The sequence below is a fragment of the Bacillus sp. ES1-5 genome (genome assembly GCF_022487605.1).
Lineage (GTDB): Bacteria > Bacillota > Bacilli > Bacillales > Bacillaceae_G > Bacillus_A > Bacillus_A wiedmannii.
In genome coordinates, this window is record NZ_JAKVPU010000013.1 from 1 (window position 1) to 57671 (window position 57671).

General features: G+C 35.9%; 59 protein-coding genes, 12 tRNA genes and 1 riboswitch (1 of these 72 running past the window's edge). Of the genes, 18 read left to right on the forward strand and 53 right to left on the reverse strand.

Annotation, left to right across the window (positions count from 1 at the left end):
* Positions 1-79: 79 nt before the first annotated feature.
* The 13 genes from MKO96_RS26780 to MKO96_RS26840 form a co-directional block, all read right to left on the reverse strand.
* Positions 80-150: transfer RNA gene (locus tag MKO96_RS26780), tRNA-Gly, on the reverse strand.
* Between the two features lies 1 nt (position 151).
* Positions 152-228, reverse strand: a tRNA-Pro gene (locus tag MKO96_RS26785).
* 3 nt (positions 229-231) lie between these two features.
* Positions 232-308, reverse strand: a tRNA-Arg gene (locus tag MKO96_RS26790).
* Positions 309-406: 98 nt separating this feature from the next.
* Positions 407-489: transfer RNA gene (locus tag MKO96_RS26795), tRNA-Leu, on the reverse strand.
* Positions 490-505: 16 nt separating this feature from the next.
* A tRNA-Lys gene (locus MKO96_RS26800) sits at positions 506-578 on the reverse strand.
* A 5-nt stretch (positions 579-583) separates the two neighbouring features.
* Positions 584-658, reverse strand: a tRNA-Gln gene (locus tag MKO96_RS26805).
* An 87-nt stretch (positions 659-745) separates the two neighbouring features.
* Positions 746-821 (reverse strand) — tRNA-Asp (locus MKO96_RS26810).
* A 3-nt stretch (positions 822-824) separates the two neighbouring features.
* Positions 825-901, reverse strand: a tRNA-Met gene (locus MKO96_RS26815).
* 24 nt (positions 902-925) lie between these two features.
* Positions 926-1001: transfer RNA gene (locus MKO96_RS26820), tRNA-Val, on the reverse strand.
* Positions 1002-1005: 4 nt separating this feature from the next.
* Positions 1006-1080 (reverse strand) — tRNA-Glu (locus MKO96_RS26825).
* Positions 1081-1088: 8 nt separating this feature from the next.
* Positions 1089-1179 (reverse strand) — tRNA-Ser (locus MKO96_RS26830).
* Positions 1180-1182: 3 nt separating this feature from the next.
* Positions 1183-1257: transfer RNA gene (locus tag MKO96_RS26835), tRNA-Asn, on the reverse strand.
* Between the two features lie 114 nt (positions 1258-1371).
* On the reverse strand, positions 1372-1836 hold the full coding sequence (locus MKO96_RS26840; RefSeq protein ID WP_240589200.1) for a SprT family protein: 465 nt from the start codon (positions 1834-1836) through the stop codon (positions 1372-1374).
* A gap of 189 nt (positions 1837-2025) precedes the next feature.
* Here MKO96_RS26840 and cmpA point away from each other — a divergent pair, with 189 nt between their 5' ends.
* Positions 2026-2142 (forward strand): cortex morphogenetic protein CmpA, encoded by a 117-nt coding sequence (cmpA, locus tag MKO96_RS26845; RefSeq protein WP_001143642.1) that lies wholly within the window; start codon positions 2026-2028, stop codon positions 2140-2142.
* A 59-nt stretch (positions 2143-2201) separates the two neighbouring features.
* On the opposite strand, the gene MKO96_RS26850 is transcribed toward cmpA, so the two are convergent.
* From MKO96_RS26850 to acpS, 6 genes are all read right to left on the reverse strand, one after another.
* Positions 2202-4370, reverse strand: coding sequence for a Tex family protein (locus MKO96_RS26850; RefSeq protein ID WP_240589201.1), 2169 nt, complete (start codon positions 4368-4370; stop codon positions 2202-2204).
* Positions 4371-4438: 68 nt separating this feature from the next.
* On the reverse strand, positions 4439-4789 hold the full coding sequence (ndoA, locus tag MKO96_RS26855; RefSeq protein WP_000635963.1) for a type II toxin-antitoxin system endoribonuclease NdoA: 351 nt from the start codon (positions 4787-4789) through the stop codon (positions 4439-4441).
* Positions 4790-4793: 4 nt separating this feature from the next.
* A complete protein-coding gene (locus MKO96_RS26860) occupies positions 4794-5081 on the reverse strand; it encodes an antitoxin EndoAI (protein WP_000004570.1) in 288 nt (95 codons plus the stop codon).
* 309 nt (positions 5082-5390) lie between these two features.
* Complete coding sequence (alr, locus tag MKO96_RS26865) at positions 5391-6560, reverse strand: alanine racemase (RefSeq protein WP_000390587.1); 1170 nt, start codon at positions 6558-6560, stop codon at positions 5391-5393.
* Between the two features lie 118 nt (positions 6561-6678).
* On the reverse strand, positions 6679-7629 hold the full coding sequence (locus tag MKO96_RS26870) for a LolA family protein (RefSeq protein WP_140386643.1): 951 nt from the start codon (positions 7627-7629) through the stop codon (positions 6679-6681).
* Between the two features lie 156 nt (positions 7630-7785).
* The gene (gene acpS / locus MKO96_RS26875; RefSeq protein ID WP_000635044.1) at positions 7786-8145 is read right to left on the reverse strand and encodes a holo-ACP synthase; all 360 of its coding nucleotides are present in this window, start codon (positions 8143-8145) and stop codon (positions 7786-7788) included.
* Positions 8146-8237: 92 nt separating this feature from the next.
* On the opposite strand from acpS, the gene MKO96_RS26880 reads away from it, so the two are divergent.
* Positions 8238-8810, forward strand: coding sequence for a rhomboid family intramembrane serine protease (locus tag MKO96_RS26880; RefSeq protein ID WP_087979187.1), 573 nt, complete (start codon positions 8238-8240; stop codon positions 8808-8810).
* Here MKO96_RS26880 and uvsE read toward each other — a convergent pair.
* From uvsE to MKO96_RS26950, 14 genes are all read right to left on the reverse strand, one after another.
* Complete coding sequence (gene uvsE / locus MKO96_RS26885) at positions 8803-9765, reverse strand: UV DNA damage repair endonuclease UvsE (protein WP_087979186.1); 963 nt, start codon at positions 9763-9765, stop codon at positions 8803-8805. The two genes, MKO96_RS26880 and uvsE, sit on opposite strands and share 8 nt — an antisense overlap.
* A gap of 93 nt (positions 9766-9858) precedes the next feature.
* A complete protein-coding gene (gene cshA / locus MKO96_RS26890) occupies positions 9859-11445 on the reverse strand; it encodes a degradosome RNA helicase CshA (protein ID WP_000206596.1) in 1587 nt (528 codons plus the stop codon).
* 305 nt (positions 11446-11750) lie between these two features.
* Positions 11751-13127, reverse strand: coding sequence for a UDP-N-acetylmuramoyl-tripeptide--D-alanyl-D-alanine ligase (murF, locus tag MKO96_RS26895; RefSeq protein ID WP_087979185.1), 1377 nt, complete (start codon positions 13125-13127; stop codon positions 11751-11753).
* A 60-nt stretch (positions 13128-13187) separates the two neighbouring features.
* Positions 13188-14273, reverse strand: a complete 1086-nt coding sequence (locus MKO96_RS26900; protein ID WP_087979184.1) for a D-alanine--D-alanine ligase — start codon at positions 14271-14273, stop codon at positions 13188-13190.
* A gap of 369 nt (positions 14274-14642) precedes the next feature.
* Positions 14643-15914: an MDR family MFS transporter gene (locus MKO96_RS26905; protein WP_046956658.1), complete on the reverse strand. Its 1272-nt coding sequence runs from the start codon at positions 15912-15914 to the stop codon at positions 14643-14645.
* A gap of 109 nt (positions 15915-16023) precedes the next feature.
* A complete protein-coding gene (gene bcaP / locus MKO96_RS26910; protein WP_000809356.1) occupies positions 16024-17439 on the reverse strand; it encodes a branched-chain amino acid transporter BcaP in 1416 nt (471 codons plus the stop codon).
* Positions 17440-17670: 231 nt separating this feature from the next.
* Positions 17671-18843, reverse strand: a complete 1173-nt coding sequence (locus MKO96_RS26915) for a homogentisate 1,2-dioxygenase (RefSeq protein ID WP_240589202.1) — start codon at positions 18841-18843, stop codon at positions 17671-17673.
* On the reverse strand, positions 18809-19765 hold the full coding sequence (locus MKO96_RS26920; protein ID WP_000674024.1) for a fumarylacetoacetate hydrolase family protein: 957 nt from the start codon (positions 19763-19765) through the stop codon (positions 18809-18811). Before MKO96_RS26920 ends, MKO96_RS26915 begins: the two co-directional genes overlap by 35 nt.
* A gap of 66 nt (positions 19766-19831) precedes the next feature.
* Positions 19832-20950: a 4-hydroxyphenylpyruvate dioxygenase gene (gene hppD / locus MKO96_RS26925; protein ID WP_000810916.1), complete on the reverse strand. Its 1119-nt coding sequence runs from the start codon at positions 20948-20950 to the stop codon at positions 19832-19834.
* 310 nt (positions 20951-21260) lie between these two features.
* Positions 21261-21371, reverse strand: coding sequence for a DUF3948 family protein (locus MKO96_RS26930; RefSeq protein WP_001083700.1), 111 nt, complete (start codon positions 21369-21371; stop codon positions 21261-21263).
* Between the two features lie 42 nt (positions 21372-21413).
* Positions 21414-21530: a DUF3948 family protein gene (locus MKO96_RS26935; protein ID WP_000654250.1), complete on the reverse strand. Its 117-nt coding sequence runs from the start codon at positions 21528-21530 to the stop codon at positions 21414-21416.
* Between the two features lie 35 nt (positions 21531-21565).
* A complete protein-coding gene (locus MKO96_RS26940) occupies positions 21566-21673 on the reverse strand; it encodes a DUF3948 family protein (protein ID WP_000664237.1) in 108 nt (35 codons plus the stop codon).
* Positions 21674-21717: 44 nt separating this feature from the next.
* The gene (locus MKO96_RS26945) at positions 21718-21834 is read right to left on the reverse strand and encodes a DUF3948 family protein (RefSeq protein WP_000654250.1); all 117 of its coding nucleotides are present in this window, start codon (positions 21832-21834) and stop codon (positions 21718-21720) included.
* Positions 21835-21869: 35 nt separating this feature from the next.
* Positions 21870-21977 carry a DUF3948 family protein gene (locus tag MKO96_RS26950; RefSeq protein WP_000664237.1) on the reverse strand — a complete coding sequence of 36 codons (108 nt, stop codon included), beginning with the start codon at positions 21975-21977 and terminating at the stop codon, positions 21870-21872.
* A gap of 450 nt (positions 21978-22427) precedes the next feature.
* Between MKO96_RS26950 and MKO96_RS26955 the strand changes: the two genes are divergently transcribed.
* The gene (locus MKO96_RS26955; protein WP_240589203.1) at positions 22428-23300 is read left to right on the forward strand and encodes a Cof-type HAD-IIB family hydrolase; all 873 of its coding nucleotides are present in this window, start codon (positions 22428-22430) and stop codon (positions 23298-23300) included.
* Positions 23301-23337: 37 nt separating this feature from the next.
* Here MKO96_RS26955 and MKO96_RS26960 read toward each other — a convergent pair whose 3' ends face one another.
* The 6 genes from MKO96_RS26960 to MKO96_RS26985 form a co-directional block, all read right to left on the reverse strand.
* Positions 23338-24303 carry an ABC transporter ATP-binding protein gene (locus tag MKO96_RS26960; protein WP_001294493.1) on the reverse strand — a complete coding sequence of 322 codons (966 nt, stop codon included), beginning with the start codon at positions 24301-24303 and terminating at the stop codon, positions 23338-23340.
* Positions 24300-25280, reverse strand: coding sequence for an ABC transporter ATP-binding protein (locus MKO96_RS26965; RefSeq protein ID WP_240589204.1), 981 nt, complete (start codon positions 25278-25280; stop codon positions 24300-24302). The genes MKO96_RS26960 and MKO96_RS26965 overlap by 4 nt, the downstream gene beginning before the upstream one ends.
* A 10-nt stretch (positions 25281-25290) precedes the next feature.
* Complete coding sequence (gene opp4C / locus MKO96_RS26970) at positions 25291-26214, reverse strand: oligopeptide ABC transporter permease (RefSeq protein WP_240589205.1); 924 nt, start codon at positions 26212-26214, stop codon at positions 25291-25293.
* Between the two features lie 12 nt (positions 26215-26226).
* Entirely contained in the window at positions 26227-27183 is a 957-nt protein-coding gene (locus tag MKO96_RS26975; protein WP_046960200.1) for an ABC transporter permease, read from the reverse strand.
* Between the two features lie 103 nt (positions 27184-27286).
* Positions 27287-29014 (reverse strand): ABC transporter substrate-binding protein, encoded by a 1728-nt coding sequence (locus tag MKO96_RS26980; protein ID WP_240589206.1) that lies wholly within the window; start codon positions 29012-29014, stop codon positions 27287-27289.
* A gap of 242 nt (positions 29015-29256) precedes the next feature.
* Entirely contained in the window at positions 29257-30957 is a 1701-nt protein-coding gene (locus MKO96_RS26985) for an ABC transporter substrate-binding protein (protein WP_240589207.1), read from the reverse strand.
* 237 nt (positions 30958-31194) lie between these two features.
* Here MKO96_RS26985 and MKO96_RS26990 point away from each other — a divergent pair, with 237 nt between their 5' ends.
* Complete coding sequence (locus MKO96_RS26990) at positions 31195-31392, forward strand: hypothetical protein (RefSeq protein ID WP_000369259.1); 198 nt, start codon at positions 31195-31197, stop codon at positions 31390-31392.
* Between the two features lie 245 nt (positions 31393-31637).
* On the opposite strand, the gene abc-f is transcribed toward MKO96_RS26990, so the two are convergent.
* A complete protein-coding gene (abc-f, locus tag MKO96_RS26995) occupies positions 31638-33518 on the reverse strand; it encodes a ribosomal protection-like ABC-F family protein (RefSeq protein ID WP_240589208.1) in 1881 nt (626 codons plus the stop codon).
* Positions 33519-33642: 124 nt separating this feature from the next.
* A complete protein-coding gene (locus tag MKO96_RS27000) occupies positions 33643-33777 on the reverse strand; it encodes an RAxF-45 family protein (RefSeq protein WP_046956655.1) in 135 nt (44 codons plus the stop codon).
* 420 nt (positions 33778-34197) lie between these two features.
* Between MKO96_RS27000 and MKO96_RS27005 the strand changes: the two genes are divergently transcribed.
* Together MKO96_RS27005 and MKO96_RS27010 are read left to right on the forward strand one after the other, a co-directional pair.
* A complete protein-coding gene (locus MKO96_RS27005) occupies positions 34198-34326 on the forward strand; it encodes a hypothetical protein (protein WP_002096919.1) in 129 nt (42 codons plus the stop codon).
* 134 nt (positions 34327-34460) lie between these two features.
* Entirely contained in the window at positions 34461-35255 is a 795-nt protein-coding gene (locus tag MKO96_RS27010; protein ID WP_240589209.1) for a DUF4931 domain-containing protein, read from the forward strand.
* Positions 35256-35266: 11 nt separating this feature from the next.
* On the opposite strand, the gene MKO96_RS27015 is transcribed toward MKO96_RS27010, so the two are convergent.
* Complete coding sequence (locus tag MKO96_RS27015; protein WP_087979182.1) at positions 35267-35800, reverse strand: transglycosylase SLT domain-containing protein; 534 nt, start codon at positions 35798-35800, stop codon at positions 35267-35269.
* A gap of 250 nt (positions 35801-36050) precedes the next feature.
* Here MKO96_RS27015 and MKO96_RS27020 point away from each other — a divergent pair, with 250 nt between their 5' ends.
* Entirely contained in the window at positions 36051-37700 is a 1650-nt protein-coding gene (locus MKO96_RS27020) for a DUF2334 domain-containing protein (protein WP_240589210.1), read from the forward strand.
* A 35-nt stretch (positions 37701-37735) separates the two neighbouring features.
* Here the strand turns inward: MKO96_RS27020 and MKO96_RS27025 are convergent, their stop codons facing one another.
* The 6 genes from MKO96_RS27025 to MKO96_RS27050 all read right to left on the reverse strand — a co-directional run bounded on the left by MKO96_RS27025 (position 37736) and on the right by MKO96_RS27050 (position 43857).
* Positions 37736-39241, reverse strand: a complete 1506-nt coding sequence (locus tag MKO96_RS27025; protein WP_240589211.1) for a DL-endopeptidase inhibitor IseA family protein — start codon at positions 39239-39241, stop codon at positions 37736-37738.
* Between the two features lie 172 nt (positions 39242-39413).
* Positions 39414-40211, reverse strand: coding sequence for a TatD family hydrolase (locus MKO96_RS27030; protein ID WP_240589212.1), 798 nt, complete (start codon positions 40209-40211; stop codon positions 39414-39416).
* Between the two features lie 743 nt (positions 40212-40954).
* The gene (locus MKO96_RS27035) at positions 40955-41311 is read right to left on the reverse strand and encodes a YxeA family protein (RefSeq protein ID WP_048563001.1); all 357 of its coding nucleotides are present in this window, start codon (positions 41309-41311) and stop codon (positions 40955-40957) included.
* 138 nt (positions 41312-41449) lie between these two features.
* Positions 41450-42286: a YitT family protein gene (locus MKO96_RS27040; RefSeq protein WP_000248056.1), complete on the reverse strand. Its 837-nt coding sequence runs from the start codon at positions 42284-42286 to the stop codon at positions 41450-41452.
* A gap of 117 nt (positions 42287-42403) precedes the next feature.
* Entirely contained in the window at positions 42404-42733 is a 330-nt protein-coding gene (locus MKO96_RS27045; RefSeq protein ID WP_172554457.1) for a PH domain-containing protein, read from the reverse strand.
* Positions 42734-42879: 146 nt separating this feature from the next.
* Positions 42880-43857: a LacI family DNA-binding transcriptional regulator gene (locus MKO96_RS27050; RefSeq protein ID WP_240589213.1), complete on the reverse strand. Its 978-nt coding sequence runs from the start codon at positions 43855-43857 to the stop codon at positions 42880-42882.
* Between the two features lie 305 nt (positions 43858-44162).
* On the opposite strand from MKO96_RS27050, the gene MKO96_RS27055 reads away from it, so the two are divergent.
* Positions 44163-44258 carry a DUF3948 family protein gene (locus tag MKO96_RS27055; RefSeq protein WP_240589214.1) on the forward strand — a complete coding sequence of 32 codons (96 nt, stop codon included), beginning with the start codon at positions 44163-44165 and terminating at the stop codon, positions 44256-44258.
* A gap of 73 nt (positions 44259-44331) precedes the next feature.
* Here MKO96_RS27055 and MKO96_RS27060 read toward each other — a convergent pair whose 3' ends face one another.
* Complete coding sequence (locus MKO96_RS27060) at positions 44332-44937, reverse strand: lysophospholipid acyltransferase family protein (protein WP_000277785.1); 606 nt, start codon at positions 44935-44937, stop codon at positions 44332-44334.
* A gap of 336 nt (positions 44938-45273) precedes the next feature.
* On the opposite strand from MKO96_RS27060, the gene MKO96_RS27065 reads away from it, so the two are divergent.
* Positions 45274-45369 carry a DUF3948 family protein gene (locus MKO96_RS27065; protein WP_001060007.1) on the forward strand — a complete coding sequence of 32 codons (96 nt, stop codon included), beginning with the start codon at positions 45274-45276 and terminating at the stop codon, positions 45367-45369.
* Positions 45370-45429: 60 nt separating this feature from the next.
* Here the strand turns inward: MKO96_RS27065 and MKO96_RS27070 are convergent, their stop codons facing one another.
* Together MKO96_RS27070 and MKO96_RS27075 are read right to left on the reverse strand one after the other, a co-directional pair.
* The gene (locus MKO96_RS27070; protein WP_000894064.1) at positions 45430-45570 is read right to left on the reverse strand and encodes a YrzO family protein; all 141 of its coding nucleotides are present in this window, start codon (positions 45568-45570) and stop codon (positions 45430-45432) included.
* 21 nt (positions 45571-45591) lie between these two features.
* Positions 45592-46560 (reverse strand): DMT family transporter, encoded by a 969-nt coding sequence (locus MKO96_RS27075; RefSeq protein ID WP_240589215.1) that lies wholly within the window; start codon positions 46558-46560, stop codon positions 45592-45594.
* A 128-nt stretch (positions 46561-46688) separates the two neighbouring features.
* Here MKO96_RS27075 and MKO96_RS27080 point away from each other — a divergent pair, with 128 nt between their 5' ends.
* Complete coding sequence (locus tag MKO96_RS27080; RefSeq protein WP_240589216.1) at positions 46689-47555, forward strand: LysR family transcriptional regulator; 867 nt, start codon at positions 46689-46691, stop codon at positions 47553-47555.
* A 255-nt stretch (positions 47556-47810) separates the two neighbouring features.
* The gene (locus MKO96_RS27085) at positions 47811-47912 is read left to right on the forward strand and encodes a DUF3948 family protein (RefSeq protein WP_001060018.1); all 102 of its coding nucleotides are present in this window, start codon (positions 47811-47813) and stop codon (positions 47910-47912) included.
* 65 nt (positions 47913-47977) lie between these two features.
* Here the strand turns inward: MKO96_RS27085 and MKO96_RS27090 are convergent, their stop codons facing one another.
* Complete coding sequence (locus tag MKO96_RS27090; RefSeq protein WP_240589246.1) at positions 47978-48925, reverse strand: substrate-binding domain-containing protein; 948 nt, start codon at positions 48923-48925, stop codon at positions 47978-47980.
* A 132-nt stretch (positions 48926-49057) separates the two neighbouring features.
* Here MKO96_RS27090 and modA point away from each other — a divergent pair, with 132 nt between their 5' ends.
* The 3 genes from modA (at position 49058) to MKO96_RS27105 (ending at position 51696) form a co-directional block, all read left to right on the forward strand.
* A complete protein-coding gene (gene modA, locus MKO96_RS27095) occupies positions 49058-49864 on the forward strand; it encodes a molybdate ABC transporter substrate-binding protein (protein WP_240589217.1) in 807 nt (268 codons plus the stop codon).
* Positions 49865-49869: 5 nt separating this feature from the next.
* On the forward strand, positions 49870-50544 hold the full coding sequence (modB, locus tag MKO96_RS27100; RefSeq protein WP_087979162.1) for a molybdate ABC transporter permease subunit: 675 nt from the start codon (positions 49870-49872) through the stop codon (positions 50542-50544).
* 300 nt (positions 50545-50844) lie between these two features.
* On the forward strand, positions 50845-51696 hold the full coding sequence (locus MKO96_RS27105) for a GRP family sugar transporter (protein WP_000353549.1): 852 nt from the start codon (positions 50845-50847) through the stop codon (positions 51694-51696).
* Positions 51697-51763: 67 nt separating this feature from the next.
* Here MKO96_RS27105 and pnuC read toward each other — a convergent pair whose 3' ends face one another.
* Entirely contained in the window at positions 51764-52414 is a 651-nt protein-coding gene (gene pnuC, locus MKO96_RS27110; protein WP_240589218.1) for a nicotinamide riboside transporter PnuC, read from the reverse strand.
* Positions 52415-52601: 187 nt separating this feature from the next.
* Between pnuC and proC the strand changes: the two genes are divergently transcribed.
* From proC to MKO96_RS27130, 4 genes are all read left to right on the forward strand, one after another.
* Positions 52602-53405, forward strand: a complete 804-nt coding sequence (gene proC, locus MKO96_RS27115; RefSeq protein WP_240589219.1) for a pyrroline-5-carboxylate reductase — start codon at positions 52602-52604, stop codon at positions 53403-53405.
* Position 53406: 1 nt separating this feature from the next.
* Positions 53407-54240, forward strand: a complete 834-nt coding sequence (locus MKO96_RS27120) for an aldo/keto reductase (RefSeq protein ID WP_240589220.1) — start codon at positions 53407-53409, stop codon at positions 54238-54240.
* Between the two features lie 153 nt (positions 54241-54393).
* A riboswitch (SAM riboswitch) is annotated at positions 54394-54498 on the forward strand.
* 132 nt (positions 54499-54630) lie between these two features.
* On the forward strand, positions 54631-56271 hold the full coding sequence (locus tag MKO96_RS27125; RefSeq protein WP_240589221.1) for a peptide ABC transporter substrate-binding protein: 1641 nt from the start codon (positions 54631-54633) through the stop codon (positions 56269-56271).
* Between the two features lie 386 nt (positions 56272-56657).
* Positions 56658-57671 carry the 5' portion of a peptide ABC transporter substrate-binding protein gene (locus tag MKO96_RS27130; protein ID WP_240589222.1) on the forward strand. 627 nt of this gene lie beyond the right edge of the window, so the window shows 1014 of its 1641 coding nt (coding positions 1-1014); its start codon is at positions 56658-56660; its stop codon lies beyond the right edge, outside the window.

Below are 57671 nucleotides of genomic sequence, written 5' to 3' on the forward strand. Positions count from 1 at the left end.
AAAGTTAGTTTGTCTAGCATCTAAAAATAAAAATTGACGTTTCACGTTGTTTGTTTCGTTCAGTTTTCAAAGAACTAAAAGCGGGTGAAGAGAATCGAACTCTCGACCAGAGCTTGGAAGGCTCTTGTTTTACCACTAAACTACACCCGCGTGGTCGGGAAGACAGGATTTGAACCTGCGACCCCCTGGTCCCAAACCAGGTGCTCTACCAAGCTGAGCCACTTCCCGTTATGGCGCGCCCGAGAGGAGTCGAACCCCTAACCTCTTGATCCGTAGTCAAACGCTCTATCCAATTGAGCTACGGGCGCTTATTCATGATGTTTTTTCGTCGTTGTATTTTGGCGACTCAATTATCTTATCATACTACATTTTCAAATGCAAGTACTTTTTTAAAAAAGATTTTTGATGCGGCCGAGAGGACTTGAACCTCCACGGGGTTTCCCCCACTAGGCCCTCAACCTAGCGCGTCTGCCGTTCCGCCACGACCGCGCGGAAAAAACAAAAGTGAGCCATGAAGGATTCGAACCTTCGACCCTCTGATTAAAAGTCAGATGCTCTACCAACTGAGCTAATGGCTCGTAAATGGCTGGGCTAGCTGGATTCGAACCAGCGCATGACGGAGTCAAAGTCCGTTGCCTTACCGCTTGGCTATAGCCCATCGAAATATTTATCTTCTTTTCAAAGACAAATGTTATTGTAACATAATGTCCAATAAAAAACAACTGCCAAATAGCAGAAGTTAAAATGGCGGTCCCGACCGGGGTCGAACCGGCGATCTCCTGCGTGACAGGCAGGCATGTTAACCACTACACCACGGGACCATTTGGTTGCGGGGACAGGATTTGAACCTGCGACCTTCGGGTTATGAGCCCGACGAGCTACCGTGCTGCTCCACCCCGCGATGATATTACTTATATATTTTATATGGTGGAGGATGACGGGATCGAACCGCCGACCCCCTGCTTGTAAGGCAGGTGCTCTCCCAGCTGAGCTAATCCTCCGAAGTGGTGACCCGTACGGGATTCGAACCCGTGTTACCGCCGTGAAAGGGCGGTGTCTTAACCACTTGACCAACGGGCCAGTATGTATGGCAGAGAAGAAGGGATTCGAACCCTCGCACCGCGTTAGCGATCTACTCCCTTAGCAGGGGAGCCCCTTGAGCCACTTGGGTACTTCTCTGTATGGCTCCGCAGGTAGGACTCGAACCTACGACCGATCGGTTAACAGCCGATAGCTCTACCACTGAGCTACTGCGGAATAATAAAGACAATTTGTATCTTATAAAATTTCTTATCGTAAGTCAAGATGTTTTTTCACAACATCTTGTACAAACGTGACATGTTTATAATATACTGGATTGCGTTTTCACTGTCAAGATGTTTTCTTTATCAGGTTCAGTTTCCCTTTACACTTTCCACAGACATATCTTTTTGTATTTATTTGACGTCTTCTTACATATTGAAGCGAACAGCCCATACATTCATACGTATAAACCTTTTTTTCCTTTTCTTCATTAATTATTCGTTTACAAAAGCGTGGCGCATCAACTTCTTTTAACAATTCACGAAAATCTCTATCCCGGTGCTTATAGCCCCTTCCTGTAATATGCAAGTGATAATGACAAAGCTCATGTTTAATGATTCCAACTAACTCTTCTTTCCCATACATTTCGTAATATCGATAATTCAGTTCAATATTGTGTGTATTCAATAGATAACGCCCACCAGTTGTACGCAACCTACTATTGAACATAGCTTTATGTAAAAATGGCATTCCGAAGTATTGTAGTGATACTTCTTCCACCAGACGCTGTATCTCTTGCTTATCCACTCTCATTCCTCCTAAACTAAAAAATATTTTTACACTTTTCTCCTCCCTTATACATATATTAAATAGTACATATACCCATCCTCATTCAAGAAGCGTGGTTTCTAAAAATATAGCATGAATAGAAATCCACTCACCAACCTCTCATCAATAGTACCTTAGATTGTTGAGAGTAGGATTAAACAAGGAGGGATTCCTATGCCTACGTGGCTAAAAAAACAAATGCAACGCGCATATTTTGAAAAAAACCGGTATCAAATTAAATTACTAAATGAATGCTGGTTTTATTATAGCAAAATACATCAAAGCTCATAATCCATTACACGTTTTATCCCATAAAAAAAGAGAGCAGTTTCATCCGCTCTCTTCTCTTACTATTCTATCGGCAACATAGATAGTGCAACGCGACCTTTTTTCGTATCAATATCATCTACCCATACCTTTACGATTTGTCCGACAGATACAATATCTAACGGATGCTTCACATACTGTTTGCTTAGTTTAGAAATATGTACTAAACCATCTTGTTTTACACCTACATCAACAAAAGCACCAAAATCAACAACGTTACGAACTGTTCCTTCCAGTTCCATACCACGTTTTAAATCTTCTAATTTCAAAATCCCTTTTTTCAGAAGCGGTTTAGGCAACTCATCCCTCATGTCTCGCTCTGGACTAATGAGCGCATCTATAATATCAACTAATGTTGGCTCCCCAACTCCCGTTTCTTGCGATAATTTAGAAATCTCCACTTCTTCTAAGCTCTTTTGTAATTGCAATTGCCCTACGTCATCTTTTGATAACCCTAGACTCTTCAATAACACTTCAACATTTTTATATTGTTCTGGATGAATACCCGTTCGATCTAACGGATTTGCCCCTTCTAATATACGTAAGAAACCTATGCATTGTTCATATGTCTTCGCACCTAGACGCGGTATTTTCTTTAAGTCTGTTCGTTTTGTAAATTTCCCTTCTTCTTCACGCTTTGCCACAATATTTTTCGCAACGGTTTTCGATAAACCCGAAACATATTGCAATAACGCAACTGAGGCTGTATTTACATTCACACCGACTTGGTTAACTGCCGTCTCTACTACAAATGTTAATGATTCATTCAACCTCTTTTGAGATACATCATGTTGGTATTGTCCAACCCCAACTGATTTAGGATCAATCTTCACAAGTTCAGCAAGTGGATCTTGCAGACGTCTCCCAATAGAAACAGCACTTCTTTCTTCAACCTGTAAATTCGGAAATTCCTCACGAGCTAAATCAGAGGCCGAATATACACTCGCACCAGCTTCGTTCACAATAATATAGAAGACTTCTTGTTTCACATTTTGTAATACATCAACTATAAATTCTTCCGATTCTCTAGAAGCTGTACCATTCCCAATCGCAATCATTTCAACTTGATATTTATCTATAATAGAAAGAACTTTCGTTTTTGCATCTTCATATTTACGAACAGGTGGATGCGGATAAATAACATCAATATATAGAACCTTCCCCGTATCATCTACAACAGCTAATTTACAACCCGTTCTATATGCAGGATCTACAGCTAACACAACCTTTCCTTTCATTGGAGGTTGTAATAACAAATTACGTAAGTTCTCAGAGAAAATATGTATCGCTTGTTCCTCAGCGGTTTCTGTTAATTCTTTTCGAATCTCTCTTTCAATGGAGGATTGAATTAATCGTTTATAACCATCCTCAATTGCTAACTTTACATAATGTGCACTTTTAGAATCGTTATCACGAATTACTCTCTTATATAAGAAAGTTACTATCTCATCTACTGGTGGAACAACAGAAACTCTCAATATAGCTTCTTTCTCACCGCGATTCATCGCTAATACACGATGCGGTACTACTTTCTGCAACGGTTCTTCATAACTGTAATACATTTCATATATATTCTTTTCATCTTTCTCTTCATCTTTTACGGACGAAGACATAACACCTTTTCTAAAAGTAACATTCCGAATCCAACTACGATAAGCTGCTTCATCTGAAATGATTTCTGCAATAATGTCTTGGGCACCTTGTAATGCTTCTTCTGCAGATTGCACTTCTTTCTCTGCGTTAATAAACTCCATTGCCTTCTGATTTGGATCTTCTTTCTTATATAACAATAACCATTCAGCTAACGGCTCTAGTCCTTTTTCTTTTGCAATCGTTGCTTTCGTTCTTCTTTTCTCTTTATATGGACGATATAAATCTTCTACTTCTTGCAACTTTACAGCTTTAACAATTTGCTGACGTAACTCTCCTGTCAGTTTCCCCTTCTCATCAATAAGACGAAGAACCTCTTCTTTCCTATCTTCAAGCTGCATCATATATTGCCATCTCTCTAAAATTGTACGAATTTGCACCTCATCTAAAGAGCCTGTCCATTCTTTTCGGTAACGAGCAATAAATGGAACTGTGTTACCTTCTTCTGTTAATTGAATAACATGACGAACTTGCTTTTCGGTAAAGCCTAATTCCTTCACTAACATTTTCATTAACGCTTGTCGATTATCTACCATTTCCATATACAACCGTAACCTCCTCTATAATAAAAAAAAGTTGCCCTGTAAAGAGAGCAACTTAAACTGCCGATTTAAAAATCTATTAGTCCTAAACTAATTTGTAGCGCTTCATCTACACGAATCATCATCACTTCATCTAAGTGAGTGATTTTGTCCGTTAAGCGCTGCTTATCGATTGTTCGAATCTGCTCAAGTAAAATAACAGAATCTCTCTCAAAACCATACTTTTTCGCATCAATTTCCACATGAGTGGGTAATTTAGCTTTTTGAATCTGTGCAGTAATAGCCGCTACAATCACCGTTGGACTAAAACGATTTCCGATGTCATTTTGAATGACAAGAACCGGACGAACGCCTCCTTGCTCAGAACCAACAACTGGGGAAAGGTCTGCAAAATACACGTCGCCGCGTTTTACAATCAAAATATTACCCCCCGCTAACTAAGCGTTCTACTGTATGAGCTGCTTCATACTCTGCTAAGAAAGCTTCCGATGCAATACCAAGATTAATTTTTCCCATTTCAATGTACCCACGTCGCATTGATTCATGTTGGTAGCGTTTCTTCGTCTTATGTTGACGCAATAACAGTTGTGTTGCCTGGCAAATTAGTTCATGGCGATTCTTATTCTCTTGTTTTCCAATTCCGTCCAATTCCGTTACCATTTGCTTTGGCAACCGAACCACGATTTCAGTAGTTACACTTGATTCGGACACAAAAATACACCTCCACCGTCAACTACACACCCAAATATATATATGACACCTATTGTAATAATACCATTGTATGGGGCCTGTTGCAAAGACTTCCTTATTCCTTGCTTATGTTTTCCAATTCACAAACAAAACATTCATATTCTTTTATTTTTATCTTATTACAAACAAGAAACGAAAGAGTTTCCCAGCAAAATTCACTTTAAATTATGTTAAAAGTAATGATAAGTAAAAAGCTTCTCATCAAAAATGAGCTTATTCTTAACCAATGAACAGTCCTCTCAAATGACAAGAAGCAAATCATACTACCTTCTATATATTGTTCAAATAATTGATTACTTCTACAACCTTGCCGTGCCGTATGAATATTCTCGGCACACGGAAGCTTATCGTTGCAATAATTTCATAATTAATAGTCCCAGAATATTCAGCAACCTCAGTAGCACTAATATACTCATCACCTTGTTTTCCAATGAGTGTAACTTTCGTACCAAGCGGTACTTCACAAGGAAGGTGTATCATGAATTGATCCATTGTTACTCGACCTACAATCGGTACCCTTTTACCATTTATAAGCACTTCGAACCCTTGTAATCTTCTAAGCCATCCATCTGCATATCCAATCGCAACAGTTGCAATCCATTCCTCCGTCTTCGTTCGGTAAGTGACGTTATAACTAATCCCATCCCCTTTAATCACCTGTTTAATATGAGCAACTTTCGTATGCAGTGATAGCGCTGGTTCTAATTTAAACGGTAAAAAAGGGCGTATTTCTACAGACGGGGATAACCCATACATCGCAATGCCAATTCGTACTGCATTAAATGTAATCCCTTGAAAACGTAGCGTTGCAGCACTATTAGCTGTATGGACAAATTTAGGATCCACTCCGAACTCTTTCAACCAACTTAACTGCTGCAAAAATGTGTTATATTGCTTATCAAAGTAAGAAGTCTCCACCTCATCCGCTGTTGCAAAATGTGTATAAACTCCTTCTAATTCTAAAAATGGCGCACCTTCTAAACTCTTTAAAAATCCTTTTAATTCTTTTCGTTCGCGTATTCCAATTCTTCCCATACCACTATCGAAATTAATATGGTATTTCATTGTAGATGAACCATCCCAAAGTTTGATCGCTTCATCCACCCATTCTTTTTGAAAAACAGTTAACGCTACATCATTTTCAGCAGCTACATTGACATCACGAGGCGGGGAAGGACCTAACACTAAAATCGGCACAGTAATACCAGCCCTTCGAAGCACTAGAGCTTCATCTAAAAAAGCAACCGCTAACCTTGTCGCCCCTGCTTCTAATGCCGTTTTAGCTACCGGTACATAATCGTGTCCATATGCATTCGCTTTGACTACAGCAAAAATCTCTACATCACTTGGAATGAAATCTTTAATGTGTGTAATATTGTTATAGATCGCATCTAAATCCACTTCCACCCAAGTGTCACGGTAAAATGGTGCTTCTTCCATAAATACACTTCCTTATACACGATATGCGAAGCTTATTCTTTTATATGCTTCTTTTATGAAATCCACCCTTCAAACTAAGAAAAGACGTGGTGCACATATATCACCACGTCTAAGAAGTTTACTTCACTTGCTTCTCTGTAACTGAACGAGCAACCATTAATAGCTCCTTCGGCTCTAAACCTTTAGACACGAGCATATATTCTACTCCGTTATGCGACCACGTTAAAGAATCTTTCGTCAATGCCCCAATTGTAAAGCCAAGATCAACCAATTCTCCGCTCACACTTATCGCTGACGAAGCCTCTGCAACTTTTGCCTTTTCTTGTATCAAAGTAAAGGATTTCTTACTTCCAGTGTATGTGAGTATCGCACGCTTGCCACTGTCTGTCTTCAACTCTTTTTCATCTTTCAAAACCATACCTTGCGGCGTATCACGCGGATACAAAATAGCAAATGGTTTGTCTTCTTTCGCTGCTGTTTGAACATCTACTTGCGCCCTAGACATATTTTGTTTCGTATCAAATGCACCTTTATCAAATTTCGCATCAAATTTCACTTTTGAGAAATCTACTTTCACAAGAACATTTTGATCATTATCCATTAACTTCACCGAAACTGGTGTTAAATCACTTTTCTTCAATGTAATCTCTTGTTTCGGCAACATGTTTTGATGTTGATAGTTTGTTTTTGTTTTAAAAATATAATACTTATCTGTTTTTTCAAAAGTAAGGTTTTTCTTATCCTGTAAAATATCTCTCACAAGGGATTCATATAAGTAAGCCTGGCTACTATTTTGCGGCCAATCACTTTGGAAACGGAAACTCTTATTAAGTGCTGGCGTTAATACAAATACCCCTTCTTCATTTCTTAAAATAATTTGGCTTTGATCTTTTTTCGCATTCTGCAAATTCACACGATAAAAAGAAGGTTCCTTATGCCATATTTCTACCTTGTACTCCTGAGGCTCATTCCCTGTTTTAATAGATAATTTTGCTTCAGCTTGATAACTTTTCATCCCTTTTACTTTCGCCTCTAAATCTCTCACAACATCATCTTGTTTCTTTTCCATACAACCCGCCAACACAAAAACGGTTAATAAACCGACAAGAACTAAAAACAGACGCCTTTTCATCACTTCAGCCCCTTTGCCCCTATAAATGAATGGAAGATGTACCTTCCTTATCGCTACATCAAATATATGAGACAAAGATATAAAATATGCAGACTAGCGTGACGAGCTTTCTAAAACAACTTGAGCAACAGCAAATTCCTTACTATGACTAATTGATAAATGAACAATATGCTCTGTACTTGTAACGAGAATCGGCTTACCTCTATCATCATTCCTTACTTCAATATCTAAAAAACTTACTTCTTTTCCAATACCAGTTCCTACCGCTTTTGAATACGCCTCTTTCGCTGCAAATCTTCCAGCTACAAACTCTGTAAGGCGACTTCCCTTCAGCTCCTTAGCAACATTACGTTCACTTTCAGTTAAAATACGCTCCATAAATTTAAGTTTTCCATCTAGCATTTTTTCAATTCGATTCAATTCAATAATATCGATTCCAATCCCTACAATCATTTCAAAATCCCCTTCTTCTATTTAGCTTTCTTTTTTCATATTGTAAGAATAACAGAGAATCTTTCTGATGCAAAAGGAGTGATACTCACAACATGCTAATACCTTCTGCCCGCATTTCCTTACAACCAATCGTCATCGCTTTACTTCTCATACAATTAGTCATGATTATGTCAAGCGACTTCCTTCTTTTTCCTATGGCATCCTACAATGAATATATCGCTAAAGGAGAATGGTGGCGTCTCATAACTTCCTTACTTGTACATGTAGACTTACAACATTTCCTTTCTAATAGTATTTGTTTATTTGTGCTTGGCTCTTCTATTGAAAAACAACTAGGACACTTTTCTTTCATCATTATTTTTTTCCTTTCTGGTATTCTTGGAAATATTTCTTCTTATCTCATTATGCCTCTTGAATATATTCATGCCGGGGCATCTGGTGGTATTTTCGGATTGCTAGGTGCACAATTATTTCTATTGTATAGTCGATATCGTTCTCCCAATCCAAGAGACATCGCTATTTTTTCAATCATGATATGTATATTACTACTATTCACTTTCTTCAATCCCTCTGCTAACCCTATAAGCCATTTAACAGGATTAATCATTGGCGGTATTTGCACCCCTTTATTAACAAAAAAATCCGATGGTGCAGAGCTTATTTAATATAAAAGCTCGCACCATCGACAATTTCTACATCTGTTTGTTTACTTAAATCTCTCATTAATTGAAATAAAGACTCATCCTTCTTCTTCGCCTCAATCATACAATCAATTTGCGAAACACTTCCCTTTATCTTTTTTAAAAAAGATAAAAAAGTATCTACATTAATAAAGTCCGCATGTGCTCTCGGGTCTTTTCCCTCTCTAGGACTAGAAATGTGCATTTTCACTGGTAACAAAGACGATTCCCACGTATGTACAACACGCGCCCAATCTTCATGCCAATCTTCTCGATCATTATTCATCATATGGTGATGCAAATCAAACACGACTGGAACATCTAATTTTTCACCTAAATACAATGTTTCTTCTAAAGAAAAAGTCGTATCATCATTTTCTAATATGATCATCTCTTGGATACTTCTTGGAACACTTGACCAATTTTCTATAAATCGTTCTAATGCGAGTTCCTTATCGTTATAACCTCCACCCACATGTAATACGCATCGTTGCTTATGTGCAATTCCCATACCTTTTAATAATTTTTTATGCATCTGCAATGTCTTTACAGATTGTTTAAAAATATTCTTCTCAGGTGAATTCAGCACAACAAAATGATCTGGATGAAAATCAATACGCATATTCATTCGAATAGCGTAATCACCTAGCACTTTTAAATTTTCTTTCAAGGGGCGAATATAGTTCCACTCTAACAACTCCTCATGATTCGCCAAAGGAACAAGTTTGGAACTAAGCCGAAAGAAAGATATATCATGCCCTTTATTATGCTTTAATAACCGTAAACAATTTTCTAAATTCGAATTAGCAATTCTTTCGAGTTTACGAATTGCAGCCTCCCGATCATCAATTCGTTGAAACTGCGCATATGTCATCGTTTGAGATGGAGATGCATTCTTTAAATGTACACTCATCGCAACATACCCAAGTCTTACAAGCATGTAACACCTCTTTTCTACACAAGTTATTATGTAGTATGTACAATTACAGAAATAAAAAAAGAGAATGCCAACAAAGGGCATTCTCTTTTTTTATTAAGCTTGTGGACGGCTATGATGTTTTCTTTCGCCACGTCCATTTGAAGATCCAGGGCGACCTTGACCTTCACCTTTACGACCACGGCTACCACCATCACGATTGCGATCACGGTTACGGCCATCGCCACCACGGCTACCACCATCACGATTGCGATCACGGTTACGACCATCGCCACCGCCGCGTCCGTCACGACTACGATTACGGTTACCATCACGGTATCCGCCTCCGTTACCGCCGCGTTTTTTAGAACCGCCACCTCTTGAAACAACTGGTGGTTCTGACGTTAAAGCGATTGGAGTTGTATCTGGCTCTTTTGTCATCATTTTTAAAGCAGCAGCTACTACTGTTACAGAATCATTCTCTTCTAACATTTCTTCTGCAATACGCTTGTAGTATGATAAATTATCATTTTCAATTGTGCTTTGAAGTTTTTCAGCGATTAAACGTTGTTGACCTTCTAATGCCTCGTCAAGTGTCGGTGCTTCCATACGATCAACTTTACGTTTTGTAGTGCGCTCGATATTTTTTAATTGTCCTGATTCACGTGGTGTTACAAATAACATTGCAATACCTTTTTTACCTGCACGGCCAGTACGACCGATACGGTGAACGTATGATTCTGGATCTTGTGGGATATCGAAGTTATATACATGTGTTACGCCTGAAATATCAAGACCACGTGCAGCAACGTCTGTTGCAACAAGAACTTCAATAGCACCTTCTTTAAATTTACGTAATACAGACATACGCTTCGCTTGTGTTAAGTCACCGTGAATACCTTCTGCTGCATAACCACGTAAGTTTAATGCTTCTGATAATTCATCAACACGACGCTTTGTACGACCGAATACGATTGCAAGCTCTGGAGATTGAATATCTAATAAGCGTGTTAACACGTCAAACTTTTTCTTTTCTTGCACTTCTAAATAGAACTGCTGAATGTTTGGCATTGTTACTTCTTTTGCTTTTACTTTAATGTGTTGAGGCTCAGTCATGAAACGCTCAGCAATACGACGGATTGGATCTGGCATTGTCGCTGAGAATAATAATGTTTGATGTGTATCTGGCACATCTGTTAAAATCGCTTCAATATCTTCAATGAAGCCCATGTTTAACATTTCATCCGCTTCGTCAAGAACAACTGTCTCTACGTTTTGTAAGCGAAGTGTTTTACGGTTAATATGATCTAAAATACGACCCGGCGTACCAACAATAATGTGTGGGTGTTTTTTTAGAGCACGAATTTGGCGGTTAATATCTTGACCACCATAGATTGGTAAAATACGAACGCGTTTATGTTTACCAATTTTGTACAGCTCTTCTCCAACTTGAATTGCTAATTCACGCGTTGGCGCGATAACAATACCTTGAACTGCTTCTTTATTTGTATCCACTTTATCTAATAGTGGTAATCCGAATGCTGCTGTTTTCCCTGTACCTGTTTGCGCTTGCCCAATAATATCCTTACCTTGCAATGCATGTGGAATTGTTTCAGCTTGAATCGGCGTAGCCTCTTCAAAGCCCATACTTTCAACAGATTGTAGTAAAGACTCACTTAATCCTAATTCTCGAAATGTTGTCAATGTTACTTCTCCTTTTCTATCCTATACTTATCATTTAAAAAAAGGCGTTTTCCGAATTTGCGGAAAAGCCCTTTTCCTGAATGCTCACGTATATAAACGGGCGTATATTCTTCGCGAAAATACTTCTAAACGTTATTACACTTTATCAATTATAAGTTTTGTATGTGCAAAAAGCAAACCCAACTGTTACCTTATTTTCATATTCAGAGTTTTTTTCTTCACTTTTATTTTTTTATATTTACTGTAAGCGCTTATTATAAGTTTCTTCTATTTTCGCATCTATCATCCCTATTTATATACACCAATTATTTCAACATCGTAATTACTTCTTCCAATTTCATGCCGCGAGATGCTTTTATTAATACAACATCTTTCACATCAACTACTGCTTGTAACTCTTTTACTAGCTCTTCTTTATTATCATACGCTTTTACACGCTCAATAGGGAAATTAATTTTCGCTCCTTCAGCAATTTGAGCCCCTAATTTACCATACGTGAACACATATGCAATTTTTGCTGGATCGATTAATTTACCGACTTCATAATGAAACTGTACTTCTTGATTTCCAAGCTCTAACATATCACCGAGTACAACGATCTTCTTAGCAAATCCATCTAAACCGTTCATTAAGTGGAATGCTGCTTCCATAGCTGTCGGACTTGCATTATAAGCATCATTAATAATTGTTAATCCACTATCCGTTTTTACAATTTCCATACGCATGCCCGTCATTTGAAGTGTTACTAAACCTTGTTTCATTTCTTCCCATGTTACACCAAAATGTTTCGCAATTGCCATTGAAGCAAGCGTATTATACACATTATGTTTCCCCAATACTGGTAAGTAGAATGAAATATTTTCATCTCTATTCATTTTAAAATGTGTCCCAGTCGCCTGTAATGCTACAGTAGTTGGATAATAATCATTTGCTCTAGCATCACCAAATGTAACTGTTTCAGCTATTAAATTCATTTCAGGAACACGATTTGTTAATAATGGCTCATCTCCGTTATATACGAATACTCCACCTTCTTGTAATCCTGTCACAATTTCTAATTTCGCTTCAGCAATTGCTTCACGAGAGCCTAAATCCATTAAATGTGCCTCACCGATGTTCGTAATGATAGCTGCATTTGGACGTGCTAACTTAGATAAGAATTCAATTTCTCCTCGGCTCGACATACCCATCTCTAATACAGCTACTTCTGTATTTTCTTCTAAGTTTAAAATAGTAAGAGGTAACCCAATATGGTTATTGAAGTTTCCTTCTGTTTTTTGAACTTTGAATTTAGTCGAAAGAAGACTTGTTACAATATCTTTTGTAGATGTTTTACCATTACTCCCTGTCACACCAATAACTTTCACATCCAATTGATCGCGATAGTTTTTCGCTAACATTTGTAATGCCGATAGCGTGTCTTCTACAAAAATAACGGGAAGATTCTCAGGTGGATTTGCTACATCTTTCATCCATAATGTCGCCACAGCTCCATTTTCAACGGCTTTATCTACAAAAGCGTGTCCATCGAAACGTTCACCTTGAATCGGAACATATAGGTTGCCTTTTTCGATTTTTCTCGTATCAATAGACACTCCTTGTATAGTAATTCCCTCATATTGCTCTGCTAATCCCGTACCATTTACCATCTGTTCTACTTGTTTTAACGTTCGATTTATCATGAGAACACTCCTTACATAGAGGAAGCACTATTCCTGCGAATAGTGCTTCCTCCTTTTTTGTTAGATTGTATATTTAATTTTTTGTTTTTCTTCGTGACGCTCAATCGCTAAACGAATTAGCTCTTCAATTAATTCCGGATACGGTAATCCAGTATGTTGCCATAGTAGAGGGAACATACTAAACGGCGTAAACCCTGGCATCGTATTCACTTCGTTAATATATACTTCTCCATCTTTCGTTAAGAAGAAATCAGCTCTTGTTAAGCCAGCACTATCTAACGATTGGAATGCAATAATCGCATCTCGCTTAATGACATTAGACTCTTCTTCTGTCATTTCAGCTGGAATAATTAACGCTGTATCACCATCGATATATTTCGACTTATAATCATAGAAGTCCTTTTTCGGTACGATTTCACCTACAACTGAACATTTCGGTTCATCATTACCTAGTACACCAACTTCTACTTCACGTCCAACGATATTTTCTTCTACAATAATTTTACGGTCAAATTGGAATGCCTCTTCAAATGCATTCTCAAGCTCTTCACGATTTTTACACTTATTAATACCAACACTTGAACCAAGGTTTGCTGGTTTTACGAAGCAAGGATATCCTAAAACTTCTTCTACTTTTTCATATGCTGTTTCACAATCTTTTTCCCATGCACTACGAATAAACGATGCATACTTCGCTTGTTTCAATCCAGCTTCTGCGAAGATGTTTTTCATAACAACTTTATCCATACCAGCAGCAGATGCTAGAACACCATTTCCTACATAAGGAATGTTCATTAATTCTAATAATCCTTGAACCGTTCCATCTTCACCATTTGGTCCATGTAATAATGGGAAAATAACGTCGATAGCATTTTCCTCAGAAGCTGCAGATGGAATGATTTCTGTGCTTAATGATAACGGAGAAATCGCATTTTCTGCGTCGCTCATTTTTAGAACTTCAACATCTGTTACTTCACCTTCAATACGCTCACCGCGCACCCATTGACCTTGTTCTGTAATATAAATTGGATGAATCTCGAATTTATCTTGATTTAATGCTTTAATAGCAGCAAGAGCCGTTTGTAGCGAAACTTGATGCTCAGCTGATTTTCCACCATATAATAAACCTAATTTAATTTTTGTCACTGAAATCACCCTAACCAATTGTTTTCATTTTTCTATTTTAGCACTTTTTATAAAAATAGGTAGTTCCTATTTGAAATAAAATGTAACTTCCACAAATAATTAAATGACACCACTTATTGGTTTTCTATACTTTTTCTACTTAACTTTCTTCATAAATATACAAAATTAAATTCTAAAATACAGTGAAACTTTAATTAACGAGGGGCCATCCCCACTAATTATCAGCCCGCACCAATCGGGCAGTTATCTCCCGCCGAATTTTGAGGTGGAAGTCTTACTGCCCACAAATAGCGGGATAAAATTGCAATCCAATCTAGTTATGTACCTAAAATATGTAGAAATCCCCTTTTTGTGTATGTCATCTACTCATTAAGAAGATTGTTTGGTCAGTGTGCCTTTTTGCCTTTGCTCAACGAGACGATCTAAAGAAACATATACAATACCTGCAACTACACATCCTACAGCTAAAATTGTAAATAGAAAGTGGCCAAGTAATCGATCCAATAAAAAACCGCCAAGAAGTGGACCAAATGCGCCTCCTGTAATCCACTGCAAACTGGCAGCTCCCATATAAGTCCCTCTCAAGTGCTCAGGGGCCAAATTCGCTACAAACGTCATCTGTACAGGCGACATAATCATCTCACCTAACGTATATATGGCATAAACGAACAGCAACGTTATTAAAATAATCGTAGCATTTGCATCAAATTCTCCAAACCACTTCGGTAACCATCCTATAAAGAACAAACCAACTCCGAACAAACATGCACCATATAACATCGTCTTTCCGACAGGTTTATCTGTGGCCCATTTTGAAATTTGAAATTGGAACAACACAACTAATAGTCCATTTAAAGCCATTAAATATGGATATGGATTGTTAGTTCCAAAAATGCCTTTCATTTCATTATCAAAGTGCAGCGGCAACATGCCTTCTGTTTGAGAAAATCCCATCGAAATAATGATACCTGCTAACAAATAAATCATTAGTGCCTTATCTCTCATTACAATTTTCCAAACCGCCCCTGATTCCTTTTCTTTATTCTCTTCTTTATTCGCACTCTTTGGCATTGTCTCTTGAATAAGAATGAATACAAGTAATGCATAAAATAACATCGTAGACGAGGCAATAATAAACACAAGGTTCTTTGACAACATAACTACTGAAGCACCCATTATCGGGCCAATTGCAGCACCTATATTGTGCCCCATTCGTAATAAACCATATGCTTCTGTTCTTTTTTCAGGTGCCGTTACATCCGCAACCATTGCTGATGCAGCGGGATGGAATAATGAATTACTGAGCCCTAAAAAAATAGATAAAATAGCATAAGGAATAAATCCTTCTATAAATAAAAAACCTAGCATGAACAAAGCATTACTCACCATTGAAAAAATCATTATTGGCTTTCTTCCATATATATCAGCAATCCTCCCACCAAGAAGAGAACCGAAACTTGCGGCAATCGGAGAAAGTGCCATAATAACCCCTACTTCCAATAACGAATCCACCTTATCTTTTAAATATAGGGCAAAAAAAGGCATCAACATCATCATTGCAATTCCATTTAACGTTTCGCCAATAAACCGAATCCATATGTTTCGGTCCATCTCCCTTAACTCACGCCACGTATTTTTCATACATTCCCCCCCTCAGTTCCCCAACAATTATATTATATACACAATCAGAAAAATGTAAATTTTCAGAATAAAAAATCCATCCTAACAGAATTAGAATGGATTTTTCAACTTATAAATTTGCTGCATCTTCTTCGTCTTTACTATTATTTAAAGCACTATGTTTTCGGCTATATAAGAAGTAAACCGCAATACCGATAACCATCCATACCCCAAAACTAATCCAAGCAGTACCGGATAACTGAAGCATTAAATATAAACAAAAAATCACCGTTAATGCTGGTAAAAATGGTACAAGCGGTGCCTTAAATGCTCTTGGTAAATCAGGGTGAGTTCTTCTCATTACAATAACAGCAACAGCTACAAGTGCAAAGGCTGATAAAGTCCCCATATTTACAAGATGCGCTAACACATTTAAATCTATTAATCCTGAAATAAGTGCTGCAATAATTCCTGTTGTCCATGTATTTAAAAATGGTGTTTTAAATTTTGGATGGACTTTAGCAAGGCGCTTCGGCAATAATCCATCTCTACTCATTGCATACGAAACACGTACTTGCCCATACATCATAACTAACATTACTGTTGTGATTCCTGTAATTGCTCCTACTGAAATTACTCCCGCTAAACTATCTTGTCCAATAAATTGAAGTGCAAAAGCAACTGGATCTGATATATTTAACTGTCCGTATGGAACAATTCCTGTCAAAATAAGTGAAACAACAATATAAAGAACTGTACAAATTAATAAAGATGCAATAATGCCAATTGGTAAATCACGTTGTGGACGTTTCACTTCTTCTGCTGCCGTTGAAACTGCATCAAACCCTATGAATGCAAAGAACACTGTAGCAGCTCCAGCCATGACACCATCTAAGCCAAACGGCATAAAAGGTGTCCAATTTTCAGGTTTTACATAATTAAAACCAGCAAAGATAAATATGAGAACAACCGCTAATTTAATAAACACCATAATGTTATTTATTCGTGCACTTTCACGAACACCTCTAGATAAAAGAACTGTCATCACTAAAATAATTAGAACCGCAGGCAAATCAATTATTCCACCCTTTCCTGTACCAGGGGCCGAGGAGAGAATGGTAGGAATATGGATCCCAAATCCCTTTAATAAAGATTGAAAATAAGCGGACCAACCGTTTGCTACAGCAGATGTAGCGAGTAAATACTCAAGCATTAAGTCCCATCCAATTAAAAATGCGAATACCTCTCCCATCGTCGCATATGTGTACGTATACACACTGCCTGAGACAGGAACTGAAGAAGCGAATTCAGCATAACAAAATGCAGCAAAGGCACAGGCTAAAGCGGCTATCGCAAATGATAATATAATAGCTGGTCCAGAATGTTTTGCTGCTACCACGCCCGTTAGAACAAAAATACCTGTTCCAACAATTGCCCCGATTCCAAGCATAGTTAAATCCAATGCACCCAATGTTCTTGCTAACGTCTTTTGCTTACTCTCTTGCATTAGCTTTGCAATAGGCTTCTTTTGAAAAATTTGCTTCATAGCATGCTCCTCCAAGTTTTAAATTTTCTGAAAATTTTTAATTCGCTTTTTTATTTTACTCATTGCACTTTCCCCAGTCAATACTTTTGTCGAAATAAGTAGAAATCTTTCGGAACATACAATATCCTTATCGTTGTTTCTATATATCTTTCCGTAATTTTTTTTGGTATTATTATACATGTCGATTCCACAAAAGAGGCATGCTCACTTATTGAGCATGCCTCTTTTCACCTATTTCACAGTATGTGAACCTTCTTCAATCCAGCTATACATATATTTTTCATCTTCTGTTTCATGTGCTTGCTTTACAATACGAAGCGGACGGAACGTGTCTATCATAACAGCTAGTTCAAGTGTTTCTTTCTTCCCTATACTTCCCTCTGTTTTCCCAGGATGCGGCCCATGAGGAATTCCGCTCGGATGAAGTGTAATAGAACCTTCTTCCACACCTTTCCGGCTCATAAAGTTTCCTTCTACATAGTACAGTACTTCATCACTATTCACGTTACTATGATAATATGGTGCCGGAATAGATTCTGGATGATAGTCGTATAAACGTGGTACGAAAGAACAAATAACGAAATTGTGACCTTCGAACGTTTGATGTACTGGAGGTGGCTGATGAATACGACCTGTGATTGGTTCAAAGTCCTCTACATTAAAGACCCACGGATATAAATAGCCATCCCATCCAACAACATCTAGCGGATGGTGCCCTAAAACATGCTTATGCATATATCCCCTCGACTTTGTCATTACGACAAACTCACCTTTGTCATCATATGTCTCTAATTTTTCAGGACCACGAATATCTCTCTCACAAAACGGACTATGCTCTAACAATTGTCCATATTCATTCCGATAGCGACGCGGCGTTGTAATTTGACTATTTGCCTCTACAACAAGAAACTTAGTCTCTCCTTCATCTGGAATAACACGATAGATCGTTCCAATTGGAATCGTTACATAATCACCTTTTCTATAGTGAATTGTTCCAAACATCGTTTCAATTTTCCCTGTTCCGTAATGAACAAATAACATTTCATCGCCATCACCATTACGGTAGAAATAGTCCATTTTTTCTGTTGGAGTCACCACTCCAATTAATAAATCCTCATTCCCAAGCATAAAGTTTCTTCCGCTTACTGCATCACCAGTTTTTTTATTTTCTTTCGTGCGAAAGTGACGATGAGCAAGAGCTACATCTTCTTCATACTGCAACTGACAAGAATGAGATAATGCCGCATGACCTACTTCCGTTGGCATATAATGATGGTACAAAATAGATTGCGTACCAGAAAAACCTTTTGTTCCCATTACCTGTTCGCGATAAAGCGACCCATCTTTTTTACGGAATTGTACATGTCGTTTATGAGGTAGCTCCCCCATGTGACGATAAAACATGCCCATCACCTGCTTCCATTTCTTTTTTGACCGTATTACGTAACGTACCTAAACCAGTAATTGTAAGTTCTACAACATCCCCATCTTGCAGCCACTCTTCCGTACCCAGTTCTAAAACACAACCTGTTCCTACTGTCCCAGAACCAATTACATCGCCTGGATATAACGTAACGTCTTCCGAAGCACGTTCAATCATTTCAGCAAATGTATAGTAAATATCTTGGAAGTTCCCCTTTGATAATAGCTTTCCATTTACATGAGCAGTCATCTCTAACTCATAACGGTCACCGTTACGATAAACATCCAATTCCTCTTTCGTAACAAGGTGCGCTCCTAATGAAGTTGCAAAATCTTTTCCTTTTGCTGGACCAAGTCCTACCTTCATTTCTGTTGCTTGTAAGTCCCTTGCACTCCAGTCGTTCATAATACAATAACCAAAAATGTATTCCTCTGCTTGTTCACGAGAAATATTTCTTCCTTCTTTCCCAATTACGCAAGCGATCTCTAACTCATAATCAAGCTTTTTAGATTTCTTCGGACCAATTACAAAATCATCCGGACCAATTACAGCACGATGGTTCGTAAAATAAAAAACCGGGATATCGTACCATTCAGGTACAACCTCTAGCCCTCTCCGGCCGCGGGCTGTTTTTACATGCTGTTCAAACGCGTAAAAATCCCGAATACTACTCGGATTAGGAATTGCCGCCGCTAATTGCACTTCCTCTAAGGAATATATACCCTTTTCCGGATTCTCCATATTACGCAATACTTCTACATACTCATCCGCTTTCTCTAAAAAGGCGAACATAGAAGAAGGTAATTTTCCATCACTAGCAAGATTCATATCAATTACTTTGTCACCTTCAAGCCATCCAGCTCGCATTTCTTTCGAAGGAAGACGAAATGTAACAAATTTCATCATGATTCCTCCCTATAAAAATGAAATTTCCACCAGCAAAGAGACTTTTGCTGGTGGATACAAATCTTATAAATTTCCGCGACGTTCCTGTTCTCTTTCAATTGATTCAAATAATGCTTTAAAGTTCCCTTCTCCAAATCCGCGAGAACCTTTACGTTGAATAATTTCAATAAATAAAGTTGGGCGATCTACAATTGGTTTCGTAAAGATTTGTAGTAAGTATCCTTCCTCATCGCGATCTACTAAAATCTTTAATTCTTTTAACCTATCAATTTCTTCATCAATTTTCCCAACTCGCGCACTTAACTCGTCATAATAAGTATCAGGTGTATCTAAAAACTCCACGCCATTTTCGCGAAGCGCTTCCACTGTTTTAACGATATCGCTTGTTAATAAAGCAAGATGTTGTACACCTGCTCCATTATAGAATTCTAGATATTCTTGAATTTGCGATTTTCTCTTTCCATCTGCTGGCTCGTTAATAGGGAACTTAATACGACTTCCATTTGTCATAACTTTCGACATTAATGCTGAATACTCTGTACTAATATCGTCATCATCAAAATGAATCATTTGTTTAAAGCCCATAACATTCTCATAATAGCTAACCCATTCTTCCATTTTCTCAACATTACCAACTACGTGGTCTACAGCAATTAAACCTGACTCTTCAAATGGAATATTAAACTCCACCTGTTGGAATCCTGGCATAAATGTTCCTTTATAATTTTTACGCTCTACAAGCGTGTGAATTGTATCACCATACGTACCAATAACTGCTTTTTTCAATGTACCGTTCTCGTCTGTTAATTCCACAGGTGGAGCAATCGCAACGGCACCACGTTTCACAGCTTCCGAGTATGCTTTGTCAACATCGTCAACAAGTAAAGCAACATCTTTTACACCATCACCATGTGTCTTTACAAATTCTGCGATACGATTATCGCTACTTAAAGCTCCAGACACAACAAAACGCATATTTTTTTGCACAAGAACATAAGATACCTTTTCACGGTTACCAGTTTCTAATCCAGAGTAAGCCACAATTTTGAAACCGAATGCTCTCGCAAGGTAATAACTTGATTGCTTTGCATTTCCTACATAAAATTCCAAATGATCTACATCACGTACCGGAAAAAAGTCCTCCATTTGTGCAGCTAGCGTATCCATAGATTTTTGTTTCATAAAATTCTCATCCCCCTGTAAATAGATTAAATGGTCCATACTTAAAGCCAACCGAAAACGCTTCCAACATCAATTAATAGAAATTAGTTAGCAAGCTAACAAATTCTGACCTTTAAAATTTTCTATCTTTTCTGTCAAATTCCTCTTTTTTTCTTACATATAAAATTCGACTTTTTTCTCTTTACATGAAGAAGGGAATATTAATACTTGAAGGTATATAGGAGAGGAAAACAAAAAAGACCCCAACATATTAACTACTTACTAATATGCTAGAGTCTTTATTTTTTTTGAATGATTGTATTTATATGTCTCATACTAATACATTTGCAAGGAATAAAATAAATGATGTTAATACTACCGCTCCACCTAATGATCCTAATAAATCTGTTTTTGTTACTTGTAACACTTGTTCGCTGTTCATATTCCTCATTCTCCTTTCATTTTGTATGATTTAAAACTTCTATTATACTAATACGCTTGATAGAAATACGATTAATGCCGTTAACACTACTGCTCCACTTGCCGATCCTACGAAATCACCTTTTGTTACTTGTAATACTTGCTCTTTCATATCTTTCATTCTCCCTTCTATTTTCTTTTGTTACAAAACTTCTATTATACTAATACGCTTGATAGAAATACGATTAATGCCGTTAATACTACCGCCCCACTTGCTGATCCTACGAAGTCACCTTTTGTTACTTGTAATACTTGCTCTTTCATATCTTTCATTCTCCTCTCTTTTTTCTTTTGTTACAAAACTTCTATTATACTAATACGCTTGATAGAAATACGATTAATGCCGTTAACACTACTGCTCCACTTGCCGATCCTACGAAATCACCTTTTGTTACTTGTAATACTTGCTCTTTCATATCTTTCATTCTCCCTTCTATTTTCTTTTGTTACAAAACTTCTATTATACTAATACGCTTGATAGAAATACGATTAACGCTGTTAATACTACTGCTCCACTTGCTGATCCTACGAAGTCACCTTTTGTTACTTGTAATACTTGCTCTTTCATTTTATGTATCCTCCTTTTTAATAAGTTATCTATATGTAATTTCTAAGAAATGTTTATTTCATAGTTTTTATGTTAGCGTTACATTAAAGTTATTAACGTAACGTTTGTAACATTAATGTAACATAACTATTGTTACGTTGCAATATAATTACGTAAATTTTATTACACTTTTTTTACCTTTTTTATAAACACCCTTAAAAACCCTGTTTTAATGCACTTTCTACTAAGTTGACGTTTGTAATGTTATTGTAATATTACAGTCATATAACGAAACACCCTCATACCTACCTCTATTTTTATTACAAATTAAAGTGCATATTCAAAGTAATAAGATGGCGCCTATCAAATTTTTACTGACGGTTCACGCGAGATAAAATACGATCTTTCCAAGATAAGTTTATATGTTTCCTCTATATAACTATGTATAATAAAAGCAAAGAGGTGGTCATTTTGAAATTAATCGCATTAGATATGGATGGTACGCTACTATCATCTAATCTTGAAATCTCCAAAGAGAACTTACAAGCTATCCAAACTGCAAAAGAGGCTGGTCATATAGTCATGATTTGTTCTGGTCGTGCAAAAGAGGATGCTTTAAAATTATTGGAAGAATATAAACTATCTCTTCCAGTTGGAGCGAGCAATGGGGCAATTGTTTATGCGGATGGAAAAGTAATTAACTCGCGTTGTTTACAAAATGATAAAGTATACAAGCTTGCAAAATTACTAGAATCTGAAGGTTTTCCTTATAAGCTATATACGAATAAAGGAGTTTATTCTCCATATACATGGCAAGATCAAGTCATGCAAGCGTTCGAAGAAAACAAGCATGCACTAGATGTTACACTTGAAGAACTTGAAAGAATTACAGAAAAACAAAAGAAATCAAACTTAATTACTGATTTCCAAAAAATCGAAGATGTTGTAAATAATCCAGAATTAGAGATATCTAAATTCTTCATTTTGACATTTAATGCAGCGCATCGTGAACAGCTATTAAGCATGTTACAAGAAGACACTGATATTTCAGTTACGGCATCAGCTCCTACTAATGTAGAAATTATGGATAAGCATGGTCATAAAGGGAACGGTCTACAAGAAATGGCTGCTTATTTCAATATACCAATTGAAGATACTATTGCGATCGGGGACAACTTTAATGATGTGCCAATGTTACAAGTAGCTGGCTTATCAGTTGCAATGGGAAATGCTGAAGAAGATGTAAAAAAACTATGTGATGTCGTAACATTAACAAATAATGAGCATGGTGTTGCTCACGCAATCGAGAAATTTGTATTGAAACAAACTTCATCTAGTAAATAAAAAAAGGACTCTTTCAATTTGAAAGGGTCCTTTTCTTTTATACATGATGACAAGCAACAAAATGCTCTTCACCAACATTACGGAATTCTGGTACCGTTTGTTTACAAATATCTGTTGCAAACGGGCAACGTGTATGAAAGCGACAACCCGAAGGTGGATTTGCTGGACTTGGAATATCACCCTCTAGTATAATCCGCTCTCGCTTCACCGTTGGATCTGGTATTGGCACAGCTGATAACAACGCTTTTGTATACGGATGCAGTGGGTTCGTAAATAACTCATCACGCGGCGCTGTTTCCACAATCGTTCCTAAATACATAATTCCAATTTTCGTACATAAGTGCTCTACTACGCTTAAATCATGTGAAATGAACAAATAAGATAGTCCCTTTTTCTCCTGTAACTCACTAAATAAATTAATGATCTGTGCTTGAATAGATACATCTAGTGCTGCCACAGGTTCGTCAGCTACTATAAATTCCGGATTTAATACCATAGCTCTTGCGATAACGATACGCTGACGTTGTCCACCAGAAAACTCATGAGGATACCGGTCAATATGATATGGGGCTAAGCCACATAACTCTAATACTTCTGTCACTTTTTCACGAACATTTTCTTTCGTCGCTAGTCCGTGAGCCAACATCGGCTCGCCCAGTGCTTCTCCAATTCTCATTCTCGGATTTAATGAGCTAAATGGATCTTGAAACACAAGCTGCATATTAGGACGATGTTTTCTCAATTCCTCTTTTGATAGAGAATGAACATCGTGTCCTTTAAACTTCACTTCTCCCTCCGTTTTTTGAACGAGACGTAAAATTGTTTTTCCTATCGTCGTTTTTCCGCTTCCTGATTCACCAACGAGACCGAACACTTCGCCTTTATTAATAGTAAAACTTACTCCATCAACTGCTTTCACATGTCCAATCGTTCTACTAAATATGCCGCCTTTAATTGGGAAATATGTTTTTAAGTTTTTTACTTCTAATAATGGTTCACTCATTGTCCCGCACGCTCCTCATATAACCAGCAAGCTACTTTATGATTCTCATCATGTACATTTAGATTCGGTGCTTCTTCTTTACATATTTCCATACAATGCTCACAACGACCGCTAAAGTAGCAAAATTCATCCAAACCGACTAAATTAGGAACTTGCCCTGGAATGGAGTATAGTTTATCTATTCGTTTTCCCATCACTGGTTTTGATTTCAACAGCCCTTTCGTATACGGGTGTTTCGGATTTTGGAATATTTCTAGTACTGGTGCTTCTTCAATAACTTTCCCACCATACATAACGACAACGTAATCAGCCATTTCTGCTACAACACCTAAATCATGTGTAATTAATAAAATTGATGTTTTAAATTCCTCTTTTACTTGTCTTAATAAGTCCAATATTTGAGCTTGAATCGTAACATCAAGAGCCGTTGTTGGCTCATCGGCAATTAGTAACTTCGGATTACAACTAAGTGCAACAGCAATCATAATACGTTGTAACATGCCACCACTCAGTTCGTGCGGATAAGAATGGACGATTTCATCCGCACGAGCTATACCAACTTTACGAATTAACTCAATTGCCTTCTTATACGCTTCATTTTTGCTAAGTAATTCATGCTCTCTTAACGTCTCTACAATTTGTTCACCTACAGTGAAGACAGGATTTAGCGATGTCATCGGTTCTTGGAAAATCATCGCAATGTCATTGCCTCTTAAACTACGAAGTTCTTTCTCCTTCATTTCTAAAAGACTTTTTCCTTCATATAAAATATCGCCACCTACTACACTGCCCGATTCAGCAATAAGCCCCATAATAGATAAAGCCGTTACACTCTTCCCGCACCCTGATTCACCTACAACACAAACTGTTTCACCTTCTCGAACTGCAAAACTAACATGATTAACAGCCTTTACTGTCCCTTCCTCTGTCTGAAAGTGTGTTTGTAAATCTTTCAGTTCTACTAACGCTCTACTCATATTTCCTCACCTACCGTCTCATCTTTGGATCTAACGCATCACGAAGTGCATCACCAAGTAAATTAATAGATACAACTGTTATAAAGATGGCAAAGCCAGGCGGAATCCACAACCACGGACGTTTTTGGAAGTCAATTAGTGAGTTAGCTGCGCTAATCATGCTCCCCCATGATGGTGTAGGCGGGACGACGCCGAGGCCTAAGTAACTTAGTGCGGATTCCCCTAAAATAGAACCTGCAACGCCTAATGTGGATACAACAATTAATATCGGTAAAACATTAGGAATTAAGTGATAGATAATTTTTCGGTAATCTTTTATTCCTAGCACATCAGCAGCTTGCATAAACGCTTGCTCCCTGAGTGACAAAATTTGACCTCTTACAAGACGTGCAAGCCCTGGCCAACCTACTAAACTTAAAATAATCATAATGACATACAGACGATAATCAGACGGTACTTTCCACTCTGATAAAATCGCCCCCATTATAATAAGTAACGGTAATCCTGGCATCGACATTAAAATATCTGCAAGCCGCATAATAATATTATCAACGATACCACGATAAAAACCTGCAATAGCTCCTAATACAGCTCCTAGTATCACGGATAAAACCATTGAAGCTAGGCCAATTGTTAATGAAATTCGTCCCGCTTGCATAAGTCTCGTTAAAATATCTCTTCCTAATTGATCTGTACCGAGCCAATGAGAAAAACTAGGTGGTTTGTTAATTAACGCAACTTGTATTTTCCCTGATGCATATGGCGAAAAGAACGGACCGATAAAACAAAATAAAAACATAAAAATTAATGCATACAATCCTACGAGTGCCATCTTATTTCTCTTTATCCGTTTAATAGCTTGTCGCCATGGCGATGATTCATTTTTTCTTCTCTTTTTTTCTTTCTTCTCTGTAATCGCTGTAACAGTTTCCATCTCGTTCCCCCCTTACTTCAACCGAATTCGTGGATCAACAACTGCATATACAATATCTGCGAAAAAATTTGAAACGATTGTTAAACAAGAAAGAAACATCGTAAATGCCATCAATACTGTATAATCACGGAAATTTAGTGCTTCTAATTGAATACCACCAATCCCTGGCCAGTTAAAAATTTGTTCAATAATAATTGCCCCAGAAAACAATCCAGGTAACTCAAACGCAAGCAATGTAATAGCCGGTAAAATGGCATTTTTTAATGCATGCTTATAAATAACAGTCTTCTCTTTTAAACCTTTTGCTCTTGCTGTCCGTATGTAATCTTGTCTTACAACCTCTAACATACTCGTTCTAAAATAACGAGTTAATGAACCTACTCCAAGAAGAGTCAAAATAAATACCGGTAAAACCATATGCTTTGCAACTTCTATCACATAAGCGAATCCGGTTGAATTACTACCAACATCAATCATTCCACCTATTGGCAATAACTTAAGATCAACTGCGAACACCTTAATTAGAAACAGACCTATAAAAAATGAAGGAAATGACATCGCTGCAAAGATACCAATTGTTACAAGCTTATCGAATAAAGAATGTTGTTTTGTCGCTGAAAATACACCGATAATAAGTGCAATTAACCAAATAAAAAACAATGCAATAATTGCTACACTAAAAGAATTCCAAATAAATTTATTTAATAATGATGTTACAGGTTCTTGATATTGAAGTGAAAAACCAAAGTCCCCTTGTAACGCATTACCTAACCAATGAAAATAGCGCTCAACAATTGGCTTATTTAATCCATACAATTCCCGAAGCTCTGCCGCCCTTTGCGGTGTAATCTTAGGATTCGAATCAATATAATCTCCTGGAAGAAGTGCGAACAGGAAAAAAATAACAACTGACGTTCCCAAAAGTGTAGGAATCATTTGTAACAACCTACGAACGATATACGTTTTCACCCTTTTTCTCTCCAATCTTATGCTTAAAATAGAAGAACATTTTTTCGAATCAGCATATTACTAGCCGAATGAAAAAATGTCTTCTACTTATACATTCTTCTCGTTATTTTTCAATAGATAATACTGGCGAGTTCGAACTAATACTGTCATACTTCTCAGGATCAATTCCTTTAATGTTTCCATTGTAAGCTGTGATGATTCTACGATAATTTAATAAAATTACTGGCGGATCATCACTTAGTTCTTTGTACAGTTCTTTGTAAATTGGTTTACGTTTCTCAATATCTACAGTTTCAATTCCTTTTTTAATTAATTCATCTACTTTTTCGTTTTTATAACCTAGGGTATTATCATCACCTTCCGAGGAGTAACCACTTACAGTTTCACTTGGATCTGTTGTAATTGGTGTTGCAACAGAAGCTAAATCATAATCGCCTTTTTTCACTTTTGACAGCATCGTATTAAAATCCATAAATTCAGGGTTGAACTCCACACCTAATTCTTTATAGTTCTCTTTTGCTATCGGAATAAATAAATCACCTTCTTTTGCTGAGCTTGCACCATAATACGTTAATTTAAGTTTTTGACCATCTTTTTCACGAATTCCATCTGAACCAGCTTTCCATCCAGCTTCATCTAATAATTTCTTCGCCTTATCTAAGTTATATTCGTACTTATTAATGCCCTCTTCTGTATAAGCCCAAGATGTTGGATGAATTGGAACATTTGCTACCGTACCGTATCCTTTCAAAGCTGTATCTACATATTTTTTACGATCCAATCCATAAATAAGAGCTTGACGAACTTTCTTATCTTTTAAATACGGTTTTTTACTATTCATTCTTATATAACTAAATGAAGCAGCTGTCTCTATTTCAACATTTGCAAACTGTAAACTCTTCACTTGTTCTAAAATTTCATCCCCGTAGCCTACTCCTGTATAATCTATCTCACCTGTTTGGAATAATTGGAATTTTGTATCCGGTGAAGTAATCTTATAAATAAAGTTTTGGATTTTTGGTTTACCTGCATAATAATTTTCATTTGCTGTAAAACGAACTTCCTGTCCTGGGATATACTTTTCGAACTTATATGGACCCGCAGCTATCGGTTTTCCATATAACTCTTTTAAATAATCTAAACTAGTATTTTGTTTATACTCTTTTCCATAATAAGCTTTCGATAATACTGGACCACCTAAAGCAATTAGCGCTTGTGAATTAACTTTTTCGGCCGTAATTTTAATTGTTTGTGGATCCACAACTTGAATTCCTTCAATAGACGTCGCTTTTCCTTCTTTATATTCCTTTCCACCTTTAATTGCATATTGTGAAATATCATCTCCGCCTTCATACGCTTTATCATGTAGAAGTGATAATGTAAATGCTACATCGTCAGCGGTTAATGGCGATCCATCACTAAATTTCAAGTCTTTGCGTAAATGAAATGTATATGTTAATTGGTCTGAAGAAACATCCCACTTCTCAGCAAGATCTGGTATAGGTTTTCCTTGTTTATCTGTTGTAACAAGGGAAGCAAAAATAACCGATGTCACATTGCCATCCCAACCGTTCTCTTGAAAGTAAGGTAAGAAAACTCCCCCAGGCTTTGAGATACCAGAAATAAACGTATCTTTTCTATTTTTTGCCTTATCAGGTACTTTCGTCTTATCTGTAGCCGCAATTTTTTCAACTTTTATATTTTTTAAATCTTGTTGTTTAACCGGTTCTGTAGAAGCCGTATCCTCCTGTCCCCCACAAGCAGATAACACAAGCGAACTACTCAGTAATACCGAAAATACACCAGCCCATTTTTTTGTCTTTGTCTTCATTGTCCCCACCCTAACTGTTTAATAGTTATACCCTTTGAACTTATTAGCTTATGTATGCCTCCCACAGCACATTTATAGCCAATCGGAAAAGTCGGTTTTAATCGTAAAAAAAATAGATGTTTTTGAGGGGTAACAATCCTATTCCGACCTTTCCGGTAGACTTTATGGTTATTAGCTTATATCGTCAGTTATATTTTGTCAATTCTTTCCGAATAAATATTTTGATAATTCTCCCTGAATTATTATTCTATCTTTAATTTAGGTAAACTTAATAAAATACCGTTATAGTTATCTTCTTGTAATCCTTGAATTCGTGCATTATGTGCAGACACCACTTTGCTATTATTTAAGAAGATTACAGGCGGGTCTTCGCTTAACTCTTGATATAATTTTTTATAAATTTCTTTTCTCTTTTCAATATCCAACGTTTCTAATGCTTGCTTAGCTAATTCATCTACTTTTGGATTATAGTATCCATCATAATTTCGTTTACTTGTTGAAACAAACTCTTCAATCGTTCCACTCGGATCATCAATCATTGGCGTAGATACCATCGCCAAATCATAATCACCTTTTATCACTTTTGAAATCATCGTATTAAAGTCCATATATTCTGGGTTAAACTCTACACCAAGCTTTTTATAATCTTCTTTCATCACAGGAATCATTACATCATTTATTTTACTTGCTGATGAGGCAAAATAACTTACTTTCAGTTTTTGTCCATCCTTTTCACGAATTCCATCCGAACCAGCTTTCCACCCAGCCTCATCCAGTAGTTTCTTCGCCTTCTCTAAATTATACTCATATTTATTAATGCCCTCTTCTGTATACGCCCAAGAAACTGGCGTAATCGGTACATTAACGAGTGACGCATATCCTTGGAAATACGTATCAATAACCTTTTGACGCTCTAATCCGTAAATAAACGCTTGGCGAACACGTTTATCTTTAAAGTATGGCTTCTTATAATTCATTTTAATGTAGCCGTAAGAGCTTCCTGTATATACATTAATATTAGCAAAACCTAAATCCTTTAACTGTTCAATCGTCTCCGCATTTTTCGTAAAGCCATCATAATCTACTTCTCCCGCTTGAAATTGTTGTAGCTTCGTATCACCTTTTGTAATTTTATAAATAAAGTGCTCAATCTTCGGCTTTCCTTCAAAATAATTTTCATTTGCTACAAATCGAACCTCTTGACCAGGAATATATTTATCTAACTTATAAGCTCCTGCTCCCACCGGCTTCCCATACAACTCTTTTAAATACTCCAAGTGTCCTTGTTTATACTCTTTCCCGTAATACGCTTTAGATATAACTTCTCCACCGATTAATGATAGCGTTTGAGCATTTACCTTTTCAGTCGTAATCGTAATTGTTTTCGGATCAATGACTTGAATTCCCTCAATAGAATTCGCTTTTCCTTCTTTATATGCTTGCCCACCTTTTATTGCTGTTTGGCTTATATCAGTCGCACCACTATAAGTTGGATCATGTAATAACGTTAATGTAAATGCTACATCATCTGCAGTTAACGGGGATCCATCACTAAACTTTAAATCATCTTTCAAATGGAACGTATATGTAAGCTGATCCTCCGAAATATCCCACTTCTTCGCTAAAATTGGAATTGGTTTTCCTTCCTTATCGAGTCCAACAAGAGGGGCAAAGATAGCTTGCGTTATGTTACCATCCCATCCATTCTCCATAAAGTGCGGAAGGAATATCCCTCCAGGGCTCGGCATTCCAACTACAAAAGTATCTTTTCTTTCATTTACTTTTGTAGGACTTTTTGATTTGTCGCTCGCCTTAATAAATTCATCTTTTACTTTTAATACGTTCCCGGCTTCATTTGTACTTGCTTCCTCTTGACCACATCCGGCTAGTAATACTGACACACTAAGAAATGTAGCAAGTGCTCCTTTAAAAGCATTTTTCATTGCCCTCTCACCTTTACCTTCCTAATTTTTATCGATGCAGGAACATAGGCCTCCTCCCTGTAACTATCTTTATTTTTCCTATAAAAATAGTATGAATTAATTTCAAGATTATTCCTTTCCTTTAAACATGTCAATCGTTCTCTTTTATTTCGTATTAAAAAATTAAAAATTCACTTCTATTCGTTCCGTATGAAACATAGAATACTAATAACCAATTACCAAAAAGGGGGCGAAAACATGGACAACCTATTCCAATACGTCCTGCACTACGTATTATTAACAATTATGATAGTCGGGGCTCTATTACTATTCCCATTCTTCCCAAAGTTCGTCCTCTTTTTAGCTTTTTTTATTATGCTCGGGATCGCTATTATCATTTCAACAAGGGAAGATACGACACAAAAAGAAAGCAGAGTTCAGCGCGTAAAGCTGTAACTCTGCTTTTTTATTTTCAATCCTGATCCGCCGTTTCACATACTTATGTCTCGGGAAATAAGTAATCGATCCAAAAAACCCCTAATATCATTTATGTTTTACAATCTATGTAAATTACGGAACAAAGATGTATCAAATTTACTGTTTCACGTGAAACACAATTTTTATTTTTCTCTTAAAGTAAAATATCAGTATAAAAAAAGCGAATCCCTTCAGCAAAGCTGAAAGGATTCGCTTTCTACTTTTTACTCCACAATATTCTCTAACTCATTATATAACTCCGCTCGTAACAACTCTTTCTTCGTTTTTTCTTCATACAATTGTTCAAGCATTTCAACATCAACTACATGTTCCATCTTACACTCAAGCGTATATATATCCTCTTCTACATGCATTAACTCCGTTTCAATACCCTCAACATTCCTAACTTCTTTCTTTTTTACAGGAGCTGTTTCCATACTTTTTCTTCCTTGGCGTTGCTGCTTTATTACTTGTTTCTCGAGCTTTTCTTCCCACTTTTGACGAGCCCATGCATAGTTCCCTACAAACTCAAATAATTTACGATCATCAATCCAATACGTCTTTTCAAACAACTTATTTAAAAAATAACGATCATGTGAAACAGCTAGAATCGTCCCGTTATATTGCTCAAGAGCTTCCTCTAAAACTTCCCTTGATTCAATGTCGAGATGGTTTGTCGGCTCATCTAAAATTAAAAAATTGATATCTTGATACATAAGTTGCGCAAGTCTTAACCTCATTTTTTCTCCACCGCTCAATTGCGTTACTTTCTTAAACACCGCTGGACCATAAAATAAAAACTTAGCTAATATATGTCTCGCTTCTCCCTCTGTTACAGCTACGTATTCTCTGAAAGCCTCTAATACATTACTCTTCATATTTCCGTACGCATGTTGTGATAAATAACCGATTTTCACACTACTACCAATCCGGATTTCTCCAACGTCTGGCTCTATTTCTTCTAATAATAACTTTAGTAGTGTTGTCTTTCCTGTACCATTACGACCAACGATCGCCACACGCTCTTGAAAACGAACATGTAAATTCGCTTCGTTAAATAAAGGGTGGTCAGCAAACCCTTTACTCACTTCTTTCATTACAACAACATCTTTCCCACTTCTCTCTTGCCCTTCAAACTGAAGTCCCATTTGTTTTCGTTCTAAAATAGGTTTCTTTAGTTTCTCTATACGTTCCAGTGCACGTTCCATACTTCTCGCTCTCTTATGCAATCCTTCATTCGGAGGATTCGCCTGATTTGCCCATTCACGTAGTCGCTTAATTGCTTCTTTCATTTTCTTTATTTTCTTTTGCTGTTCTTGATAAGCCTGAAACTCCTGAAGCAACCGTTCTTCCTTTTCCTCAACAAACTGAGAATAGTTCGTATGATACACGTGAATCTCTCCATCTTCTAAATCAAAAATCTTCGTTACAACTTCATCAAGGAAATAACGATCATGTGAAATGACCATAACCGTTCCATTGTACTCTTTTAAAAATTGCTCTAGCCATTCTACCGCGAATAAATCTAAATGATTAGTTGGTTCATCTAATAGAAGTAAATCTGGTTTATGCAATAGCATGTACGCAAGGCTTACTTTTGTTTGTTCCCCACCACTTAACTCCAGAAATGATCGAGGAAATAGTTCTGTCACCTGTAGGCCATTTGCTACCTTCATCATATTCGCTTCTATTTCATAACCACCGAGAAACGCAAATTTTTCTTGGATTACTCCGTATCTCTCCATTAATTTTTGTAAAGCAAACGTTTCCTGTTCTTCCGCCATATTTTTTTCTAAAGTACGCATTTCTCTTTCTAATTCCTTTTCTGCTTTAAAAGCCGAACTCAATACATCATATACAGTCATACCCTCATCAAATTTCGGAATTTGTGCCACATGACCAATACGTGTACCTTTCTTCATATGAATGGCTCCTACATCTAAACTTTCCATTCCAGTTATAAGCTGAAAGATTGTTGTCTTCCCACTACCGTTACGACCAACTAATCCAACACGTTCACCATTCTTTATTTCAAGCGATATATTTTCAAATATGATGTTTCCACCAAAAGATTTCGTTACATTATTTACACTACAAATTGTCATTTTCCGTACTCCTTTCAATATAAAAAACCATGGGAAAGAAACATTCCCCATGGTTTTCGACATAGAAAAAGGAAGCCAAATAGCTCCCTTTTCACACGTTTATTAAAAATGGGTGAAGAGATTTCTATCGTTCAATAGCTACTATGCAATTGTTAAAAAAGGACAGACGTATCCCGTTAACAACTACATCATGAAAAATCGCACGACAAAAATAGATATAATCTAAAAATTTGGCACGTGCAGCTAAAGAACGTTTCATCTCATTCACCTCTTTCGTACGGAATTTAATACTTACTTCTTTATTATACTTTCCCATTTCATGTTTGAATAGTCATTTTTCTGAAAATAATGAAGATAGACTAAACATTTCAATAAGTGACATCAAATCTTACAAAACTGTTATGTTCACGTAATGGAAAGCGATAGTACGAAAAGATGCCTCCCTATACAATAAAGATGTAAACAAGAGAGCCAAATAAAAGGAGGAAACGATCATGATGAAAGAAATCGTAAAAGCAATCTTTGAGGTATTAGTGAACGGACAAGCAGTTGTAAAAGAACTAAATGAACTATAAAAGGAGTGAAGGAATATGATGAACATGGTAAAAATGATTTTACATGCTCTAGTTGATGCAAAAGCAGTTAGCCAAGAATTAAACCAACAATAAAAAAGGGGTAAATGAATATGAAGAAAGCCATTATTGTAATCGCAAGTACAGCAATTGCCTTATACACAATAAAAAATAGAAAAAAGAAGCACAATAAAAACGCTCTATATTATCCATACACATTATTAAAGAAAAAATAAAAGACAAGGTACCCTGTTGTAATAAGGATATCTTGTCTTTTATTTTTCGTATTCCCTTTAAAGGATTTCCTTCTCCTTTCCCCGAATGTATTAAGCGGGATTTTTACACATATTTTAAAGGGGCATATATACAAATGGATACACAACAACTATACTTTTTAAACGATATTGGCAAACAAAAACCAGAAAGCATTCGGAATAGAAGCGCTGCATGTCCTTTTTGTGACAGAGAAAACTTAACGGATATTTTAGCAACTGAGGGCTCAATTATTTGGCTGAAAAACAAATTTCCTACATTAAAAGATACATTTCAAACAGTGCTAATTGAAACAGATAATTGTGAAGACCATATTGCGACATATACAGAAGAACATATGAGATCGCTAATTCGTTTCTCCATTCAACATTGGTTAAACTTACAGAAGAATGAAGAATTCACATCTGTGATTTTATACAAAAATCACGGTCCATTCTCAGGCGGGAGTTTGCATCATGCACACATGCAAATTATCGGAATGAAATATGTAGACTATCTCGGTAACGTAGAACCGGACAACTTCCGAGGAGTCATTGTACAAAAAAACGAACGCATTGAACTCAATATTTCAGATCGTCCTATTATCGGTTTTACTGAATTTAATATCATCATTGAAGATGTTGAATGTATAGATGAACTAGCAAATTATATTCAGCAAACTGTACGTTACATACTGAAAGATTTCCATAAAGGATGTAGTAGTTATAACTTATTCTTCTATTACTTAAACGGAAAAATCATTTGTAAAGTTGTTCCTAGGTTCGTCGTTTCACCATTGTATGTAGGATATAAAATACCGCAAGTTTCTACAAAACTAGAAGAGGTAAAAATACAACTAGCCGCGTACTTCACGAGCGAAAAAGATGCAATTATTCATAAAAAAACAGAGTAGGTATAGAAAACCTACTCTTTGATTACACCTTTATTTCGATAGTACACATCTTCTAATCCGATGTTATACTTCATGTTATTATCCGTCCACTCTGGACCCAGATTACCTGGCCATCCAGATGTATTTGCTACATATTTTAGTAATGCAAAATCCGTCAAACCTTTTTGCACCCCGCGCTTATATCCTTTCATTAAATGCGGCATTGCAATTTGCGCATTTGCGCGCGGATCTTTCAACTCTTCATCAGTTAAATGCTCTGGTGCAAGCCCACCGCCACGGTGCAATTGAAACAATCCGAATGAAGTTCCGTTATCTCCAACACTTCTTGGATTTAACCGACTTTCATGTTCGGCAATTGTAAGAGGTATCCATTCTGGAAGATTGACTTTCTTTGCTTCCTCTATAATAATTTGTTTCACCTGTTTTGCTTCTTCTGAGTCAACATAGCTTGTCTCATTCACTAACTTGCCCATTCCTTCAGACTTTCCTTGGAAATATAAGTACACCCCAAGAACAACTAAAAATCCTACAAAGAATTTCTTCACTACCACTACCTCTTTCTCCGCTGAAATTTGTCCCCTTTCAGCCTTCTTCCCTTTACAATTACCCACATTCTATCATTCTCTTACCCTTTTATCATAGCAAATAACTATATATATTATCATCATGCTTTAGACCGATTTTGTGAAAAAACAGCTGGTAAATACGTGCAAAAATGTAACTTTCATAGACTACAACGTATTTATTGTATATAATTGTAAATTGAACTCTACATATAGAATAGGAGCAGACCAAATGAAAAAGTGCATAATACTCTTGTTCAGCATTTTACTACTTATCCCTATCCACACCTCTGCACAAACATCATCAAAACCAAAAGTACTTGTTTTATACAGTACAAAAGACGATAAAATTACAAATAACATTCAAATCCTTAATACTCAATTAGGACATTTTACAAACGATATAACTACGAAAAGTTTAAAAAAGGCTAATGAAATTACTAATTCATCTTCTTATACACATATTGTTTATATCGGTGAACAAAAAGAAGAGTTTCCTATTGAAACAAAGCAACTTCTAGAAAATTTCTCAGGCCCAGTATTAGTTTTAGGACAAAATATTGAACAATTATCTAATCGCTTTTCTTTCATTACCCTAAAGGCTGATGATATACGCGTTAATAAAATCGAATATCCAAGTCATAAGCTTAAAAATACTTTAGAAGAGGAACGATTGATTCAATCTTTTGATACAAATGGAACTGTTCTTGCTAACGCTTTAAGTTCAAATAGCAAGAGCCCTCTAATCGTTCGGCACGAAACATCTTATTACGTTGCAACGTCAAATCTCTTTGACTGGATGTCTCATTATGTCGGCGAAATGTTATTTTCTTACTTTGGACAAAAGCCAACGACAAATAAAGTAGAGGCTTATTTACGTCTTGAGGATGTTCATCCAGCCGCAGATACAAATCAATTAAAAGAAATTGCTAAATTACTAAAAGAGAAAAAGATTCCCTACATGATCACTGTTATTCCTGTATATACAGATCCGGATACAGGTAAAACACTGCATTTAAAAGATAAACCCGAACTAATCGACCTTTTACGCTCTATGCAAGATGATGGCGCAGCAATTATTATGCATGGTTATACGCACCAATTTTACGACAGTGAAACTGGGGAAGGTTTTGAATTTTGGGACGTAAAAACAGATCAACCAATTCGTCAACCGAATCATGAACAACCAAAAACAAAAGATGATTTCCCTAATATAGAGGCATATAATGCATATGTAAAAAAAGGGGCAGAATTTGAAGAAAAATATACGACAGATCATATTGAAAAAGGGATTCAAGAACTTGTAGATGCTAAACTATATCCTGTCGCATTTGAAGCACCTCATTACACAATGTCTCAAAAAGGGTATGAAATATTATCAAGGTATTTTTCAACTTATGTAGGACAACTACAGTTAAGTGATACAACTTGGAAATCGATGCACTCACCATTTTATACAAGTACCCCATCATTTTTACACGGGATGAAATTAATGCCTGAAACAGTCGGCTTTATTGAAGAAGATAAGCCACATGCTATTGCTAAAATGAAAGAACGTGCTGTATCTGTTGCAAAACTATCTGACGGCATTATCGGTGCATTCTATCATCCCTACTTAGGTGTGAAACCATTAAAAGAAGTATTAAAGGATCTAGAAAGCATTCCAAATATAGAATGGATCGATTTACAAAAAGAAACAAATGAAGTAAAAATGAAAGATATTCATATTACTACTAATAAAGACGGCATTCACGTTGAAAAAACAACGAGCGCAAGCGACGTAATGGATTATGTAAAACAATATGGATTCTTCCTTATACTTGGTTTCTTCATCATTGTCTTTCTATTGTTATTAAGACGTGCGAAAAAATTAGAATCCTAAAAAAAAACCACCAAGCAAAATGCTTGGTGGTTTTTTTAACTTAAACCAAAACGCGGCATATTATTAATAACCCATTGATTATTTTCATAAATAAATTCAACTTCTACTTTTTCCGTTACATTATCATAGTCATTATACGTTTCTACCTGCGCTTTTATTTTTCCATCCTTTAACTCGGCAGAAATAATTTTTGTAAATTTAGTTGCTGCTTTTGATCCTGGATCTCCAACAGCATAGTGCATTTTTCCATTTAACTCTTTAATATACTTACTCTTCATATACTCTGCTATAAATGGTTTTGAGAAGTACGTAGATAGCGTAGTCTCTAAAGTATCCTTCGTATTATAAATAGGATTCACTAATTCCCCGTATGAAAAATCCCCTAATCGTTTTGGATTTCCTGTTAGTGCAGCCATTTGAACATTAGTAAGTTCCTTCTGTGCATTCCATACTTTCTGTAACATAACATCATCTGCTAATTTCTTATCTTTTTCTTCATTTGATTTCTTTGTATCTAGATTTAAAATAGTTCCATTAACCGTATAAAGATACATATCTCCTGCTACAAAATATAAATAGGATTTAGTTGGTTCAACCGCTTTATTATAAATTACCTTTTCATTTCCACCATTCATTTTCTTCTTATATACTCCATCCTTTTTTAAATAATAAAAAGTATCCCCTTTCACATTCATCTGCAAAGCATCCTTTACCAATAACTTTTCGTTATTTTGTTGAATGTCTATTTCATATATGCCATGCTCAGCTTCATTTGTTTCAAAAGGTAACGAAAAGTCGACCACAGCATATAATTTTTCATTATTATAAGTAGCACTAGATATTGTTGCATAATTTTCTTTTGACCAAGTTTTATTATCTTTTGTCAATTGTGTTCCACGATTTTTATTCCAATGTAGAATACTATCGTCTATCGTTTGAGACCAACCTGAGTTTTTAAATGCCGCTTCTTCTTCCTGCCCCGTTTTCAAATCCATTTTTACTATCCCTACAATATCAAAACCACCATGCTCAGAATATTTTTTCGGATAAAATAAAGTTTGATCTTTTATATAAACATAATTTGTATCCGCTTTTAACGTGTCTAGCTTTTTGTTAGATATATCATACTTCATTAAAGAAGATAATCCCGCATTCTTATCTTCATCCGTATGAATAAAATATAAAGCTTTGTTTTTTATATTTATGTAAGAAGCGTTTACACCTTCCACTACAAGTTCCGAAGTCTGAAATTGATCTTTCGTACGATAAATGCCTCCTGTATTTTTATCACTATTTACCGCATAGTAAACCCATCCATTGCTCTCTACCATCTTTCCTTTATTAGAACTGTTTCCAACCGTATTCCCATTTTTCTCATTTTCTTTCATCTGTTTTTCAACTACTGGATCAATTTGTTCTTCCTTCTTTTCCTGTGTTGTGTTTGGATTTATAACCTTTTTTTCTGCCTCACACCCAAACGCTACAAGTGAAAATGCACCGACCATCATTGTAATAGCTATTTTTTTATATGCTCTCCCCATTTTCTTCCCTACTTCCTTCATCAAATTAAACACATCATAAATTATAGAAAATATTAGAAAAAATATCCATAATAAAAAGGATAAGAGTAACTCTCCTATCCTTTCAAATAAAGTGAAACTTTAATCAGTGGGGCTTTTACGGGCAGTTGATCTCCCAACTAACTCCTCCGCATTAGTCGAATTTTGAGGTGGGAGTCTTACTGCTCGTTAATGCGGGGTAAAATTGAATTGTATTTTCATATATCGTTTTCGTAACCCTATCAACAGATACGCTTTTTATAACACTAATTTCCTTTAATACCTCTCGAATCATTCTCGGATGCGTCATAACATCCTCGTGAAATTCCCACGGTCCATCTGTTTCTACCATCATATATTCAAGTGGATAATACGAAACAATTTTTCTAATTTTCTCCTTATGTAAAACATCTGGTGTGATAGAAATATAATAACCGTTCCTCATCATCCGTTTCATTGTTGTTTCACTTCCTTTAAACCAATGAAAGTGTGCACGTGAAACTTTATATTTCTCCAGTAAATCACATACAATATCAGCATCTTCATACACTGCATGTAATATAATTGGTAAATCATATTTACTAGCTAGTTCAACAAACCGTTGCAACACTGATATATACGAATCTATAGCAATACACTCATCTTCTTTTCTTAAATAATATGGCAAGCCTACTTCACCAATCGCAACTATGTCCTCTACATGATCTTCAATTAATTTATAAATTTGCTCACATTCTTCTTTATGAATTGGTTGCTCCGGATGAAAACCTATCGCTGGATGTACAAAAGGATATCGCTTTGCTAAAGATAAAGTTTCTTTACATGATTGATAATTCATAGATACCGCAATAAGCCCCTTTATCTCTTCACTATTTTCCACATTTTTAAGTAATCTGCTTTTCTCTTCATCCTTATATTGGTCAACATGTATATGACTATCAATCCATTTCATCTTTATTCCCCCATAAAAAAAACAAGAAAGGATCTCCCTTCTTGTTTTATCATCTATGTTATTTAACAATTAAGTTTGTTATGATATCAAATAATCCAATACATACTACGGCAACAGTAAAGTAGCTACAGAAATCTTTAATTGGAAACTTCACTACTTCTTCTTTACGCATCCCAGTTTTCTCCCTTCTTACTATATCCCTAATTATTTTATCTATTTGTATCTATTATGCAAAAAATATGACAAATTTACTATCGAATTAACTTACGTAAACCTTACAATGTTGTAAGGTTTATAAAAAGAGCCTCATCCAAATAAAGATGAGGGCTATTAAAAAGTAGTTGGTTTTTCATTCTTCATTAATATTACAAACAGAAAGTAATACAGTGAGACTTTCTAATTACACTATATGAAATTCACTATCTTTTAACCATCGAATTACATTACAGAAGACTTACATGTTTGTAAGCTATGTGTAATGTAATTCGATAGTTTCTCTTACCTACATCTCGTACAATAAAGTTAGAAAGCAAGCCAAATAAGAAGAACACTCACATAACCAAATTACATTGCTAGTAGCTACTCTTCTTATACCTTTCACTCATGCTACTCAATGTACCCCCTTCCCCTTTATATAATAAAAAGAGCCTTAGTCCATATGGACTAAGGCTCTTTTACGAACCCTAAAATACCCCTACCTAGTATTTTTATTTTCGACAAAAAATAGGTAGGGGTATAATCCGCTATCTCATCGTTAAAAGTTTACTCTTCGCATTAATAGGAATATTTACAGCTTCAATTTCTTCAATCGCCTCTCCGTAGCGTCCTTTTGCATACACCTTTAACGCTTCATCTCTCTTTAACATATGCTTAACAGTCTTCTTTATTTTTTGTTCTCTTCCACGTTCGTCAAATGCAATAAATTCATATTCATACCACTCATCACCAATATGCTGACCAATTGTATTCACGACCGTATAGTATTCTTTCGTCTTATAAAGTGGATTATATTTATCGATAACTGGTCCAAGTTTCGTAGGCAGTAACATTACTACTATCACTATCATCGCTATTATAGTAGTGATCATTTTTTTCTTCATAATCAATCTTCCTCCTCTGCAGGATATATATACATCCATTTTAAAAAGAAGGAATAAAATCTACTATTGAATCTCATTACATTACACTTACATTTTTGTAAGAATTAAAAAAGGTGAACGAATTTACTCGTTCACCTTTTAGCTCGCTTTAAAGCCACCGCCAAGTACATCACGTACATCATGAATAACAACGAAAGCATCTTCATCTACTCGACTAATAACCTGCTTTAACTTAACAAGCTCTTGTTTATTTATAACAACATATAACACTTCTTTATTTTTACCAGTATATCCGCCGCGTCCTTCTAATACAGTGACACCGCGTGTCATGTTTTTCGTAATAGTTTCACGTATTAAATCTGGTTGATTTGAGATGATTGTAACAGCTGTTTTTGTATCCATTCCTTCTACAATGAAATCAATCACTTTCGCTCCGATAAATACTGCAACAAGTGTGTACATTGCTTTTTCTTGTCCTATGATAAATACTGAACCAGCAATTACAACAATATCAATAATAAGTACGCCTTTACCAACGCTCCACCCTAAATATTGATTTGCTAACTGAGCTAAAATTGCCGATCCTCCTGATGTACCTCCAGCTTTGAACATACAGCCTAATCCGACACCGACAAATAAGCCAGCGAATAGAGCCGCTAATAACGTATCACTATTTACATGATACTCAATATGTTCCGTAACATATAAAAACAAGGATGTTTCTACAATCCCTAAAATTGTATAAACCATCGTTTTTTTATCAAAAAATTTATAACCAATAGCTAGTAAGATTGCATTTATAGCAAAGTTCACAATCCCCGGCGACCAATCAAATAAATAGTACGTAACAACCGTTACACCAATAATTCCACCCTCTGATAAACGGTTTGGAATTGCAAAATAATTAATACCAATTGCGAATAATAATGAACCAATTGTAATTAGTGTTATTTCCTTTATACGTTGATTAACCATAGTTCATACCTCCCCCCATTTGACATTGTATCACTATCTCCTAGAGGTTTAGAAGTTGTTTTTATTGCGCATTTTTACTCTTAAAGATCGGGATATTATGTTTAAACAAAGGGGTGATTAATTATTCATATTCGCTCTAACTGTACGGACAAATCGCTCCACATTCCCCTTCTGAATATACTTAGCTCGAATGGTTTCATGATTACAAGTACATTCGAAATGCGGACGAAAATCTATGCTATCTATATGCAAATATGAATAATCTTTAAATGTTGCGGGATAGTATGGAAATTTCCCATAAAAGAGAAGACGTCTAGTAGTAGCAGCAAAAATCCCATGTTGATACGATAGCGTAAAATTATCCTTCTCAAATATCCCTACGACAAAAGCCAAAACCTTTTCATCATCTTCTATATACTTTTTCATACTCAATAAAAGTTCATTCATGCATATCCCTCCAAATACTATTTTGAAAAGAATCCATGGATTATTACAGACCGGTTTAACTCCTTTATAAAGTATGAAACGCGTTTCCTGTCAAAGATATTTCAAAAAAACAATCCGTTATGTGATTTACACATAACGGATTGAAGCTAAACGGTAGAGCGTTCCACAAGTTCATATGGAATTTCCACCTTTTCTTGTTTAGAACTTTCATCACGTATTTGCCTGTAAAACATTTCAAAAGCCTTTTTACCTATTTCCTTTAAATTTTGATCAATGGTTGTAAGTTGTAACACTTGCGAAATAGGTTGATTATCAAAGCCAATAATCGCTAAATCCTCAGGAACTTGAATACCTAATTTTTCAGCTTCTGTCATAACCCCAATCGCAACTTCATCTCCTGCTACTATTAATGCTTCAGGAAGATGCTGCATCCCCTTTAATTTATGAGCCACTTTCACACCATCTTCTAATGTAAAACATTCTGTGAAAATCCATTCTTCATTCACTTCTTCATCTATAGATTGCAATCGCTGTTTATACACATCAAAACGCTTTTGACTACTCGGTCCTAATTTCCTTCCCGTACAATAACCAATTTTGTTATAACCTTTCTCAACCAAATAATCCATTCCTAATTGAAAAGCTGCCGAATGATTCGTATATACACTTGAGATATTTGAAATATCATTATCTTCACAAGCAACAATCGTCCCATAGGAAGCATACGGCTCTATCGTTTCCCATTCATTCGCACGAGAACAAATAATAAGGCCATCCAATTGTTTTGTTTTTAGCATATGTAAACTTTTCATTTCTTCTTTTTTATTATAATTCGTTTGGCAAAGTAGCACTCTGTAATTATGAGCTAACGCCACCTCCATCATCCCGCCCACCATCGCATCAAAACACGGATGATTAATATACGGTAAAATTACACCAACAATATTCGTTTTCCCTTTTGATAAATGAACGGCATTTGCGTTTTGTGAGTAATTCAACTTCTCAACTATCTCCATAACCGCTTCCCTTTTTTCTTCACTTACATATGGGTGATCATTCAACACTCTCGAAACAGTCGTAACTGAAACTCCCGCCATCTTTGCAATATCTTTAATATTGGCCATACACTCACCTCTACTTTTAACTTAATGAATTCCACGAACATATGTCAAACTTTCTCATCATTACACCTTCATTCGTTTTTCTTACAAAAGTGTAATTTTCCTGTAAGCTAATTCGATAGTGACTCTCCTCAATATTTCATACAATTAAGTCAGAAACAGGACAACAACTATTCGAAAAGGAGCGGATTCATATGATGAACAAAATGAAATCAAACAATTTTTTAAATACAATGGGCATGGTATTTTCCGCTCTAATCGATGCTAAAGCTGTTGCTTCCACATTAAACAAGTAAGGAGAATTCATTATGAACGATATCACTTTTAACAAATTAGATTTTTTAGGACTAGCTAGCGGATCAGTTCTTCTTACTGCTTTTATTTACGCCGCTACGCTTATATAAATTTCGTGTCCCCTTTCCCCTTTATTATAAATAGTAATAGAAAAGACGACCGTCTATGCCCGGTCGTCTTTTCTTACTTTTGATTTGATTGCAAAGTTTCCTTTAGCTCATCAAACTTCTCATTTAATTGATCTGTCATCATTTTCATAGCTGTCTTTCGATCTATTTGTTCTTCAGCATCAATTTGAATTGGGTCTCCAAAAATCAATTGCGCCTTTTTCCCTTTTATTAATTCTTTTATACTTGATGGACCAACATAAGCTGCCGGTACTAACGGAACGTTAGAACGCAGGGCAATCGTAACAGCCCCAGCTTTTAATGAAACGTCTTCTGTTGATCTCGTACCACTTGGGAAAATCCCTACTACTTTCCCTTCTTTTAATAGGCGTGACGGAATTTTAAGTGTACTCGGTCCTGGATTCGCACGATCTACAGGGAATGCATTCACATTTTTAAAGAACCAATTTTTGAACTTCCCTTCAAATAATTCTTTTTTGGCCATGTAATGAATTTGAGTCGGGTACATCCCTGTAGCTAACATTAATACATCCATAAAACTTGTATGTGTACATGCAACAACATATGGACCACCTTCTGGTAACTTTTCTCTTCCTTGTACTTCTACTTTCCCAGCTGTTTTAAATATATATTTCAACAAAAATGTAATTGGTTTATACATTTGTTTCGTTCCTTTCTGAATATCCGAATTATAATCATTTTCTTATAACGATTATAACACTAAGTTTTAGGAGTTGGTAATAATTTTAAGTATTAATTGTTACATTTCAATTCTTACAAAAGTGTAATTTTCTTGTAAGCTAATTCGATAGTTACTTCCCCAAATATTTCATACAATTAAGTCAGAAAGAAACAACAACTATTCGAAAAGGAGCGGATTCATATGATGAACAAAATGAAATCAAACAATTTTTCAAATACAGTGGGCATGGTATTTTCCGCTCTAATCGATGCAAAATCTGTTGCTTCTACATTAAACAAGTAAGGAGAATGCATTATGAATAACATCACTTTTAACAAATTAGATTTTTTAGGATTAGCTAGTGGCTCTCTTCTTCTTACTGCTTTTATTTACGCTGCTACGCTTGTATAACTTTGTGTCCCCTTTCCCCTTTATATAGAAAAAGCCGACCGTTTATGCCCGGTCGGCTTTTTACATTTTTCTTTCTTTCAATTCTTTTAAAAGCTGTATCAGCTCAGCTTGTTGTTTTATCTTTTTACGACCATTTCGGTTAATTGCTGCAAGCTCGCAGGCAACTCCGACGGCGAAGAAAAACAATAAACTTTCTAACATGTGAAATCCTCCAATTGCCTATTAAACAGCTTGACGTAATTGCTTTTCTTGTAAAATTCGCTTGTTTATATTTTCTTCTTTTCTCTGACAAACGTTATTGCGAATAAGTGCTGCAATAACAAGTAAAGTCCCTATAATATCAAACATTGTTATTCGATATCCTTGCATCATCATAATAATTAAAGTCGTGATTGGTACAAAATTAATAAATAAAATCCCATTAATGGACGATAAAATTTTCACACCATAGTTCCAAGCAAGTAACGCTACGATACCTGGTAATGTCATCATAAACAATAAATCATATTTCACGATAGAAATCGTTCCCATACTCGGAACCGATACGTATCCAAACGATGTAATGATTACAGTTATAATCCCTGTGACAGTCGTACCAAATACACACGTCAACGTAGAATAACGTAATGTTGACCAATCGCTACACGTTTGACCACCCATCGTATAAATAACCCAACCTACAACACCAACAAATATAAAGGCCAGTGAAAACATGTTATCTTTCAATGTTAAAAAGAAACTCATATCACCTTTCGTAATAACGAATACAGCTCCTACAAAAGCAACCATCATGCTCGTTATCATATACTTTTTCGGTTTTACATGCTTATATCCCCATAGAATACAAATAGAAATCATCGGCATCAGTGCTTCCATAATAGAAGCAACCATCACGCCTGATTTCCCCATTAACATCTGACCTAAAAATATAAGTACATTATATACAGTAAACGCCATCGTTCCGAAAAAGACGAGTAACTTTCCTCTTCCCTCTAAACGAAATGCCTGTTTTCCTTCTTTCATTAACAACAATACAATAAGTACGATCGCCACCGCTCCATAGCGAATGAGCGAAAAATAAAATGGATCTATGTATTCTAGCGCATGATCAGCAACCGGAAACATTGCCCCCCATGACATACTTGCAATTAAACATGCTAAAGCCCCTATTATCATTTGACCTTTTCTCAACACAATTCCCCCGCTTCTTTCTATTTGCACAAAGAGAATTGTAAAAGAAAAAATATATCACGTAAAATGATTCAAAATGATGTTAACTATCACTTATAATGATAGTTAACATCAAGGAGGATCATACTATGGAATTAAGAGACTTACAAATCTTCCAAAGCGTTGCCGACCGCGGTAGTGTAAGCGGTGCAGCAAAGGAATTAAATTACGTACAATCAAATGTAACTGCACGTATTAAACAACTAGAAAACGAACTAAAAACACCGCTCTTTTATCGTCATAAACGAGGCATGACTTTAACAGCTGAAGGAAGAAAAATGCTCGTTTATGTTAATAAAATTTTGCAAGATGTTGACGAGCTAAAACAAGTATTTTTAGATAGTGAAACACCGTCTGGTATATTAAAAATTGGCACAGTCGAAACAGTAAGTACATTACCTACCATTTTATCTTCTTACTATAAAAGCTATCCGAATGTCGATTTATCATTACAAGCGGGTTTAACAGAAGAATTGATTAGAGAAGTACTTGATCATCAATTAGATGGCGCCTTTATATCAGGGCCTATTAAACATCCACTAATTGAACAATACGATGTTAGTACAGAAAAATTAATGCTTGTAACACAAAATAAAGCTTTTCATATAGAAGAATTTACAACAACGCCCCTACTCGTTTTTAACCAAGGATGTGGATACCGTTCCAAACTAGAACGATGGCTTAAAGATGAAGGCCTGCTCCCAAAAAGAATTATGGAATTTAATATATTAGAGACAATATTAAACAGTGTTGCACTCGGCCTCGGAATTACACTCGTACCACAATCTGCTGTCCACCATCTTTCTAAAGCAGGTAAGGTACATTGTCATGCAATCCCTGAAAAATATGGCAGTATTTCAACGGTTTTCATACGCCGTAAAGATAGCTATATGACGAATTCAATGCGTAGCTTTTTAAAAACAATTGCCGAGCATCATCATATCAATATGCTTTAATAGACATTCTTACATGAATGTCTTTTTTTCTTACAAAAGTGTAAGTCTCCCGTAAGCTAATTCGATAGTTGCAGGCGATTATATTTCCTATAATTAAGACATAAAGCAGGGCAACAACAATTCGAAAAGGAGCGGATACGCATGATGAACAAAATGAAATCAAACAATTTTTTTAATACAATGGGCATGGTGCTATCCGCACTTGTCGATGCAAAAGCCGTTGCAACTACATTAAACAAATAAGGAGAGATTATAATGAACAACATTACTTTCAACAAATCAGACTTTATCGGACTTGCAAGTGGAGCTACTCTTCTTACAGCTTTCATTTACACACTTGCTCAAGGTCTTGTTTAATACTTTGTTTCCCCAAACCCCTTTATATATAGAAAAAGCTGCTCGTCTTATAGACAAGCAGCTTTTTAGTTTATTTCATATATAATTTGACCTGTTTTCGTCATATCGTATCCGCCAATTGCGTTTAATTCATTATGAAATTCTTCCGATTGCAGAATGCCTTTCACGACTTCAATCAGCTCTTCATTTTCTTTATTCTTCAAAATCACCAAATCATACTGTTCTTTCATGATTGGAATAAAATCTACATTTACAATTTGCGAAAATTTTTCTGATCCTACTCCCACATCAGCTTTTCCATTCGCGACTTGCGTGGCAACACCAAGATGATTCGATTCTTCCCATTCATATCCACTAATACGTTCTTTATTTAACTTTTGAATGCGCAATTGTTCATCGACTAACACCCTAATGCCAGAACCTTTTTCTCGATTTACAAATCGTATAGATGATTGAGATAAATCAGCCCATGTTTTTATATTTTTAGGATTTCCCTTTTGCACATAAAACCCAACGTTCCTTGCTAGTAAATTAATCATCGTACATGGCTGTCCAACTAAAATACGTTTTACATAAGGAACATTATATGTACCCGTTTCTCCATCAAACAAATGAAGACTAACGATATTTCCTTCTCCTTGATACATTTTTATTAAACTCGTTAAACTACCTTGATATGCCCTTAATACATTTGAACCTATCAGGCGATTTTCTATACGTTTTGCCAACATATCTAACGTTAGTTCTTGTCCGCTAATAATACATGTATCCAAGCCTCTACTATCTTCGCTCTTTACAGGAGTACCTTGTATTTTCCCTGTTTTCATTTGCTTTATATATTGTTCTAAATCCGTTGCATCAATGCGCATCTGCCTACCAATTCTATAAGAAGGCAGCTCTCCTTTTTTAATTAGATCGTATACAGTTAATTTTGATACTTTTAATCGCTTCGCTACTTCTTCCGTTGTGTAGGAATGATGATCCATAGACGATTCCTCACTTTCTTCCTTCATTGTAACAAAGAAAAGAATATTTCTCCTATATTTAAAAACAACTACATCGTTCAAATTATATTCAATTATAACTATTTATATCTAGTTATAATTAGTTATAATTAAATATGTCAAAACGAAAGGGGATTTTTTATGAACAAGTTTACATTACGATCCATCGGAGCACTTATACTTTCTTTTCTTCTTATATTTAGTGCTGCATGTACAAGCGGCGAAAAGAAAGAGCAATCAACCGCTAAAGAAGGAAAAGCAGTAGAACTTACTATATCAGCTGCTGCAAGCTTACAAGATGCACTAAAAGAAATTGAAACAAAATATAAAGAAAAAGAACCTAATATTAAACTTTCTTTTAACTTCGGTGCTTCTGGTGCACTTCAACAACAAATTGAACAAGGCGCGCCTGCTGATTTATTCTTCTCAGCAGCCGAAGATAAATTCCAAACCCTTGTTAAAAAAGGATTCATTAATGAAAAAGAAGGGAAAAATCTTCTTGGAAATGAACTCGTTCTAGTTGTCCCAAAAGATAGTTCTCTTACAAAAATTCAAGATTTAAAAGATGAAAAAATTAAGAAAATCGCACTTGGTACACCTGAATCAGTACCTGCTGGAAAATACGCAAAGGCTTCTCTCACGCATGAAAATCTATGGAATGACATTCAAAATAAAATCGTATTTACAAAAGATGTTCGCCAAGTGTTAACATATGTAGAAACAGGTAATGTCGATGCTGGTATTGTATACAAAACAGATGCTCTTATTTCAAACAAAGTAAAGATTGGTGAGGCAGCAGCAGCTACTTCTCATGAGCCAATTCACTATCCTTTAGGTGTTATAAAAGAATCTAAGCACAAGAAAGAGGCGACTTCATTTTATGAGTATTTGCAGTCAAAAGATGCACAATCTATCTTTAAAAAATATGGATTTACAGTCCTATCATAATTGCCATGAGCTTTGATGCTATTTTTTCACCAATCTTTCTATCTATACGAGTAGCTGCATGCGCCACCATTATCGTTACAATTTTAGGGACGATTATTGGACGAGCGTTAGCACGCTCCTCATGGAGATATAAAATAATATTAGAAACTATTTTCTTATTACCCATGGTACTTCCGCCAACTGTAATCGGATTTTTTCTCATTATCATTTTTGGAAATAATAGTCCCATTGGAACGTGGATAGAATCAATATTTCAGCAGTCCATTATGTTCACATCTACTGCTGCTATCATCGCTTCTACAGTTGTTGCATTTCCGCTCATGTACCAATCAGCAAAAACAGGATTTTCTATCGCAAATGTACAAATTGAAGAAAGCGCTCGTGACCTTGGTGCAAGTGAATATCAAGTTTTTCTGCACGTTACACTTCCGCTTGCATTTCCCGCCTTACTAAGCGGAATGATTTTGAGCTTTGTTCGTGCGCTCGGTGAGTTTGGTGCTACACTCATGTTTGCTGGGAACATTCCTGGTAAAACACAGACAATCCCAACTGCAATTTACATGGCGATTGATGCAAGTAATATGCAACTCGCCTGGACACTTGTAGTTATCACTATTAGTATGTCACTCCTATTTCTGCTATGTATTCAGCTTATTAATAAAAGAATTACTAACTCTTAAAGCAGCTTTTGTTGAAGCTGCTTCTTTATTTCTTAGGAAATAAAATATACCATCGGGAAATAACTGAATTTTACCTTTTATTAAAATATACATTTTATTTGAATTCACTTTCTAAAATAGGCAATTTCCTGTTATTATATGGAGGTGTTTCAAAAAATGAAGAAATGAAAACGCATTTATATCGTGAATTCTTCATCCTGTTTTAGCGATCGGTAATCTTCTACTCTAGTAGTGGGGCATTACCGATCGTTAGAACGATATGTAATTATATTGGTATAGAAAACCGAAGGGAGTCTTGTAATGGACATTTTATTAGCGCTTCTTCCTGCAATTGCATGGGGAAACATCTTATTAGTAAGCGTAAAAATGGGCGGTGGTGCATATAGCCAAACGGTAGGTATGACAATCGGTGCTCTATTCTTCGCAACAATTATGTATGTATTTACTCAACCAGCTTTAACAATGACAGTCTTGATTGTTGGTTTTATTTCAGGTTTATTCTGGGCTTTAGGACAAGTAAACCAATTAAAAACAGTTGAAAAACTAGGTGTTTCAACTACTGTAACGATTTCTACTGGTATGCAACTTGTTGCAACTTCTATCTTTGGGGTTATCGCTTTCCGTGAGTGGACTACTACAACAACGATTGTTCTGGGAACGATTGCAATCCTATTAATCGTAGTTGGTGTTGTATTCACATCACTAGATGACAAAGAAAATGCACAGCCACCAGGACAATTGAAAAAAGGACTTCTTACTTTAATTGTTTCTACTTTCGGTTACCTTGTATATGTAATTATTATTCGTTGGTATAATATCGATGGTTGGTCTGCTATTTTACCACAAGCAGTTGGTATGTTTGTTGGTGCGGTTGTATTGACATCTAAACATAAACCATTTAACAAATATGCAATCCGTAATGCTTTATCTGGTTTACTATGGGGAACTGGAAACTTATTCTTACTTCTTTCATTACCACGTGTCGGCGTAGCAACAAGCTTCCCATTATCTCAAACTGGAATCGTTATCTCAACATTCGGTGCGATTGTCTTCTTAGGTGAAAAGAAAACAAAACGTCAATTGATCTTTATTGCACTAGGTAGTGTTTTAATTATCGGCGGCGCTGTATTGTTAGGTATGACAAAAGCATAATCTGATAATCTATTAATAAACCCCTGAAGCCTATATGCTTCAGGGGTTTTTCTCTTTCAATTGTTTTCTAAATATAATTATTTACATGCCCCTGTCTTTTATAGTTGCTCTTCCACTCTAGTAAACCAGCTACACATATAAAGAGATTAATAATAGCTAATATTAGCATGACGTATAAACCTGTAGAAATATAAATCACAATGCTAACCAAGTTATACAAAATCCATAAATACCAGTTTTCTAAAATTTTTCGACTTAGCATAAATTGAGCTACTAATCCTAGTACAGCATTTAAAGCGTCTAAATATGGACTCGTTGATTCTAAATAACGGATTTGATAATAGCCCCAACCAATCCAAGCAACTAACATAAAGATTATATACAGAGTCCACCCTTTTACACCTAAACGAACTGTTGCTTTTACTTCTTCCTCCCCACTACGTGCAATCCAATAATACCAACCATATACATTAAATATAAATTGAAAGGCTGCCAATACCGCCATTGCATATAAACCTTGCGTAATGAAAATATACAGAAATATCGCAACTGTAATCATGCCAAACAAAAAGTTAGATACCCTTTCCCTCGCTAATAACCAAACATTAATAATCCCCATAACCGATGCGAAAATTTCAATATAACTCGATTGAATATAAAATCCCACCAATACGCAAATAATACTAGAAATGAATAAAAAAAGTGGACTTCTGACCATGATCATCTCTCCCCAGATGTATAATAAATTCCTTATCACCAGTATAAGGAATAGCTCTTCCCTTTACCATGAATTTCCTCCTTCTCATTATCCATTCCATCTACGATAAGTCTTTTCTTTTTACAAAATTCTCTTAAAAATGGTATCGTTTTTTATAACATATCTTCACTAGAAAGGAATAAAGGATATGCTAACTAAACATCGAATTCTATTTATTGGTGCTGGTCGTATGGCAGAAGCTATATTTTCCGGATTACTTAAAACAAGCAAAGAATACATCGAAGAAATTATCGTTTCTAACCGCAGCAACGTAGAAAAGCTAGAACAATTACGAGCGCGATATAATGTGTCTACTGCAACAGATTGGAAGCAGCATGTTACATCTGTTGATACGATTGTTTTAGCAATGCCACCTTCTGTACATGAAGAATTATTAGCAGAATTATCTCCGTTACTATCGAATCAACTTGTCGTAACGGTAGCCGCTGGCATTGGCCCATCTTATTTAGAAGAAAGACTTCCCGGGGGAACACCTGTTGCTTGGATTATGCCAAACACAGCTGCTGAAATTGGAAAGTCTATCTCCTTATATACAATGGGACGATCAGTAAACGAGATGCATCAAGAAACCCTGCAACTGCTTTTAAGAGGCATTGGTACTTCGCAACTTTGCACTGAAGAGGAAGTTCATCAGCTTACTGCAGTTACTGGAAGTGCACCAGCTTTCCTTTATTACTTTGCTGAAAGCTTAATTGAAGCAACAAAAAGTTATGGAGTCGATGAAGCAACCGCAAAACACCTTGTTATTCAAATGATTTCCGGCTCTGCTTCTATGCTTGAACAAACGCAAGATCCAACTAACCTCCGCGAGCAAGTAACCACACCCGGTGGTTCCACAGCTGAGGGTCTCAAAGCTTTATATGAGTATAATTTTTCAGAAGCAATTCAAAAAGCAGTAGAAGCAACAGACAAAAAAGCTAGGGGGAAATAATATGAATTTAACAAGTTTAAAAGATTATACAACATTACATAACGATGTAAAAATGCCTTGGTTCGGTTTAGGTGTTTTTAAAGTAGAAGATGGTTCAGAAGTAATTGAATCTGTAAAAGCAGCAATTAAAAATGGCTACCGCAGCATCGATACTGCAGCAATTTATCAAAATGAAGAAGGCGTTGGACAAGCGATCCGTGAATCAGGTGTTTCACGTGAAGAATTATTTATCACATCAAAAGTATGGAATAGCGATCAAGGATATGAAACAACACTTCAAGCATTTGAAACTACATTAGAGAAATTAGGTCTAGAATATTTAGATTTATATTTAGTACATTGGCCTGTAAAAGGGAAATATACTGAATCATGGAAAGCGTTAGAAAAGCTTTATAAAGACGGTCGTGTTCGTGCTATCGGTGTGAGTAATTTCCACATTCACCACTTACAAGACGTATTTGACATTGCTGAAATTAAGCCAATGGTCAACCAAGTGGAATACCACCCACGTTTAGCACAAGAAGAGCTACACACTTTCTGTAAAGAACATAACATCCAACTTGAAGCTTGGTCACCATTAATGCAAGGCCAACTACTAGACAACCCAACATTACAAGACATTGCAACAAAATATAATAAATCAACTGCACAAATTATTTTACGCTGGGATCTACAGAACGAAGTTGTAACAATCCCTAAATCTATTAAAGAACATCGCATTATTGAAAATGCAAATATCTTCGATTTTGAATTAAGTGCTGATGACATGAAAGCAATTCAAGCTCTAAATGAAGATCGTCGCGTTGGTCCAGATCCAGATAACTTTAACTTCTAGTAAAAAAACCACTGCCATATGCAGTGGTTTTTCCCGTTAAAGAAAACTGAAAATTTAAACTATACACCATTCGGTTGACACTTCATTATACAAGGTGTAAGATTTTGAATTATCAAAGAAACACAAAAATTAATAAAATTTATTCGTTTACTCATTGTATCAAGAGAGGTGGAGGGACTGGCCCTTTGAAACCTCGGCAACAGGTTCATTTTGAATACTGTGCCACTTCCTGCAAGCATTGTGCTTGAAAGATAGAATGAGGGACTTCGTTTATATACGGGTGCATAACTTGTACGTAAAAATCCCTCTTTCTCAATATGAAAAGAGGGATTTTTTATTTTTCATTTCCCTCATCATCATCCAAACTTAATTATTTAGGAGGAAAATCAAATGAAAAAGAAGTTTGTACCCGGTATTGCATCAGTTGTAGGAGTAAGTATTTTATTAACTGGTTGTGGTAGTTATAAAAACGAAGCAAGCGGAGCAAATGCAAAAGACGAGGCACCTAGTAAACAAGTTTTAAACTTATCTTCACCTACTGAAATACGAACAATGGATACAGCTCGTGCTACAGATACTGATTCTGGTCAAGTAATGAGAAACGTATTTGAAGGTTTGTATAATCTTGGTGAAGGTAACAAACCTGTCCCTGGCGTTGCAAAATCTCATGAAGTAAGTGGCGATAAAACGAAATACACATTCCATTTACGAGATTCAAAATGGTCAAACGGCACTCCTGTCACAGCGAAAGATTTTGTCTTTGCTTGGCAAAGAGCTGTCGATCCAGCAACAGCCTCTGAATATGCATTTCTATTCTTTGATATTAAAAACGCAACAAAAATTAACAATAAAGAACTTCCAGCCGACCAACTTGGTGTAAAAGCAGTTGATGACCATACGTTTGAGGTAGAATTAGAGCGTCCTGTTCCATATTTTATTAGTTTAACAGCGTTCCCAACATTTTTACCAATTAACGAGGAATTCTTTAAAGCACAAGGTGATAAGTACGCTTTAGAAGATAATACAATCTTGTACAATGGAGCTTTTACACTAAGCGATTGGAAGCACGAACAAAGCTTTAAATTCAAGAAAAACCCTACCTATTGGGATAAAGATACTGTCAAACTAGAAGAAATCAATTTTAACGTCGTAAAAGAAAAATCTACAGAAGTAAATTTATTCGAGTCAAAACAATTAGATCGTATCAAACTAACATCTGACTTCGTTGATAAATATAAAAAGGATGCTAACTTTAAAGAACGGCCAAATGTAGGGGTACAGTTTCTACGTATGAATCAACAAAACAAAGTACTTCAAAACGTTTCTGCACGCCAAGCAATCGATCAAACAATTGATCGAAAATCCTTTGTAAATACGTTATTAAATGACGGCTCTACACCAACCTCTAGTCTCGTACCGAAAAACTTTGCAAAAGGACCTGACGGAACAGACTTCCGTGCTGCAAACGGCGATTTAACAAAGGTTGATACAAAATCTGCTCAAGAATTATGGAAAAAGGCAAAACAAGAACTTGGGTCTGAAAAAATAACGTTAGAACTATTAACAAGTGACGGTGACCTTGAAAAGAAAACTGGTGAATTCTTAAAAGGACAACTCGAAAAGAATTTAGATGGCTTAACAGTAAATATAAAGCCGCAACCACGTAAACAACAAGTTTCACTTTTATTAAAAGGTGACTATGAAATTGGAATTGACGGCTGGAGCCCTGACTTTGCGGATCCAATTACATTCCTTGAGCTATTTACAACGAATAACCCTTACAACTTAGATCATTACTCTAATAAGGAGTTTGATGAAACAATAGCAAAAGTGAAAACCACTTTAGCCGGTGATGAAAAAGCTCGCTGGGAAGCATTACTAACATCCGAGAAAATATTATTTAAAGACTCTGTTATCGCTCCTCTTTACCAAAAAGGCGAATCTTATTTAGAACGTTCTTATGTGAAAGGGATTGTGCAAGTAGACTTTGCAGGTCAATTAAACTTCAAATGGGCACAAATTGAAAAATAAAAGGCAACCTGAATTGAAGTTTTGCTCCCCATACCAATTATTTTATTGGAAAAATGTATTAAAAGCGGATTTCTCAATGAGAGAAAATCCGCTTTTTCAATATAGTATTTTTAAAAAATAATACTCCAACTTTTATTATTGACATATAGTTCTTTCCAGTGTTAATATTCTAAATAATCAAAGAAACGAAATATTTAACCATCAAAATATAATGTCTACTACGTTGAAACATATAACGACAGATTATAGTTCAACATGTATATACATATAGAACACCTGATTACCTACATGCACATATTATAATAGGTTTTCTCTTCTTCTATAGATACACTTCAAAACATGGACATTAAGACGTTACGAACAACACATTTAGGGAGGAACGAACAATGAAGAAAAAAGTTGTACCTGTTGTTGCATCTGTTTTAGGGGCAAGTCTATTACTAACTGCTTGCGGGGGAAATAAAGATAACGCAAGCGGAGCGAAAGCAAATGATAAAGCACCTGATAAACAGGCAATTAACTTATCATTCGCTTCAGAAATTCCAACAATGGATGTTGCAAAAGCAACGGATGGGGAATCCATGAACGTAATGCGCAATGTTTTTGAAGGTTTATATGCAATGGGAGAAGATAATAAACCGATTCCTGGTGTTGCTGAGTCGGTTGACGTTAGTCCCGATAAAACAAAATATACATTCCACCTGCGCGATTCAAAATGGTCAAATGGTACTCCTGTTACAGCAAAGGACTTTGTCTTTGCTTGGCAACGTGCCGTAAATCCTGATACAGCAGCTGAATATGCATTCTTATTCTTCGATATACAGAATGCGAAACAAATAAGCCAGAAACAATTGCCAATTGATCAACTAGGGGTCAAAGCTCTTGATGATAAAACGTTAGAAGTACAACTAGACCGTCCTGTTCCCTACTTCTTAAGCTTAACGACATTCTCAACATTCTTACCAATTAATGAAGATTACTTAAAATCTCAGGGCGATAAATATGGTTTAGAAACAAATCATTTAATTTACAACGGTGCTTTCACATTAGATAACTGGAAACACGAGCAAAGCTTCCAATTGAAGAAGAACCCTAACTATTGGGATGCTAAAACTGTAAAATTAGAAGAAATCAACTTCAATGTCGTTAAAGATAAGTCTACAGAAGTTAACTTATATGATTCAGGACAAATCGATCGTGTTGCTTTAACTGCAGAGTTTGTTGATAAATATAAGGGTGATCCAAACTTCAAGGACCGCGCTGAAGTTGGTATTCAATTCTTACGACTCAATCAAAAAAATGAAACATTAAAAAATCAACATGCACGCCTTGCTATTAACGGAGCAATGAATAAAAAAGCATACGTAGAAACAATTTTAAATAATGGTGCTGTTCCAGCT

Excerpts from the sequence above, each read along its gene's own strand:
- MKO96_RS26840 (WP_240589200.1), bottom strand. The coding sequence starts at position 1,836 with ATGAGAGTGGATAAGCAAGAGATACAGCGTCTGGTGGAAGAAGTATCA.
- cmpA (WP_001143642.1), top strand. The coding sequence starts at position 2,026 with ATGCCTACGTGGCTAAAAAAACAAATGCAACGCGCATATTTTGAAAAA.
- MKO96_RS26850 (WP_240589201.1), bottom strand. The coding sequence starts at position 4,370 with ATGGAAATGGTAGATAATCGACAAGCGTTAATGAAAATGTTAGTGAAG.
- alr (WP_000390587.1), bottom strand. The coding sequence starts at position 6,560 with ATGGAAGAAGCACCATTTTACCGTGACACTTGGGTGGAAGTGGATTTA.
- MKO96_RS26870 (WP_140386643.1), bottom strand. The coding sequence starts at position 7,629 with ATGGAAAAGAAACAAGATGATGTTGTGAGAGATTTAGAGGCGAAAGTA.
- acpS (WP_000635044.1), bottom strand. The coding sequence starts at position 8,145 with ATGATTGTAGGGATTGGAATCGATATTATTGAATTGAATCGAATTGAA.
- MKO96_RS26880 (WP_087979187.1), top strand. The coding sequence starts at position 8,238 with ATGCTAATACCTTCTGCCCGCATTTCCTTACAACCAATCGTCATCGCT.
- uvsE (WP_087979186.1), bottom strand. The coding sequence starts at position 9,765 with ATGCTTGTAAGACTTGGGTATGTTGCGATGAGTGTACATTTAAAGAAT.
- murF (WP_087979185.1), bottom strand. The coding sequence starts at position 13,127 with ATGATAAATCGAACGTTAAAACAAGTAGAACAGATGGTAAATGGTACG.
- MKO96_RS26905 (WP_046956658.1), bottom strand. The coding sequence starts at position 15,914 with ATGAAAAATACGTGGCGTGAGTTAAGGGAGATGGACCGAAACATATGG.
- bcaP (WP_000809356.1), bottom strand. The coding sequence starts at position 17,439 with ATGAAGCAAATTTTTCAAAAGAAGCCTATTGCAAAGCTAATGCAAGAG.
- MKO96_RS26915 (WP_240589202.1), bottom strand. The coding sequence starts at position 18,843 with ATGTTTTATCGTCACATGGGGGAGCTACCTCATAAACGACATGTACAA.
- MKO96_RS26920 (WP_000674024.1), bottom strand. The coding sequence starts at position 19,765 with ATGAAATTTGTTACATTTCGTCTTCCTTCGAAAGAAATGCGAGCTGGA.
- hppD (WP_000810916.1), bottom strand. The coding sequence starts at position 20,950 with ATGAAACAAAAATCTATGGATACGCTAGCTGCACAAATGGAGGACTTT.
- MKO96_RS26930 (WP_001083700.1), bottom strand. The coding sequence starts at position 21,371 with ATGAACAGCGAACAAGTGTTACAAGTAACAAAAACAGATTTATTAGGA.
- MKO96_RS26935 (WP_000654250.1), bottom strand. The coding sequence starts at position 21,530 with ATGAAAGATATGAAAGAGCAAGTATTACAAGTAACAAAAGGTGATTTC.
- MKO96_RS26940 (WP_000664237.1), bottom strand. The coding sequence starts at position 21,673 with ATGAAAGAGCAAGTATTACAAGTAACAAAAGGTGACTTCGTAGGATCA.
- MKO96_RS26945 (WP_000654250.1), bottom strand. The coding sequence starts at position 21,834 with ATGAAAGATATGAAAGAGCAAGTATTACAAGTAACAAAAGGTGATTTC.
- MKO96_RS26950 (WP_000664237.1), bottom strand. The coding sequence starts at position 21,977 with ATGAAAGAGCAAGTATTACAAGTAACAAAAGGTGACTTCGTAGGATCA.
- MKO96_RS26960 (WP_001294493.1), bottom strand. The coding sequence starts at position 24,303 with ATGAGTGAACCATTATTAGAAGTAAAAAACTTAAAAACATATTTCCCA.
- MKO96_RS26965 (WP_240589204.1), bottom strand. The coding sequence starts at position 25,280 with ATGAGTAGAGCGTTAGTAGAACTGAAAGATTTACAAACACACTTTCAG.
- opp4C (WP_240589205.1), bottom strand. The coding sequence starts at position 26,214 with ATGGAAACTGTTACAGCGATTACAGAGAAGAAAGAAAAAAAGAGAAGA.
- MKO96_RS26980 (WP_240589206.1), bottom strand. The coding sequence starts at position 29,014 with ATGAAGACAAAGACAAAAAAATGGGCTGGTGTATTTTCGGTATTACTG.
- MKO96_RS26985 (WP_240589207.1), bottom strand. The coding sequence starts at position 30,957 with ATGAAAAATGCTTTTAAAGGAGCACTTGCTACATTTCTTAGTGTGTCA.
- MKO96_RS26990 (WP_000369259.1), top strand. The coding sequence starts at position 31,195 with ATGGACAACCTATTCCAATACGTCCTGCACTACGTATTATTAACAATT.
- abc-f (WP_240589208.1), bottom strand. The coding sequence starts at position 33,518 with ATGACAATTTGTAGTGTAAATAATGTAACGAAATCTTTTGGTGGAAAC.
- MKO96_RS27000 (WP_046956655.1), bottom strand. The coding sequence starts at position 33,777 with ATGAAACGTTCTTTAGCTGCACGTGCCAAATTTTTAGATTATATCTAT.
- MKO96_RS27005 (WP_002096919.1), top strand. The coding sequence starts at position 34,198 with ATGAATATGAAGAAAGCCATTATTGTAATCGCAAGTACAGCAATTGCC.
- MKO96_RS27010 (WP_240589209.1), top strand. The coding sequence starts at position 34,461 with ATGGATACACAACAACTATACTTTTTAAACGATATTGGCAAACAAAAA.
- MKO96_RS27020 (WP_240589210.1), top strand. The coding sequence starts at position 36,051 with ATGAAAAAGTGCATAATACTCTTGTTCAGCATTTTACTACTTATCCCT.
- MKO96_RS27025 (WP_240589211.1), bottom strand. The coding sequence starts at position 39,241 with ATGGGGAGAGCATATAAAAAAATAGCTATTACAATGATGGTCGGTGCA.
- MKO96_RS27030 (WP_240589212.1), bottom strand. The coding sequence starts at position 40,211 with ATGAAATGGATTGATAGTCATATACATGTTGACCAATATAAGGATGAA.
- MKO96_RS27035 (WP_048563001.1), bottom strand. The coding sequence starts at position 41,311 with ATGAAGAAAAAAATGATCACTACTATAATAGCGATGATAGTGATAGTA.
- MKO96_RS27040 (WP_000248056.1), bottom strand. The coding sequence starts at position 42,286 with ATGGTTAATCAACGTATAAAGGAAATAACACTAATTACAATTGGTTCA.
- MKO96_RS27045 (WP_172554457.1), bottom strand. The coding sequence starts at position 42,733 with ATGAATGAACTTTTATTGAGTATGAAAAAGTATATAGAAGATGATGAA.
- MKO96_RS27050 (WP_240589213.1), bottom strand. The coding sequence starts at position 43,857 with ATGGCCAATATTAAAGATATTGCAAAGATGGCGGGAGTTTCAGTTACG.
- MKO96_RS27055 (WP_240589214.1), top strand. The coding sequence starts at position 44,163 with ATGAACGATATCACTTTTAACAAATTAGATTTTTTAGGACTAGCTAGC.
- MKO96_RS27060 (WP_000277785.1), bottom strand. The coding sequence starts at position 44,937 with ATGTATAAACCAATTACATTTTTGTTGAAATATATATTTAAAACAGCT.
- MKO96_RS27065 (WP_001060007.1), top strand. The coding sequence starts at position 45,274 with ATGAATAACATCACTTTTAACAAATTAGATTTTTTAGGATTAGCTAGT.
- MKO96_RS27070 (WP_000894064.1), bottom strand. The coding sequence starts at position 45,570 with ATGTTAGAAAGTTTATTGTTTTTCTTCGCCGTCGGAGTTGCCTGCGAG.
- MKO96_RS27080 (WP_240589216.1), top strand. The coding sequence starts at position 46,689 with ATGGAATTAAGAGACTTACAAATCTTCCAAAGCGTTGCCGACCGCGGT.
- MKO96_RS27085 (WP_001060018.1), top strand. The coding sequence starts at position 47,811 with ATGAACAACATTACTTTCAACAAATCAGACTTTATCGGACTTGCAAGT.
- MKO96_RS27090 (WP_240589246.1), bottom strand. The coding sequence starts at position 48,925 with ATGAAGGAAGAAAGTGAGGAATCGTCTATGGATCATCATTCCTACACA.
- modA (WP_240589217.1), top strand. The coding sequence starts at position 49,058 with ATGAACAAGTTTACATTACGATCCATCGGAGCACTTATACTTTCTTTT.
- modB (WP_087979162.1), top strand. The coding sequence starts at position 49,870 with ATGAGCTTTGATGCTATTTTTTCACCAATCTTTCTATCTATACGAGTA.
- MKO96_RS27105 (WP_000353549.1), top strand. The coding sequence starts at position 50,845 with ATGGACATTTTATTAGCGCTTCTTCCTGCAATTGCATGGGGAAACATC.
- pnuC (WP_240589218.1), bottom strand. The coding sequence starts at position 52,414 with ATGGTCAGAAGTCCACTTTTTTTATTCATTTCTAGTATTATTTGCGTA.
- proC (WP_240589219.1), top strand. The coding sequence starts at position 52,602 with ATGCTAACTAAACATCGAATTCTATTTATTGGTGCTGGTCGTATGGCA.
- MKO96_RS27120 (WP_240589220.1), top strand. The coding sequence starts at position 53,407 with ATGAATTTAACAAGTTTAAAAGATTATACAACATTACATAACGATGTA.
- MKO96_RS27125 (WP_240589221.1), top strand. The coding sequence starts at position 54,631 with ATGAAAAAGAAGTTTGTACCCGGTATTGCATCAGTTGTAGGAGTAAGT.